Origin of the sequence: Lysobacter daejeonensis GH1-9 (genome assembly GCF_000768355.1) — a bacterium.
GTDB lineage: Bacteria > Pseudomonadota > Gammaproteobacteria > Xanthomonadales > Xanthomonadaceae > Aerolutibacter > Aerolutibacter daejeonensis.
On the sequence record NZ_AVPU01000001.1, the window covers coordinates 171105 to 227604 of the forward strand.

General features: G+C 65.9%; 58 protein-coding genes and 4 tRNA genes (2 of these 62 only partly in view). 19 read left to right on the plus strand and 43 right to left on the minus strand.

Translation table 11 applies throughout. The features are described from left to right. From N800_RS00710 to N800_RS00760, 12 genes are all read right to left on the minus strand, one after another. Window positions 1-261, minus strand: the 5' portion of a protein-coding gene (locus N800_RS00710) for a hypothetical protein (protein WP_036133577.1). 180 nt of this gene lie to the left of the window's left edge; the window shows 261 of its 441 coding nt (coding positions 1-261); the start codon lies at window positions 259-261; its stop codon lies off the left edge, out of view. Window positions 262-321: 60 nt separating this feature from the next. Continuing rightward, the gene (locus N800_RS00715; protein ID WP_036133579.1) at window positions 322-591 is read right to left on the minus strand and encodes a L,D-transpeptidase; all 270 of its coding nucleotides are present in this window, start codon (window positions 589-591) and stop codon (window positions 322-324) included. Between the two features lie 63 nt (window positions 592-654). After that, window positions 655-1098 carry a hypothetical protein gene (locus N800_RS00720; RefSeq protein WP_036133581.1) on the minus strand — a complete coding sequence of 148 codons (444 nt, stop codon included), beginning with the start codon at window positions 1096-1098 and terminating at the stop codon, window positions 655-657. Between the two features lie 43 nt (window positions 1099-1141). Continuing rightward, window positions 1142-1537, minus strand: a complete 396-nt coding sequence (locus tag N800_RS00725; RefSeq protein ID WP_036133584.1) for a hypothetical protein — start codon at window positions 1535-1537, stop codon at window positions 1142-1144. A gap of 43 nt (window positions 1538-1580) precedes the next feature. Continuing rightward, window positions 1581-1907 (minus strand): nucleoside triphosphate pyrophosphohydrolase family protein, encoded by a 327-nt coding sequence (locus tag N800_RS00730; protein ID WP_036133587.1) that lies wholly within the window; start codon window positions 1905-1907, stop codon window positions 1581-1583. A 57-nt stretch (window positions 1908-1964) separates the two neighbouring features. Further along, on the minus strand, window positions 1965-2528 hold the full coding sequence (locus N800_RS00735) for a hypothetical protein (protein WP_036133590.1): 564 nt from the start codon (window positions 2526-2528) through the stop codon (window positions 1965-1967). A 36-nt stretch (window positions 2529-2564) separates the two neighbouring features. Next, a complete protein-coding gene (locus N800_RS00740) occupies window positions 2565-3200 on the minus strand; it encodes a DUF2306 domain-containing protein (protein WP_036133592.1) in 636 nt (211 codons plus the stop codon). Next, complete coding sequence (locus N800_RS16025; protein ID WP_036133596.1) at window positions 3197-3427, minus strand: hypothetical protein; 231 nt, start codon at window positions 3425-3427, stop codon at window positions 3197-3199. Before N800_RS16025 ends, N800_RS00740 begins: the two co-directional genes overlap by 4 nt. A gap of 309 nt (window positions 3428-3736) precedes the next feature. Further along, window positions 3737-4228, minus strand: coding sequence for a hypothetical protein (locus tag N800_RS15500; protein WP_084087013.1), 492 nt, complete (start codon window positions 4226-4228; stop codon window positions 3737-3739). Window positions 4229-4312: 84 nt separating this feature from the next. Beyond that, on the minus strand, window positions 4313-4780 hold the full coding sequence (locus tag N800_RS00750) for a hypothetical protein (RefSeq protein ID WP_036133599.1): 468 nt from the start codon (window positions 4778-4780) through the stop codon (window positions 4313-4315). A gap of 574 nt (window positions 4781-5354) precedes the next feature. Further along, window positions 5355-5702 (minus strand): excalibur calcium-binding domain-containing protein, encoded by a 348-nt coding sequence (locus tag N800_RS16495; protein WP_343122846.1) that lies wholly within the window; start codon window positions 5700-5702, stop codon window positions 5355-5357. A gap of 203 nt (window positions 5703-5905) precedes the next feature. Then, entirely contained in the window at window positions 5906-6427 is a 522-nt protein-coding gene (locus tag N800_RS00760) for a DUF1993 domain-containing protein (RefSeq protein ID WP_036133605.1), read from the minus strand. A gap of 275 nt (window positions 6428-6702) precedes the next feature. On the opposite strand from N800_RS00760, the gene N800_RS00765 reads away from it, so the two are divergent. Beyond that, window positions 6703-7923 carry a c-type cytochrome gene (locus tag N800_RS00765; protein WP_036133871.1) on the plus strand — a complete coding sequence of 407 codons (1221 nt, stop codon included), beginning with the start codon at window positions 6703-6705 and terminating at the stop codon, window positions 7921-7923. A 39-nt stretch (window positions 7924-7962) separates the two neighbouring features. Here N800_RS00765 and N800_RS00770 read toward each other — a convergent pair whose 3' ends face one another. The 8 genes from N800_RS00770 to N800_RS00805 form a co-directional block, all read right to left on the minus strand. Further along, window positions 7963-8340, minus strand: a complete 378-nt coding sequence (locus N800_RS00770; RefSeq protein WP_036133608.1) for a nuclear transport factor 2 family protein — start codon at window positions 8338-8340, stop codon at window positions 7963-7965. A gap of 117 nt (window positions 8341-8457) precedes the next feature. Next, a complete protein-coding gene (locus N800_RS00775) occupies window positions 8458-8808 on the minus strand; it encodes a YegP family protein (RefSeq protein WP_036133873.1) in 351 nt (116 codons plus the stop codon). Window positions 8809-8936: 128 nt separating this feature from the next. Next, window positions 8937-9383, minus strand: coding sequence for an SRPBCC family protein (locus tag N800_RS00780; RefSeq protein ID WP_036133609.1), 447 nt, complete (start codon window positions 9381-9383; stop codon window positions 8937-8939). Window positions 9384-9389: 6 nt separating this feature from the next. Then, window positions 9390-9785 carry an OsmC family protein gene (locus tag N800_RS00785; protein WP_036133875.1) on the minus strand — a complete coding sequence of 132 codons (396 nt, stop codon included), beginning with the start codon at window positions 9783-9785 and terminating at the stop codon, window positions 9390-9392. 41 nt (window positions 9786-9826) lie between these two features. Next, the gene (locus N800_RS00790; protein ID WP_036133613.1) at window positions 9827-10399 is read right to left on the minus strand and encodes an NADPH-dependent FMN reductase; all 573 of its coding nucleotides are present in this window, start codon (window positions 10397-10399) and stop codon (window positions 9827-9829) included. 149 nt (window positions 10400-10548) lie between these two features. Continuing rightward, window positions 10549-11109, minus strand: a complete 561-nt coding sequence (locus tag N800_RS00795; protein ID WP_036133616.1) for a YceI family protein — start codon at window positions 11107-11109, stop codon at window positions 10549-10551. Beyond that, complete coding sequence (locus tag N800_RS00800) at window positions 11106-11696, minus strand: cytochrome b (RefSeq protein WP_036133619.1); 591 nt, start codon at window positions 11694-11696, stop codon at window positions 11106-11108. Before N800_RS00800 ends, N800_RS00795 begins: the two co-directional genes overlap by 4 nt. A 13-nt stretch (window positions 11697-11709) precedes the next feature. Beyond that, on the minus strand, window positions 11710-12417 hold the full coding sequence (locus N800_RS00805; RefSeq protein WP_036133622.1) for a pirin family protein: 708 nt from the start codon (window positions 12415-12417) through the stop codon (window positions 11710-11712). Between the two features lie 192 nt (window positions 12418-12609). Between N800_RS00805 and N800_RS00810 the strand changes: the two genes are divergently transcribed. Then, complete coding sequence (locus tag N800_RS00810) at window positions 12610-13299, plus strand: glutathione S-transferase family protein (protein ID WP_036133625.1); 690 nt, start codon at window positions 12610-12612, stop codon at window positions 13297-13299. A gap of 324 nt (window positions 13300-13623) precedes the next feature. Here the strand turns inward: N800_RS00810 and N800_RS00815 are convergent, their stop codons facing one another. Further along, window positions 13624-14310 (minus strand): alpha/beta hydrolase, encoded by a 687-nt coding sequence (locus tag N800_RS00815; protein ID WP_052107776.1) that lies wholly within the window; start codon window positions 14308-14310, stop codon window positions 13624-13626. A gap of 10 nt (window positions 14311-14320) precedes the next feature. Then, complete coding sequence (locus N800_RS00820; protein WP_036133631.1) at window positions 14321-15121, minus strand: dioxygenase family protein; 801 nt, start codon at window positions 15119-15121, stop codon at window positions 14321-14323. A gap of 105 nt (window positions 15122-15226) precedes the next feature. Between N800_RS00820 and N800_RS00825 the strand changes: the two genes are divergently transcribed. The 5 genes from N800_RS00825 to N800_RS00845 all read left to right on the plus strand — a co-directional run bounded on the left by N800_RS00825 (window position 15227) and on the right by N800_RS00845 (window position 22451). Next, on the plus strand, window positions 15227-16261 hold the full coding sequence (locus N800_RS00825; protein WP_036133634.1) for a glycerophosphodiester phosphodiesterase: 1035 nt from the start codon (window positions 15227-15229) through the stop codon (window positions 16259-16261). A 99-nt stretch (window positions 16262-16360) separates the two neighbouring features. Next, window positions 16361-16978 (plus strand): transcriptional repressor LexA, encoded by a 618-nt coding sequence (gene lexA, locus N800_RS00830; protein WP_036133636.1) that lies wholly within the window; start codon window positions 16361-16363, stop codon window positions 16976-16978. Between the two features lie 2 nt (window positions 16979-16980). After that, window positions 16981-17703 (plus strand): DNA lesion error-prone repair protein ImuA, encoded by a 723-nt coding sequence (locus N800_RS00835; RefSeq protein WP_036133878.1) that lies wholly within the window; start codon window positions 16981-16983, stop codon window positions 17701-17703. A 12-nt stretch (window positions 17704-17715) separates the two neighbouring features. After that, the gene (locus N800_RS00840; protein WP_036133638.1) at window positions 17716-19200 is read left to right on the plus strand and encodes a Y-family DNA polymerase; all 1485 of its coding nucleotides are present in this window, start codon (window positions 17716-17718) and stop codon (window positions 19198-19200) included. Next, window positions 19197-22451 carry an error-prone DNA polymerase gene (locus N800_RS00845; protein ID WP_198032437.1) on the plus strand — a complete coding sequence of 1085 codons (3255 nt, stop codon included), beginning with the start codon at window positions 19197-19199 and terminating at the stop codon, window positions 22449-22451. The genes N800_RS00840 and N800_RS00845 overlap by 4 nt, the downstream gene beginning before the upstream one ends. Window positions 22452-22539: 88 nt before the next feature. Here N800_RS00845 and N800_RS00850 read toward each other — a convergent pair whose 3' ends face one another. Then, on the minus strand, window positions 22540-22953 hold the full coding sequence (locus tag N800_RS00850) for an HU family DNA-binding protein (protein ID WP_036133882.1): 414 nt from the start codon (window positions 22951-22953) through the stop codon (window positions 22540-22542). Between the two features lie 194 nt (window positions 22954-23147). On the opposite strand from N800_RS00850, the gene N800_RS00855 reads away from it, so the two are divergent. From N800_RS00855 to N800_RS00875, 5 genes are all read left to right on the plus strand, one after another. Continuing rightward, window positions 23148-24587 (plus strand): Wadjet anti-phage system protein JetA family protein, encoded by a 1440-nt coding sequence (locus tag N800_RS00855; RefSeq protein ID WP_036133639.1) that lies wholly within the window; start codon window positions 23148-23150, stop codon window positions 24585-24587. Further along, entirely contained in the window at window positions 24584-25342 is a 759-nt protein-coding gene (locus N800_RS00860; protein WP_084087017.1) for a DUF4194 domain-containing protein, read from the plus strand. Before N800_RS00855 ends, N800_RS00860 begins: the two co-directional genes overlap by 4 nt. Then, entirely contained in the window at window positions 25329-28757 is a 3429-nt protein-coding gene (locus N800_RS00865) for an SbcC/MukB-like Walker B domain-containing protein (protein ID WP_036133642.1), read from the plus strand. The genes N800_RS00860 and N800_RS00865 overlap by 14 nt, the downstream gene beginning before the upstream one ends. A gap of 219 nt (window positions 28758-28976) precedes the next feature. Continuing rightward, on the plus strand, window positions 28977-29513 hold the full coding sequence (locus N800_RS00870) for an outer membrane beta-barrel protein (RefSeq protein WP_036133645.1): 537 nt from the start codon (window positions 28977-28979) through the stop codon (window positions 29511-29513). 91 nt (window positions 29514-29604) lie between these two features. Continuing rightward, window positions 29605-30972: an MFS transporter gene (locus tag N800_RS00875; protein ID WP_036133649.1), complete on the plus strand. Its 1368-nt coding sequence runs from the start codon at window positions 29605-29607 to the stop codon at window positions 30970-30972. A gap of 100 nt (window positions 30973-31072) precedes the next feature. Here the strand turns inward: N800_RS00875 and N800_RS00880 are convergent. From N800_RS00880 to ppsR, 6 genes are all read right to left on the minus strand, one after another. Beyond that, window positions 31073-31148, minus strand: a tRNA-Glu gene (locus N800_RS00880). A 35-nt stretch (window positions 31149-31183) separates the two neighbouring features. Then, a tRNA-Ala gene (locus tag N800_RS00885) sits at window positions 31184-31259 on the minus strand. 126 nt (window positions 31260-31385) lie between these two features. Continuing rightward, window positions 31386-31461, minus strand: a tRNA-Glu gene (locus tag N800_RS00890). Between the two features lie 46 nt (window positions 31462-31507). Next, window positions 31508-31583, minus strand: a tRNA-Ala gene (locus tag N800_RS00895). Window positions 31584-31628: 45 nt separating this feature from the next. Next, complete coding sequence (locus N800_RS00900) at window positions 31629-32126, minus strand: DUF1249 domain-containing protein (protein WP_036133652.1); 498 nt, start codon at window positions 32124-32126, stop codon at window positions 31629-31631. A gap of 108 nt (window positions 32127-32234) precedes the next feature. Further along, window positions 32235-33056: a posphoenolpyruvate synthetase regulatory kinase/phosphorylase PpsR gene (gene ppsR, locus N800_RS00905; RefSeq protein ID WP_036133656.1), complete on the minus strand. Its 822-nt coding sequence runs from the start codon at window positions 33054-33056 to the stop codon at window positions 32235-32237. Window positions 33057-33207: 151 nt separating this feature from the next. On the opposite strand from ppsR, the gene ppsA reads away from it, so the two are divergent. From ppsA to N800_RS00920, 3 genes are all read left to right on the plus strand, one after another. Then, the gene (gene ppsA / locus N800_RS00910; RefSeq protein WP_036133659.1) at window positions 33208-35583 is read left to right on the plus strand and encodes a phosphoenolpyruvate synthase; all 2376 of its coding nucleotides are present in this window, start codon (window positions 33208-33210) and stop codon (window positions 35581-35583) included. 4 nt (window positions 35584-35587) lie between these two features. Continuing rightward, on the plus strand, window positions 35588-36502 hold the full coding sequence (locus tag N800_RS00915) for a mechanosensitive ion channel family protein (protein ID WP_052107777.1): 915 nt from the start codon (window positions 35588-35590) through the stop codon (window positions 36500-36502). A gap of 178 nt (window positions 36503-36680) precedes the next feature. Continuing rightward, on the plus strand, window positions 36681-37733 hold the full coding sequence (locus N800_RS00920; RefSeq protein ID WP_036133662.1) for a lipid A deacylase LpxR family protein: 1053 nt from the start codon (window positions 36681-36683) through the stop codon (window positions 37731-37733). Window positions 37734-37829: 96 nt separating this feature from the next. Here N800_RS00920 and orn read toward each other — a convergent pair whose 3' ends face one another. Beyond that, window positions 37830-38396, minus strand: coding sequence for an oligoribonuclease (gene orn / locus N800_RS00925; RefSeq protein ID WP_036133665.1), 567 nt, complete (start codon window positions 38394-38396; stop codon window positions 37830-37832). A gap of 68 nt (window positions 38397-38464) precedes the next feature. Here orn and N800_RS00930 point away from each other — a divergent pair, with 68 nt between their 5' ends. Next, entirely contained in the window at window positions 38465-38920 is a 456-nt protein-coding gene (locus N800_RS00930; RefSeq protein WP_052107778.1) for a DUF2721 domain-containing protein, read from the plus strand. Between the two features lie 6 nt (window positions 38921-38926). Here the strand turns inward: N800_RS00930 and tadA are convergent, their stop codons facing one another. From tadA to ndk, 12 genes are all read right to left on the minus strand, one after another. Further along, entirely contained in the window at window positions 38927-39424 is a 498-nt protein-coding gene (tadA, locus tag N800_RS00935) for a tRNA adenosine(34) deaminase TadA (protein ID WP_036133668.1), read from the minus strand. A gap of 12 nt (window positions 39425-39436) precedes the next feature. After that, entirely contained in the window at window positions 39437-41002 is a 1566-nt protein-coding gene (guaA, locus tag N800_RS00940) for a glutamine-hydrolyzing GMP synthase (RefSeq protein WP_036133672.1), read from the minus strand. A 96-nt stretch (window positions 41003-41098) separates the two neighbouring features. Then, window positions 41099-42556 (minus strand): IMP dehydrogenase, encoded by a 1458-nt coding sequence (guaB, locus tag N800_RS00945; protein ID WP_036133675.1) that lies wholly within the window; start codon window positions 42554-42556, stop codon window positions 41099-41101. Between the two features lie 383 nt (window positions 42557-42939). Next, window positions 42940-43821 (minus strand): bifunctional methylenetetrahydrofolate dehydrogenase/methenyltetrahydrofolate cyclohydrolase FolD, encoded by an 882-nt coding sequence (gene folD, locus N800_RS00950; RefSeq protein ID WP_036133889.1) that lies wholly within the window; start codon window positions 43819-43821, stop codon window positions 42940-42942. An 84-nt stretch (window positions 43822-43905) separates the two neighbouring features. Further along, window positions 43906-45033 (minus strand): molybdopterin-synthase adenylyltransferase MoeB, encoded by a 1128-nt coding sequence (gene moeB / locus N800_RS00955; RefSeq protein WP_036133677.1) that lies wholly within the window; start codon window positions 45031-45033, stop codon window positions 43906-43908. A 25-nt stretch (window positions 45034-45058) separates the two neighbouring features. Continuing rightward, window positions 45059-46462 (minus strand): ribosome biogenesis GTPase Der, encoded by a 1404-nt coding sequence (der, locus tag N800_RS00960; protein ID WP_036133680.1) that lies wholly within the window; start codon window positions 46460-46462, stop codon window positions 45059-45061. An 82-nt stretch (window positions 46463-46544) separates the two neighbouring features. Next, window positions 46545-47753: an outer membrane protein assembly factor BamB gene (gene bamB, locus N800_RS00965; protein WP_052107779.1), complete on the minus strand. Its 1209-nt coding sequence runs from the start codon at window positions 47751-47753 to the stop codon at window positions 46545-46547. Next, window positions 47753-48379, minus strand: a complete 627-nt coding sequence (locus N800_RS00970; RefSeq protein WP_036133684.1) for a YfgM family protein — start codon at window positions 48377-48379, stop codon at window positions 47753-47755. The genes bamB and N800_RS00970 overlap by 1 nt, the downstream gene beginning before the upstream one ends. A gap of 60 nt (window positions 48380-48439) precedes the next feature. After that, window positions 48440-49234 (minus strand): helix-turn-helix domain-containing protein, encoded by a 795-nt coding sequence (locus N800_RS00975; RefSeq protein WP_232227502.1) that lies wholly within the window; start codon window positions 49232-49234, stop codon window positions 48440-48442. A 17-nt stretch (window positions 49235-49251) separates the two neighbouring features. Next, complete coding sequence (pilW, locus tag N800_RS00980) at window positions 49252-50082, minus strand: type IV pilus biogenesis/stability protein PilW (protein WP_052107781.1); 831 nt, start codon at window positions 50080-50082, stop codon at window positions 49252-49254. Then, on the minus strand, window positions 50072-51250 hold the full coding sequence (rlmN, locus tag N800_RS00985) for a dual-specificity RNA methyltransferase RlmN (protein WP_052107789.1): 1179 nt from the start codon (window positions 51248-51250) through the stop codon (window positions 50072-50074). Before rlmN ends, pilW begins: the two co-directional genes overlap by 11 nt. A 156-nt stretch (window positions 51251-51406) precedes the next feature. Then, on the minus strand, window positions 51407-51832 hold the full coding sequence (ndk, locus tag N800_RS00990; protein WP_036133688.1) for a nucleoside-diphosphate kinase: 426 nt from the start codon (window positions 51830-51832) through the stop codon (window positions 51407-51409). 212 nt (window positions 51833-52044) lie between these two features. On the opposite strand from ndk, the gene N800_RS00995 reads away from it, so the two are divergent. From N800_RS00995 to N800_RS01005, 3 genes are read left to right on the plus strand one after another with little or no spacing between them, the layout of a single operon-like run. Beyond that, entirely contained in the window at window positions 52045-52665 is a 621-nt protein-coding gene (locus tag N800_RS00995; protein WP_036133691.1) for a TetR/AcrR family transcriptional regulator, read from the plus strand. Window positions 52666-52717: 52 nt separating this feature from the next. Further along, window positions 52718-55093 (plus strand): 3-hydroxyacyl-CoA dehydrogenase/enoyl-CoA hydratase family protein, encoded by a 2376-nt coding sequence (locus tag N800_RS01000; RefSeq protein ID WP_036133695.1) that lies wholly within the window; start codon window positions 52718-52720, stop codon window positions 55091-55093. Window positions 55094-55116: 23 nt separating this feature from the next. Beyond that, on the plus strand, window positions 55117-56325 hold the full coding sequence (locus tag N800_RS01005) for an acetyl-CoA C-acyltransferase (protein ID WP_036133698.1): 1209 nt from the start codon (window positions 55117-55119) through the stop codon (window positions 56323-56325). A 53-nt stretch (window positions 56326-56378) separates the two neighbouring features. Here the strand turns inward: N800_RS01005 and N800_RS01010 are convergent, their stop codons facing one another. Next, window positions 56379-56500, minus strand: partial view of an NAD(P)/FAD-dependent oxidoreductase gene (locus tag N800_RS01010; RefSeq protein ID WP_332257232.1) — the end only. Its footprint extends 1210 nt past the window's final position; only the last 122 of its 1332 coding nucleotides appear in the window; its start codon lies beyond the right edge, outside the window; it ends in the stop codon at window positions 56379-56381.

Genomic DNA, 56500 nt, shown 5'->3' on the forward strand with positions numbered 1-56500 from the left:
ACACAACATCCAACGAACGAAGGGGAGCCTGCCGATGACGCCCGCCCCGGACAGCGCGTAAAGCGACCAGGCAGCAAGCACGGCCGCAATGCCTAGGGTGATGAGTGCAGGCTTGGGGCTGCCGGCCTCGGCCAGCCGCGCCATGCCCTCGCCTGCGCCAAAAAAACGGTACCACGGCGCGCCAAAGGCGATGCAAGCCAGGTGGAGGGCCGCTGCGATGGCGCTGAAAAGAGCGCCCAGAAGCAAGTACGGGTGCGTCATGTCGCCATCATCCAGCAGCGAAGAAACAAGTCTGCATCGCATTCCTCCATGACTGTGGGATCAGGGGCGGATCTCGATGGGCATCCCGGCAGCGACAGCCTGCCAGACCATCTCCATGTGGTCATTGCTCAGGGCTACGCAACCGTTGGTCCAAACCGGAAACTCAGTGACGGCCCGATTCTGGCGATAGAGATATAGCCGCCGCTCGCTCTTGTCGACCAGCACGAGGTCAGCCTGCGGCACTTCGCCGCCAACGCATTTGGACGAAAGCAACAGCAGGCAAGCCAAGGCGAAGCTGGGAACCAGTGAGGACGGCATGCCGTTACGCATAGCAAATTCCGTGATTTTCAACCGTCCGTTGGTGCCCACGTGGTTGCGGCATAAGTGAGGGGACTACAGCTCCAAGTCCATCTTATGGCCCGGGGGCAGCGCCTGCCATTGCCGGTCAAGATCGGCGATGCGTTGACGCACGGCCGCAATGTCGTCCCGAGTCACAGCCAGTGGCGGGCAAGACCGCGCTCGACAGGTGACCTGGTACATCGCCAGCATGTCCTCGGGCGTGCTGGTGCCACCGGACCAGGCGTCGCCCTGAAATACCTCGACCAGCCGTTCCACGCCGTCGCTCTCGGGCTCGCTGCCCATCTGGAACGTGGCACCCTCCCCATCCCGGACCCGACCGAGGAAGCCGCGGCGTTGCAGGGTGCTCTCAACCGCGTAATGCACCATGTCGTGCGGGATGATCCGCTGTTTTGGACAATCGACGGTTTCCGTCGCGCTGCCGCGACGGACCAGCATCTGGTCGTACTTCCCTGAGCCTTTGATGAAGGTGAGCTTCATGGTGGACCGCAATACCCCTTCCTGACGGCGTCGTGGCCTGGCTTCAGACCATGCCGCGGAGCTTGGCGGTGATATAGGGGGCCGTCAACGTAGCCAACAGCACTACAGACCAGAGGTTGCCGTCCTTGAACATATATGCCTCGAAGATGACCGGCCAAGGCTTGCCCTGCACGCGACCGAATGCTAGCTCGAAGGCAAGCGTAAGTGCCAGCCAACCCACGCCGATGCCGATGAGCTGCCTAGGCGTGTTCGCCCTCAACCAGGGCAAGGTGAGGAAGGCGGTCAAAAAAATGAAGACGGACAGCAAGAAGCCGCTCAAGAGCAGACCGTAATGCTTACCCAGATGAGGAACGAGAAAGGCCTCGCGCAGTGCGCCATTGGCAACGGCCAACACCAGGATGACGAGCCAGGCCAGAACCGATTTGCCCGCGAGCGTCATAACCTGCCCTACCCTCCGTGCCTGCGCCGTGCCCTCGTGCCGGTTACCTGTCGAGCTCGCTGGACACATATGCGGCTATCTCTCTGGTGTTCCTGACAAACTCTGCCTCCAGATCAATCTCGCACTTGTTTGCCAAAACAAGAATCGACCACAAACAGTCAGACAACTCATGGCCGAGCTTTGCCTTGCAGTCATCGATAGTCCGGACGCCGGCGTTTGCCTGAATCAGTTTTGCCAGGTCCCCCACGTCCCCTACGAAGCCAAGCGCAAGCTCCCCTATGGTCCAGACGCGCCCATGCCTCTTGATCTCCAGCTGTTCGTAGAGTTCGTTTAGCTGTAGTGCAGACTTTTCAAGGTCGCTGAAGTTCATGTAGCTCCGTCTAAGAATCAAGTAGGACCGAGAAACCACTTCGGTTTGAATGGACTGTTAGCCGCCACTGCGCTGCCCATTGGGTGCCGGTTGCTCCGGATACTTACTCAGCAGCTCCTGTAAGGGCGGGACGTCGTAGAGCGCACGCTCTTGGTCTGTAATGCTTCGGTCGATGGGGACCAGAAGTTCGTTGCCGGTGGACTGATCCATGACGCGGTTTGTGCCGTAGCGCTGGAGCCCCTTGGTGAAGCTAAGGTACCGATCGATCGAGGCGGCGACCAGATACTTTGCATCCTTTACGCCGCCCGCCATCGCCTCCTTGAACAAGAAGTGCGCGAGTAGATAGTTTTCTGCGCTCAAGCTCTGAAGCTTGCCATCGCAAAAAGTCAGCCCGGTGTGCTGGAGCACAATGCCGGCATTGAACTTGTCTTGAGGAGTAGTGGCGCCACCGGCCGCGAGGATCTCGAGTACCTTTTCTCTCCGCACGTCGTCGGAGCGACTGTCAGCGCCGCCGGCACGGACTGCCTGGTCCTCCGCTGCCAGTTGCGCCAGCTCTGCGTCATCGGCCCTGGCCGGAAGCGAAAAAACCACAAGAAGAAGCAGCGAAATCAGCTTTGACATGGCGCTCTAAATGGTTGGTGATGGCTAATGCTTGAATTAAGTCGAGCTGGGAAGCGGCTTCGGCTTGAATGAATGGTTATGCGTTCTGGCGAACGCCAACTCCGCGACGAGCAGGTTTGGAGCCCAGCAGAGCCAAGCAATTAATGGATAAGAAAGCTCAAATGGAATGCCGGCGAGCATTGAGGATGGCAAGTAGACGCGCAAGGTAACGCCGGCGAGCGTGAGCGAGACATTGCGGACGATCCATTTGCGGTGCTCCTGCACGTCGCCTCTCCGGATTGCCAGGAAAGCGTACATGCCTGTAACTAGCCAGCATGCCGCGAGGCAGGCAAAGCCCACCTTTGCAACCAGGCCGCCGAAGGCAAATGCCGACATGTACAAGCCAGACAGGCCGCCTAGAGCAACGCCAACGCCGAGATAAGTTCGGCCAATGAAGCGGTGCAGTCGAGGGCGACTGCTCCGAAGCCTACTGGAGAACTGAAATGGGCTGAGTGACAGGGCAACAAGAGACGAAAATACGTGTATGTAAATGCCTGCCTTATGGGCGAGAAAATTGAGCTTCATATCGGGATGGACCAGAGATCCCAACGGCATAAAGCCATAAGCGAAGACAACGTAAGCGGCGACGCCAAGGGCGAGAATGTAGAACCAAATTGTGCCGAACAGTTTCATGGGCGTACTACGCTTGAATTGAACCAATTGAACGCAGACGTAATGTCGTCCACGTACTTGAACGAATTGATCGTCCAGCCATCTGCCCCACGGTAGAGAATGAAGCGCCATACCATCGCATGCTTCTCAAACCGCTGGAGATAGATAACCTGGGCCAAGGAGTCATCAACCGTGTCGTTACGAAGAAGCTCATAACCGATGCTCTTTCCAGAACGAGCGAGCAGCATTGGCTGCTGCAACTCAACCTGGCCAAGAAGTGCATCAACTTCCGCTGGAGGTACTACGGTATACGGCTAGATCAGTTCAAGCCCCCTCGAACGTCACCTGAAACGACATGCTTCATGACCTTGTCGGTCACGGCAAGTGCAGCATCGCCGCTTTCAAGCTTGGCAGCCATTACCCCGGGGCGCAACCAACAGTGCCGCCACCAGAAACACCAACCTCATTTACCATTTCCTTCCAGTACGGCTAGCACCAGAATTAGGCCGAGCCGCAAAGCGGCTTCGGCTCGAGTGAATTGTTAGGGCGCGCCTGCGCTACGAGCGGAGCCATTGACGCATCTCCGGGTATACCGATGCACCGTGCGCGCATGTATCTTCCGCCACGACCGTCATGCCTGACTGTGCCAAGCCAAAGGCGCCGGGGTAGACGCCAAGCGAGAAAGTGGAAATTAGCCTATCTGATGCGCCGTGATACCCGCCGCAATGAAACAGCACGGCGGGGTCCAGTTGCAGATGGCGAACAGCGGCATAAGCCCAAGCCGTTGCCTCGGCTTCGGTCGCGTATGTAGCAGGCTCGGGCAACTCGACCCCGTCGCTCAGCATCGAACGTAGCGATGAGGGAACCGTTGCAATATGCCCAGCTTCGTGCAGCAAGTCGCCCGGCCATGTGAGGGACGCGGGATCATAAACGAGCTGGCCGCTAGTGATACGCACACCCGGAAGAAATGATGAGTCTGGAACAACGCCCTCGCTGGTCTCGATGCCGATGTTGTTCAAGAAATCTACGATCTTGGCAAGAACTGTCATCTGGGTAGTCGCTACGGTGTTTAACGCGGGGTCTAACGCCTGAACTAAGCCGAGCCGCGAAGCGGCTTCGGCTTGATTGAATTGTTAGTCGCCGGAAGTCCCGCTAAGGGCTGCCTTGATCTTAGCTTCGTCGACGTACTTGATGAAGTTCTGCGATTCGGCAGCAACATTCTGGTCTGCGAGCAGCGTGGTCATGGCGATCTCGCCTAGCACCTTGAAGCTACTGCCGAGCGTGTCCGCGCCCTCGTATTTGACAGCCTTGACAGTCTGTTCCTTGCAAGAGTCTGTCAGAAGCGTTTCGAAAACCTTTCCGGCTTGCTTTGCAACTTTCGCCCGGTCGGCATCACTAACCTCGCCTAGCGAAGCAGCGCTCGGATGAACTGAGATGACCGTAAAGATCCATTGCGCAAGGAGAACCTTATCTCCATCACTAGTCCGCTCAACGAGGCACTTAGCCAGGTCGTCACCATAGACGCCAGCATGTACAGGGCCCGGGTTCAACGAGGCGAGCGAAAGGAGAAGAAGAGCGGTTAGACCCAGGGACGCACGCATTGATTACTCCTATTAGAGATGGTGATAGCGGCAGCTAACGCCTGAACTAAGCCGAGCCGCGCAGCGGCTTCGGCTTGAATGAACTCTGCCCCTTCACCACATTGGAGCATGGCGGGAGAGCAGCCAAATGACGCCGGCAAGCACAGCCAAGCCGGTCAGCTCGACCAGAATGCTCGCCCAATCCGAGGTCTCGTCGAGGTCACGGAAGCCAGTGTCAGGAAAGCGGCCAAGCGTCAGAGTGCGCCACACCGCCCAGCCTATGGACCAGCCAACGGTCCGCACCATGAACTCCCAACCCAGCCACCAAAGTGCACGCACTACCCAAAGTACCGGACGGATAAGGTCAACCGCTTCTAGCACAGGGTCCCCAATGCACTAAACGCTAATTAGATCCCGTTTCGGGACGAAAACACCACACGGCCGAGCTCACTGGGCTGGCAGATAACTCGACATATTCTTACTCGTATCAGCAACTTATCAATGAGTTTTGACGGTGTAGCGATCATCGCCGTGCTATCAGGCAAATGCACGGTGATATCGGTTATCCACCCACTTCTGCCGGACAACGTCGTCGCTAACGACGCCGGTATGGCCCGCACCCTACCCCATCATTGTCTCTGTCCAAGTGGGGGCCATACCCGGGATCGCCTCGCCGCACTGGCGCTGCACCCGCTGCCCGAGCTTCGGCGCAGTTGGCGAACATGCCGGGAACAGGTGCCCGTCTCGTCGGCGTTCTGTCGGGTGCGAACCGGTTGGTGCTTGCCGGCACTGCACCCCACTCGGCGCCACCGCCATGGCAGTGGTAGTCACCGGTCTTGCGATTGGTGTGGCAGCCGTCCTTGTTCAAACCGCCGCCGTGCGCGAAAGCAACTCCGACGCATGCCGTCAACGCTGCGATCATCACGGGTTCGATCATCCTCATGCCCGGCTACTGTGCGCGCAACCGTGGGGCTTCTACTGAGAAAAATCCTCAGTCAGCCCACCACGTCAGCCAGCCCACCGAATGCACGCCGACCAATGTGGCCAAGCCAACACCAGGATGTTCCGTCCCAGCGGAAGGACGGAGCGCTCATTCAGCCCTCCGTCCTCGTTTGCCCAAGTGGGCTGCTGGCAGGGTCGCCTCGCTCAAGCCACTTGATCCTGCCGCACATACGGCGCCATGAACGCCATAAAATCGGCCTTCCCTACGGGGACGCCCAGCTTGCGCAGGATTGCGTATGCGGTGGTGATGTGGAAATACAGGTTGGGTAGCAGGTACTCGCTGACGTACTGACGCGCCGGCAACTCGCAGTAGCGGCCCGGGCCCAGGCCAATCCGCTTGGTTTCGTCCAGCTTGGCGTCGTCCACGCCGATGGCCGACACCATGCGCTTGGCCTGCTCGATGGCCTCGCGTGCCTGCGCCAAGGTGGCGATATCCGGCTTGAGGTTTTCGATGGGTTGACCGACGCACCATTGGGCAAAGCCGCGCGGCTGGTTGCACGCCAGCGCGATCTGTCCGCCCAAGGGGAACATGTCCGGTGCAAGGCGCTCCTGCAGGGTCGCGTCGAAATCGGGCAGGTGCTTCTGGCCAACATCCAGAATGTGGTCGAGGGCATCCAGTCGGGTCAGGAAGACGCGTTGCAGTTCGGCAATATCGTGGTTGGCCATGGGGTTCCGGTTCCGTGGATAGGGAATAAGCACCGCGCCCCGGGCAGTGACCACGGGCGAAGCGGCACCCAGTGTGACGCGTCCACGCGGTTGGCATCCAGTGCTTGGTACGGAAGCCCCCAAGCGGCCGTACGCGGTCAGGCTGGGACATCACGTCAACGCGCGCAGCTTGGGTTCGCGCTCCCCAGCCCACCGGGCGGACTTTGCACATGAATGCTTTGACGCGGGCTGCCGTCGGGGGCAGCGTCGAAGTACCCGACACCAAGGAGTCCGCCATGAATCGCCCGTCCCGTGTGCGCTGGCGCCCGCTGAAACACCTGGGAATCTGCGCGCCTATCGGCTTCGCCCTCGTCGCTCTCGCCTATGCAGGCCTGCAGGCCAACGGCAGCGCCGCGGCCGCCGAATCGGCCCTCGCGCAAAATGCCACCCCCACGCCCGCCCATCTTGCGGAGGGCCAGCGGATCTTCCGCTTCGACACCTTCGGCGACGAACAGATATGGACCGATCGCCTCCGGCTGCATGAAGTCGTCGAGGCCGCGGTAGACCCCATCACTGCGCTGAGCGTGGGGCTGAAGGTGGATGCGGATGCCTTGCCCCCAGGCATGCTGGGCAGCGTCGATCTCAGCGATCCCGCCACCACCGTGGCGCTGCTGCGCCTGAATGCGGTGGTTGGATTGCAGGCCACCGTGGACAATGAGAACCACATAACCCGCCTGGGCGTGACTTGCGCTCTGTGCCATTCCACGGTGGACGATTCGGTCGCGCCCGGGGTCGGCCGGCGGTTGGACGGCTGGGCCAACCGCGACCTGGACGTGGGCACCATCATTGCGCTGTCGCCCGTGCTTACCGATGCCCAGAAGGCGGTATACCGCAGCTGGGGTCCGGGCAAGTACGACCCACGCTACAACATCGACGGACTCAATACGCCGCTGGCGCTTCCGCCCATCTACGGCCTGGCCCACGTCAAGAACGAGACCTACACCGCCGATGGCCCGATCTCCTACTGGAACGCTTATGTGGCGGTGACCCAGATGGGTGGCCAGGGCAACTTCTCAGATCCGCGCCTGGGCATCGAGATCACCCATGCCCCCGATCTGGTCACTCCGAAGCTGGCACCGCTACTGGTGTACCAGAAGAGCCTGCTGGCCCCGGAGCCGGCTCCGGGCAGTTATGACGCAGCTGCGGCCAACCGCGGGCGGACAATGTTTGCGCGCAACTGCATGGGTTGTCACATGGGCGTGGATGGCACCGATAACAACCGTGGCGTGCTGCATGACCCCGCAGAAACCGGCATGGACGGCGCGTACGCGGCGCGCACGGTTACCGGGGCCTATCGCACTACGCCGTTGCGGGGCCTGCAATACCACGCTCCCTACTTCCATGACGGCAGTGCCGCGACACTGGCGGACGTGGTGAGCCATTACGACCGTGTTCGCGGGTTGGGCCTGGACACGCTGCAGCAGCAGGACCTGGTGGAGTTCCTGAAGACGTTGTGAAGGGTGGAAGCCGACCCGTCGATGTGCTGGCGGGTCGGCTCAGCTTCGGTCCACGATCCGGGTGATGCATCCATCGCGGAACTCGAACTCCGATTTGCCATCCAGTTCGATCACGCTACCGGCTTTCGGCCCGCCGGGAATATCCACCGCCAACACGCCGCGGAACGCGATGCCGGCGACAGCGCGTTCGGGCCATTCGCGTAACGCGGTTAACTGGTGCTCGCGCTCGGCAAACAAGCCGCACGACTGCTCGGCCAGCGCGCGAAACTGCTGGATGCCCTGCGCCGAGGCGGTGAGCTGGTCACTGGTGTAGTTCTCGAACACCACGTCGGGCGCCACCAACGAGAGCATGCCCGGGACGTCGAAGGCGGTGTACGCCGCCAGGTATTGCTGGATGAGTGCCTTGTTGCTGGTCATGGGTCGCCCCGGCTGTCGCCGTTGGCGACGGCGTTCAATGATCCACCACTATAAAGGCGCCGGCAGCGGGCCGGCGCCCCGGCATGCCTGAGTGACCGCTCAGGCGACAGGAAACCCTTATGCGGAATGGCTCGGTGCCGTCTGATCGTCGCTGGTTGCACTGGGCGCGTGGTTCTTGACCGATTCGATACCCGCATCGCGTGAGGCTTCGGTCTTGTAGAGCTCGCTGGTGCCAATGACCTGGCCGTTGGTCGCCTTGAGGTTGAACATGAACTGGCCGCCCGCGGCATCCTTGCGCTCGTACCGCGCGTCGCTCGCAGCGTTGTTCTTCACCGACTCGACGCCGGCCAGCGCCGACGCCTTGGTCTTGTACATCTCGCTCTTCAGGATGACCTGGCCATTGCCGGCCTGCAGCCGGAAGTAGGTTTCGCCGTTGGTCGCGGTCTTGAGTACGAACTTGCCTGCCATGGACAGCTCCTTTGCGGTGGTGTGGCTGGAAGCTACCACAGCCATCTTCCGCACGGAGTACGGCCAATGGCGTGCGCTGTGTCCAATATTTCGCAGTGACTGCAACGCGACGGCGGCTACTCCCGGCGTCAGTCGGGAATGTTCGCCTCGACCAGCTGCGCCAGCAGCGCGAGGGACTCCTGCCAGCCCAGGTAGCACGCCTCGACCGGGATCGCCGCAGGCACGCCTTCCTGGGTAATGGCGATGTCCGTCCCGCACGACACCGGCGTCAGCGTGATCGTCACCACCATCTCGCCCGGCAAGTTGGGGTCATCGAAGCGATCGGTGTGCCGGATGCGCGCGTTGGGCACCAGCTCCAGGTACTCGCCACCAAACGAGTGGCTGCTGCCAGTGCTGAAATTGGTGAAGGACATCCGATAGCTGCCGACCACGCGTGCATCCATGTGGTGCACCGTGCCGGTGAAACCGTGCGGTGGCAGCCATTTCGCCATGGCTTCGGGCGTCAGGAAGGCCCGGTAAATACGGTCCGGCGGCGCCCGCAGTACACGATGCAACTGGATGGTGTTCGCTTCCATCGTTTGTTACTCCCCTGCACGTTCGCTGGTGATCACCGCACCCTCGCGCATGACCTTGGTGACCGGCGTGTTGGCGACGATCTCCAACAGGCGCTGCCATTGCTCGTCGGTAAGTGGCTGGTCCGAGTGGAGGCTCCGGTGGATGTGCATCCGGCCATCGTCATCCGCCGAGAGCTTCAGCTCGGCGCGGAACTCGCCGAGGTCCCACCCCTTGCGCTGGGCATACATGCGCAGGGTGATGGCCGTGCAGGCAGACAGCGAGGCCAGGTACAGGTCGAACGGTGCCGGCCCCGTGCCCTGCCCGCCCAGCGCCGGCGGTTCGTCGGTCACCAGTTCGTGGTGACCGGCACGGATGCGGTGGGCATAGTCGACGCCCGTCGACACGATGCTCGCTTTGGCAATGGGACGCATGATGGTGGGGCTCCCCGGGACAAAGGCCGACCTTACCCCTTGCGCGGCAGCACCGTCAGCACCCGGCGCGCGAATTGGTGGAACTCTGACATGTAATTGCGCAGGAATTCCTCTGTCGAAGCGTCGGTAACCTCTCCCTCGGGCGTGATCAGGCCGGGCTTGAACTGGATATAGGCCTCGGGGGCATTCATCTGCGGCGAGTTGCAGAAGCTCAGCACGCTGCGTAGCTGCTGCTGCGCGATCGCAGTGCCGATGGCGCCGGGCGAGGTGCCAATCACCCCCGACGGTTTACGCGCGAAGGAGTTGGTGCCCCACGGTCGGCTGGCCCAGTCGATGGCATTCTTCAGGCCACCTGGAATGGAGCGGTTGTACTCGGGCGTCACGAACAGCACGGCATCGGAATCCTCGATGGCCTGCTTGAATGCCTTGCCCTCGGGCGGGTAGTCGGCGTCGTAGTCGTAGCTGTAGAGCGGCAGGTCCTTGAAGGAAATCTCGTGGAACTCCAACTCCTTGGGCGCCAGCCGGATCAGCGCGTTGGCCAGTTGCCGGTTGATCGAGCCCTTGGCCAGGCTGCCGATCAGGTATCCGACCTTGTAGTGGGACATACAGCCACCTGCACGCGGTGGTGAAGGGACGCACAGTGTGGCGGCCGCCGCGGTTACGCCGCCGTGAACTTCCGGGCGTGGACGGTAACCCGCCTCGGATAACGCCGCCGGTCCGTGACCGACGGCGTTGTCGCGATGCCGGGCGGAACTCAGGACTTGGGTGCGAAGGTGACCCGCGTCGAGATAGCCACCTCGTTGGGAATGACGCTGGTGTCGGCCCAGTCACCGCCGCCCACGCCGAAGTCCAGTCGCTTCACGGTCGCCTTGCCGGTCAGTACCGGCTTGGCGCCCGGCGTCCAGGTGAAAGTCAGCGTGGCCGGACGGCTGACCCCGCGCAGGGTCAGCGTGCCATCGGCGGCGTACTTGTTGCCACCCAGGCTGCGGAAACCGTTGGCGGTGTAACGGGCCTGCGCGAACTTGCCTACGCTGAAAAAGTCCGAACTCTGCAGCGTGCTGTCACGCTCGCTGTTCTTGGTGCTGGCGCCGGCCAACGGAATGAGGACGTCGAGTTTGGCGGCCTTTGGGGAGGCCGGGTCGAAGCTGAGCGTGGTGCGGAAGCCCGGGAACTGCCCGGTGAATACTTCGCCCTGGTACTGGCTGGCAAAGCTGAGCGCGCCGGAGGCCTGCACGTAGTCGGCGGCATTGGCGGACGCGGCGACCGTCAACGCGGCGCCGACGGTCAAGGACAACAGAAAAGGCTTGAAGGTCATGTCAGGGACTCCGATTCGGAAGGGGCGGTCGACCTGCGGCGCGGCAACGCGGGCAGCATCCGGGTGAGCGTGTCATCGCGCTGGGCGACATGGTGGTAAAGGGCGGCGGCGGCATGCAGTGCGACCAGCGCCACCAGCAGCCAGAAGCCGTATTCGTGGATGCCGGCGGCGACATCGGCCAAACCTTGGTCGCGCCCGGACAGGGCCGGAAGGTTGAACCGCTTGAACCATTGCAGCGGGTAGCCCGAAGCGGAGTTGAACAGCCAGCCACTGAGGGGGATGGCGAACATCAGCCCATACAACGCCACGTGCGTCAGCGAGGCGATGCGTGCCTGCCAGCGCGGCGTGCCGACCACCGGCGACGGTGCGCCGGCATACAGCCGCCAGGCCAACCGCGCCGCGACCAGCGCCAACAACGTGAGCCCCAGTGACTTGTGCAGCGCATAGGTGCCGATTTTGGCGGGGGTGTTGGGCATGTCGACCATGCCCAACCCCAACCACGCGATCCACACCAGCAACACCAGGATCGCCCAGTGCAGCACTTGGCTGACAGCACCCCATCGATCGGAGCGGTTCTTCAGGTCCATCGTCAGCTCCGAATCACTGCAGGCGCGGCAAGTCGAACGCCAGCAGCTCGGCGCCGGTGCCCTGCTCCACTTCGACGCGACTCTCATCCGCGAACAGCAGCGCATCGCCGGCCGAGACCGCGTGACCGTTGACCACGGCCTTGCCGCGCGCCACGAACACATACGCGAGGCGACCCTGAGCCAGGTCCAGCGTGGCGCTCTCGCCCGCGTCGAACAGGCCGGCATACATGCGCGCATCCTGGTGGATGGTCACTGAACCGTCGCTGCCATCGGGGCTGGCCACCAGCCGCAGGCGTCCGCGCTTCTCCGCTTCGGGATAGGCCTTCTGCTCGTAGCCGGGCTTGATGCCGCGCACCGAGGGAATGATCCAGATCTGCAGGAAATGGGTCGTGCCCTGCTGGTCGTGGTTGTACTCGGAGTGGGTGATGCCGGTGCCGGCGCTCATACGCTGCACTTCGCCGGGCACGATGGTCGCACCGTTGCCCATGGAGTCGCGGTGGGCCAGCGCGCCGTCCAGCACGTAACTGATGATCTCCATGTCCTGGTGCGGATGGGTGCCGAAACCCTGTCCCGCCTGCACGCGGTCCTCGTTGATGACGCGCAGCGGGCCCCAGTGCACGTGGTGCGGGTCGTGGTAACCGGCAAAAGAGAAGCTGTGCCACGAATCCAGCCAACCGTGGTTGGCGTGGCCGCGTTCGTTGGCGGGGCGCAGGGTGATCATGGCGGACCTCCGTATGGGGTGGGCGAAACGTGTGCTTCGCCTGACGGAGTGCAGTGTCGATGATGTCGAATGCGGGATAAATCCAGTGCAGTGGCACCCATTGTTCCGAATTTGCGATTATTCAAAAGGCTATGTCCGCGCCGCCGGAGGGCACGCCATACTGGCCGCATTCCAGCCTTACGGACCCCCCGCATGTACCGATTGCACATCGCCAACAAGAACTACTCGTCGTGGTCGCTGCGCCCCTGGGTGTTGATGCAGGTGCTGGGCATTCCGTTTGAAGAATCGTTGACCCCTTTTGCCGCCGCCGGCGCGCCGAACCCGTTCCGGTCGTTCTCGCCCAGCGGCCAGGTGCCCTGCCTGATCCACGGAGGACGCTCGGTGTGGGATTCCCTGGCCATCACTGAATACCTGGCCGAGAGCCATCCCACGGTGTGGCCGGTGGACAGCGTGGCCCGCGCCTGGGCCCGCTGCGCGGCGGCGGAGATGCATGCGGGGTTTCGCAGTCTGCGGACGCAGTGCTCCATGAGTTGCGGTGTGCGCGTGGCGCTGGACAGCATCTCGCCGGCCACGCTGGCCGATCTGGCGCGGATCGATGCGTTGTGGAACGAAGGGCTGACGCGTTTCGGCGGCCCGTTCCTGGCGGGTCCGGACTTCACCGCGGTGGATGCGTTCTTCGCGCCGGTGGCGTTCCGTATCCAGACTTACACGTTGCCGCTGTCGCAGCCGGCGCTGGACTACGCGTCGCGTCTGCTGGCCCTGCCGGCCATGAAGGCGTGGTACGACGCGGCGCTGGCCGAAACGTGGCGCGACGAGGCGCATGAGCAGGAGATGCGCGATGCGGGCCGCATCGTCAGCGACCTGCGCAGCCTGGCCGACTGATCAGCGTCGGGCAACGTGTTCAAGGCCTGAGGTGACCGGCGAACCCCGAAGGGTTTGCCGGCCCACCATTCATCCACGCCCACACCACGGCCGTCACCAGCGCCACCCCCAACAGGCTGCGCAATATGCGCTCCACCCGGTCGCTCCGATGGGTTCTGTGCGTACTCATGATGCCGGCCCCCTGTTCCCCCTGCGGCAATCAAACGCCTGCAATTGCAGGATGTCTGCGATGCGGGTCACAGCGTGTGCAGTGCGCGTGGCAACGTCGGCCGCACTTGTGCAATGGGTCGCATTCTGCGCTTGCATGTTCGAACGGACGTGGGGTTATGCCGAAGCTGCTGCCAGCAACGGGCGGTACCAGGCTTCGAAATCAGCGCGCATGCCGGCACTGAGGGTGTGATCCACGGGGTACAGCCGCGTGGTGTGGGGCACGCCCAGTTGTGTGAGCCACGCATCCGCGCGCTCTGCCCACGTGACGGGCAGCTTGCTGTCGTGGATGCCGTGGCCGATGAAGCCGCGAAGCGCCCGAAGCCGCTCGGCCGGCGCGACCGCAGCCTCCAACTCGGGCAGGATACGGCCAGCGAGTACGCCGAAGCCGGCCACGCTCTCCGGCGCAGTCAATGCCACGCTGGCGCTCATGATGCCTCCTTGGCTGAACCCCGCGACCACGGTACGCGATGGAGCAACCCCATGCTGGCGTTGCAGTGTTCCAATCCACTGGGTCAGTGCGATGCGGCTGGCCTCGGCTTCCTCCGGCGTGATCTGCGGCCCGGTGGGCGTGAACGCAACCCGGAACCAGCCGAATTGCCCGGGGCCAAGCACTAGCCGTCCCTGCGGCAACACCACCAGCACATCCGGCCCGGCGGTTCGGGCCAAATCGGCCAGTTGCGCTTCATTGCCGCCCACACCGTGCAGCAGGACCAGCAGCGAGGTCGGCGCGGTGGGCGCGGGTTCCGCCACCCGCCACGCCAGTCCCGTGGTTGCATCGCGCATCAGTTCGCCCATCGTCATCGTGGCTCCCTCACTGTGCCGTCGCGGACACCGCTGTGCCCGACCACAGGTAGGAATCCATCGACAGCACGCCGTAGGTCATGCCGCCCTCGATGAACTCCGCTGCGTCGTCGGCGCGACTCGCGCCCAGTGCCACCAGCAGCGGCAGGTAATGCTCCTCGGTGGGATGGGCGCGTTGCGCATGCGGGGCGCGGCGCCGGTAATCCACCAGGCCACCCACGTCATGGCGTACAACGGCCGACTGCACCCAATCGGCAAATTGCTGCGCGTACTCGGGGTCCTGGATGTGCTGGCGGAACTCGTACAGGTTGTGGGTCATGCTGCCCGAGCCGATGATGAGTACGCCCTGTTCGCGCAGCGGCGCCAGCGCGGCGCCCAACCGCAAAGCGCCGGCCGCATCGATGTCATGCGGCAGCGACACCTGGAAGACAGGCAGATCACCCTGCGGCCGCAGGTGTCGCATCGGCACCCATGCGCCATGGTCCAATCCGCGCTGGGGGTCGATCGAGGCCTCGAAGCCGCCCTCGGCCAGCAGCTTCACCGCCTGTGCCGCCAGGTCCGGGGCGCCGTCCACGTCATACCGCAGTGTGTACAACACCGGCGGAAATCCGCCGAAATCGTGGATGGTCTCTGGGCGAGCGCTGGCCATCACCCGCACGCCACGCGTCTGCCAGTGCGGCGATACCACCAGCACGGCGCGCACCCCTTGCAGCGACTGACCCAGCGCGCTCAGGCGCGGCCCCAGCAGGCCGGGCTCGACGGCGAACATCGGCGAGCCGTGGGACACGAACAGGGACGGGGCGGTGGTCATGGGGCATCCTCGACAGATGGCCCGCATGGAGCGGACCGTTGTAGTCAGTGTAGGAGCGCGTAGCTGCGCGACAAATGCGGCTTCGGATGACGTAACGTTCCACCGATGACTTCAATAGCCCCGCCATCGGCCACTCCGGTCGTGATCGCCCACCGCGGCGCCAGCGCGCTGCGACCGGAGCACACGCTGGGGGCGTATGCACAGGCGATCGCCGATGGCGCGGACTACATCGAGCCGGATCTGGTCATCACACGTGACGGTGTACTGGTGGCACGCCACGAGAGTGAGCTCAGCGCCACCACCGACGTGGCATCGCATGCGGAGTTCACCTCCCGCCGCCGCCGACAGGTCATCGACGGCCACACGGTGGAAGGCTGGTTCACCGAAGACTTCACCCTTGACGAGCTGAAAACGTTGCGCGTCCGCGAGCGTTTTCCCGCGTTGCGTTCCACCGCCCATGACGGCCGCTACCCGATCGCGACGCTGGACGAAGTGATCGCGCTGCTCGCCAGCGAGTCGGAGCGCGCGGGACGCAGCATTGGCCTGATTCCCGAGATCAAGCACCCCAGCCATTTCCGGCGCCTTGGTTTGGCCATGGAAGACCGCGTGCTGGAGCGGCTGGGGGCGCATGCCTACACGCGCAGCGCACCGGTGGTGATCCAGTCGTTCGAGGTTGGCAACCTGCGCTATCTGGGCGAACGCCTTGCAGGGCGCCCGAATATACGCCTGCTGCAATTGCTGGGGGCGCCGGACAGGTGCCCTGCCGACCAGGTCGAAGACGAGGGGTGTCGCCTGAGCTACGGCCAGATGATGGGGCCCCAGGGTCTGCGGGCGGTCGCGGAGTATGCGCAGGTGCTAGGCCCCCCGTCGCGCCTGGTCATTCCCGTCACGACGGAGGGCGCGTTGGGGACGCCGACTGCGCTCGTTCGCGACGCCCATGCCGTCGGTCTGCAGGTACAGCCTTACACCTTCCGCCCTGAGAACCACTTCCTGCCGCCTGCGCTGTGGCGGGGCGAGGATCCGCGCACCCTTAATCCCGAAGGTTCGATCGCCGAGATCCGAGCTTGTCTGGAGGCGGGCATCGACGGCTTTTTCACCGATGACCCGAGGTTGGGCCGAAGGGCCGTGGACGACCGCTGATCCGTCGCCGTCGCGGCCGGTGAGACCGTCGGTCGGCAAGCTGGTCTGGCCCTGCCCTCGTTCACCCCATCGCGCCCGGTTATGACTAATATTAGTCACATGAGCCTGACCGACACCCAACGCGCCATCCTCGACTTCATCCGCCAGCGGGTGGAGGCCGATGGCGTGCCGCCTAGCCAGTTGGAGATCGCCGCCGCCTTCGGCTTCCGCCAGAACAAGTCGGCCAGCTACCACCTCAAGGCACTGGAAGATGCCGGTGCCATCGAGCGCGTGCCCGGCCAGGCGCGAGGCATCCGGTTGGTGGAACGGCGCCCACACCGTCGTGGTCGCCCCGAGCAGCTGCGCCTGCCGGTATTGGGCCAGGTGGCCGCGGGCACGCCCATCGGCGCCGACATCGGCAGCGACGCGGAGATCCTGCTCGACCGGGTGTTGTTCTCCCCCACCCCTGACTACCTGCTGCGGGTGAAGGGCGACTCGATGCGCGAGGACGGCATCTTCGATGGCGACCTGGTGGCCGTGCACCGCACCAATGAGGCCCGCAACGGCCAGGTGGTGGTGGCGCGGATCGACGGCGAGATCACTATCAAACGGCTGGAAATGCGCACCGGACACCTGCGGCTGCTGCCGCGCAACCCCGACTACACCCCCATCGAGGTGCCGCGCGGCGCCGACTTCGCCATTGAAGGCATCTACTGCGGCCTGGTGCGCCGGGGGTGAGCGTGGGCACGGTGATGCCCCTGGAAGCCCTGTTGGATGCCCGCCGTGTCTGGCGCGGGCAATCGCATGCGCCTCCCTCGTCCACGTGCCCCACCGGCCATGCCGAGCTGGATGCGGCGCTGCCCACCGGTGGCTGGCCGGAGGCAGCGTTGAGCGAGCTGCTGGTGCCCGCACCGGGCGTGGGCGAGTTGCAATTGCTATGGCCCACGCTGGCGCGGCTGTCGGCGCCGGCAAGCGGAGAAAGCGCTGCAGCGTTGGGCCATGCGACTGGCAAGGCATCCGGCAAGCGCCAGGCCGCAAGCTTCCTGCAAGCGGCAGACGGGCGTGTCATCGCGGTGATCGCGCCGCCGTGGTTGCCCTATGCACCCGCTTGGCAGGCGGCGGGCGTGTACCTGCCCAACCTGCAGGTTGTGCGCTGCGACGGCCGCGATGCGCTGTGGGCCGCCGAGCAGTGCCTGCGCTCGGCCGCCTGCGCGGCGGTGCTGTGCTGGCCTTCGGGCGCCAACGACCGCGCCCTGCGCCGCCTGCAGGTGGCCGCCGAAACCGGGCAATGCCTGGGCTTCGCCTTCCGTGATCCACAGGCGGCGCGCAATCCGTCGCCGGCGGCGCTGCGTCTGCTGCTGCAAGGCGGGTCGTCAGAGGGCGTGCCGCCCCGTGTGCACGTGCTCAAGTGCCGCGGCGGTGCCGTCCCGGCGCACCCCATTCCCTTGCGCGCCGCGCATTGATGCGAGGCGCATATGCACTGGGCTTGTCTGCTGCTGCCGCAACTGGCGCTGGATGGCGTCCTCCGTCGCCACCCCGCCCCGCACGAACCGCTGGCATTGGTCACCGGGCCGATGCAGCGGCGCGTGCTGCATGCGGTGAACCCAGCGGCCAAGGCCTTGGGCCTACGCGCAGGCATGGGCTGGGCCGCGGCGCAGGCGCTGTGCACCGGCTTCGTCACCGTCGAGCATGACCCCGAAGCCACCGAGCGCCTGCGCCGGCTGCTGGCCGCATGGGCCTATGGCTTCAGCTCGCAGGTCAGCACCGACCTGCCGCACGCCATCGTGCTGGAGGTGGGTGGGAGCCTGAAGCTGTTCGGCCCATGGCCGCGTTTTGAAGCCCGCCTGCGCGAGGAACTGCGCGCACTCGGCATCCGCCACCGCATCACCGTCGCACCCAACCCGCAGGCCGCCCGCGTGCTGGCCAACGTGGGCGATGGGTTGGCGTTGGACGAAGAAGGCCTGGTCGCCGGACTGGGTCGCATTTCCCTCGATCGCGCCGGTCTGGATCCCGCCGTGGCCACCGCCTTCTCGCGCATGGGGCTGCGCCGGTTGCAGCAGGTGTTCGCCCTGCCCCGCGACGGGCTGGCGCGACGCTTCACCAAGGACCTGCTGCCTTGGCTGGACACGTTGCGCGGCCTGCAGGACGCTCCCTTGCGCCATTACCGGCCGCCCGACCGTTTCGATGCGCGCATCGAGCTGGAGCAGGAGGTCGAGTCCAACCAGGCGTTGCTGTTTCCGCTGCGTCGCCTCACCGCAGACCTGGCCGCGTTCCTCGCCGGGCGCGACGGTGGCGTGCAACGCTTCGTGCTGCGGCTGGAGCACGATCGGCGCCCCGACAGCGAGGTCGTGGTCGGGCTGCTGACCGCCGAGCGCGAAGCAGCGGTGCTGTTTGAACTGGCGCGCGGACGCCTGGAGCAGGCGCGCGTGCCCGCACCCGTTCGAGGCCTGCGCCTGCTGGCGCGTGAGTTGCCCCCGTTCGTGCCTGCCCGCCGCGACCTCTTCGACCCGCGACCGCAACAGGCCGTGCCCTGGCTGCAACTGCGCGAACGCCTGCGTGCCCGCTTGGGCGATGGCGCCGTGCATGGCCTGGCCGTGCAGGCCGACCACCGGCCCGAACGCGCGTGGCGGCGGTTGGACGGTGACGTTGCGATGGCGGCGAAAGCGCCCGCTGCAGGGCGGCCGCGCACGCCTCTCCCCGCCGCCTCGACCACGGCAGTGTCCTACATGGATTCATGTCCGCATCTCCGGCCTGGCTGGCTGTTACCCGAGCCGCAGCCGTTGCCCGACAACGGCCTGCGCCTGCTCGCCGGCCCCGAACGCATCGAATCGGGCTGGTGGGACGACGAAGAGGCCCGTCGTGACTATTACCTCGTCGAAACCGCACAGGGCCAGCAGGCCTGGGCATGGTGCCCGGCGGGCGCGCATGGGCCCTGGACGCTGCATGGCTGGTTTGCATGACACCGCACCTGCTGCCATCACCCACCCACTTCACTGCCGATCTCGCCCTGCAGAGGATCCAGACGCACGCCTGGCCCGATTATGTCGAACTGCACTGCCTGTCGGCCTTCAGCTTCCAGCGCGGAGCCTCGGTGGCGACGGAGTTGTTCGTGCGCGCGCGGGAACAGGGCTACAGCGCACTGGCCATCACCGACGAATGCTCCCTGGCCGGCATCGTGCGTGCGTTCGAGGCTTCGCAGGAGACCGGCCTGCCCTTGATCGTGGGCAGCGAGATGCGGGTGGAAGGCGGCCCCAAACTGGTGCTGTTGGTGGCCACGCAGGCCGGTTACACCGCGCTGTGCGGGCTCATCACCGCCGCACGCCGACGTGCGCCCAAGGGTGAGTACCGACTGCTGCGCGAGGATTTCGATCGCCCTGGCCTGGACGGATTGCTCGCGCTGTGGGTGCCGGATGAGTGCGATCTGCACGCTGGCGGCGCACCTGCGCTCCGCGTGTCCGCGGGTGGGAGTACTACCGACGCCCCCGTAGCGCTCTCCGCCGTTGACGCGACATCCGCCGAGCCCGTATCCAGCGATATCACACCGGACACGGCCACTTGGCTGCGCACCTGTTTCCCCGACCGCGTCTGGCTGGCGGTGGAGCTGCACCACGGCCCCAACGACGCCACGCGCCTGCAACAGCTGCTGGATCTCGCCAAGCGCTGTGGTCTCCCCCCCGTGGCCACCGGCGACGTGCACATGCACGTGCGCCGCCGCCGCGCCCTGCAGGACACGCTCACCGCCATCCGCCACCGTTGCACGCTGACCGAGGCCGGCGCCCACCTGTTCCCCAATGGCGAACGCCACCTGCGCACGCGCGAGGCACTCGCCGCCACCTACCCACCCGAACTGCTGCGCGAGACCCTGCGCATCGCCGAACGCTGCACGTTCCAGATGAGCCAGTTGCGCTACGAGTACCCGCGCGAACTGGTGCCCGAAGGCGAAACGCCCACGTCATGGCTGCGCCAGCTGGTCACCGATGGCATCCCTGGAAGGTGGCCCGATGGTCCTGACCAGGAAACCATCGACAAGATCGAATACGAACTGGCGCTGATCGCCAAGCTCAAGTACGAATCGTATTTCCTCACGGTGCATGACATCGTCCGTTTCGCGCGCAGCCGCGGCATCCTGTGCCAGGGACGGGGCTCGGCGGCCAACTCGGTGGTCTGCTATGCCTTGGGCGTGACGGCCATCGACCCGGTGCGTGGCAGCATGCTGATCGAGCGCTTCATCTCGGCGGAGCGCAACGAGCCGCCCGACATCGACATCGACTTCGAACACGAACGCCGCGAGGAAGTGCTGCAGTACGTGTTCCAGCGCTACGGTCGCGAACGCGCCGCACTCACCGCCGTCGCCATCAGCTACCGCGGTCGCAGCGCCATCCGCGACGTGGCCAAGGTGCTGGGCCTGCCGCCCGACCAGGTCAACGAACTGGCCGCCACCATGGATCGCTGGGGTGGCCACGCGCCCATCCCCGAGTACTTGCGTGAACGCGGCTTCGACCCCGATTCACCGTTGATGCAGCGGGTCATCGTCCTGACCACGGAGTTGATCGACTTTCCCCGCCACCTGTCGCAGCACCCCGGCGGTTTCGTCATTTCGGAGCACCCGCTGAGCACGTTGGTGCCGGTGGAAAACGCCGCCATGGACGACCGCACCGTCATCCAGTGGGACAAGAACGACCTGGACACGATGAAGCTGATGAAGGTGGACTGCCTCGCGTTGGGCATGCTCACCGCCATCCGCAAGACGCTGGACCTGCTGCGCCGGCACGACCGCGGCGACTACACCCTGGCCACCCTTCCTGCCGAGGACAAGGCCACGTACGACATGATCTCCCGCGGCGACACCGTCGGCGTTTTCCAGATCGAGTCGCGCGCGCAGATGGCGATGCTGCCGCGGTTGCGGCCACAGTGTTTCTACGACCTGGTGATCGAAGTGGCCATCGTGCGCCCGGGGCCGATCCAGGGCGACATGGTGCACCCTTACCTGCGCCGACGTAACGGGCAGGAGCCCATCGACTACCCGCCGAAGCTGGAGAAGGTGTTTGCGCGCACCTTGGGCGTGCCGTTGTTCCAGGAACAGGTGATGCAACTGGCCATCGTCGGCGCAGACTACACCGGCGGCGAAGCCGACAAGCTGCGCCGCGACATGGCCGCATGGCAGCGCCGCGGCGGCCTCGAGCCGCATCGCGAGAAGCTCACAGCAGGCCTGCTGCGCAACGGTTTTTCGCTGGAATACGCCGAGCGCATCTTCAGCCAGATCAAGGGATTCGGCGAATACGGTTTTCCCGAATCACATGCCGCCAGCTTCGCCCTGCTCAGCTATGCCAGCAGCTGGCTCAAGTGCCATGAAGGTGCGGCGTTCACCTGCAGCCTGATCAACAGCCTGCCGATGGGTTTCTACAGCGCCGACCAGTTGCTGCAGGACGCGCGACGCCATCGCATCCGCGTGTTGCCGGTGGATGTGCGCTACAGCGAGTGGGATTGCACGCTGGAGTTTCCCGCCATCCGGCTGGGGTTGCGCATGGTGCAGGGCTTCTCCGAAAGCGCCGCGCACCAGTTGCACGCTGCCCGCCTGCGTCGCGCCTTCGCCGACGTGGATGACCTGTGCCGCCGCGCCGCCCTGGACGAGCGCCACCGCAGCCTGCTGGCCGATGCCGGCGCGCTCAAGGCGCTGGTCGGGCACCGCCACCGCGCCCGCTGGGCCATCGCCGGCGTCGAGCCGCAACTGCCGCTGTTTGCCGACGCCGCGCCCACGCCGGAGCGTGCCATTGCCCTGCCCATGCCCACCGCCGGCGAAGACATGGCGCTGGACTACGCCACCACCGGCACTACGCTGGGCCGCCACCCGCTGGCGATGATCCGCAAGGCGCTCACCGCACGACGCTGCAAGCGATCATCCGAGCTGGAGGCGCTGCCCCACGGCCGACGCGTGCGCACCGCGGGACTGGTCACGCTGCGCCAGCGCCCCGCCACCGCCAGCGGCGTCACCTTCGTGTCACTGGAAGACGAGGACGGCACCATCAACGTGGTGGTCTGGCGGCACCTGGCCGAACGCCAGCGTCGCGTGTTCCTGGAGTCGCAGTTGCTGGTGGTCGAAGGCCGACTGGAGCGCCAGGACGGCGTGCAGCACCTGATTGCCGAGCGGATGGAGAACGCCAGCGAACTGCTGGGCACGCTGGCCACAGGCGGTTCGCGCGACTTCCACTAAGCGTCACAAACGAAAACGGCCGCCCCTTTCGAAGCAGCCGTTTCGCGGATTCGGAAAGGCCCGGAAAACCGGCCCTTTCCAGCGGTCATCAGGCCGCGGCGTCCTTCAGCTTCTTCAGCGGACGCACCTTCACCTTGACGGTGGCCGGCTTGGCGGCGAACCACTGTTCTTCCTTGGTGAACGGGTTGATGCCCTTGCGCTTCGGCTTGGCCGGCACCTTCACCACGGTGATCTTCAGCAGGCCCGGCAGGGTGAACGCACCCGCGCCCTTCTTGTTGACGGAGGCAGCCACGACCTCTTCGAGCGAGCTCAGGATCTGGCGCACGTCCTTCGCAATCACGCCCGTCGCCTCGGACAGGTGGGCGACCAGCTGCGACTTGCTCAGCACTTCCTTGATCGACTTCGGTGCAGCCTTGGCGGCGGCCTTCGGTGCAGCCTTCTTGGCGGCCGGCTTCTTGGCGGCAGCCTTCTTCGGAGCAGCAGCTTTCTTCTTCGTTGCCATCTTGTTCCCCATGGGACTCGGAAAAAACAGGTTGTTTGGTGCCAGTAACCCCTTGGCACTGCGAATGTAGGGCAACAATTGCGCGCCGCCAAGTCGTCCGGAGGGATTTTTTGCGGTTTTTTTCGCCGAAGGCGGGGTGCGGCACCCTGCTGGCATATGATTTGGGCACCACGATGCCCCCGAGGAAGGCCGGATTGAGCGGCTCAGACCCAACGCCCGCACTGTTCGCCCATCTGCCCGACGGCCTCTTCGGCCCGCTGGCCTCGCCCAACCGGCTCCATTACTGGAGCATCCTCGGCCGCCTGTACGCGGAGTACTTCGGTCCCGACGCGCCCCTGCCGCCCAGCGACGGCTACCCGCGCCGCGAACTCACCGCCGCCATCGAACGCTGGTTGCTCAGCGACGACCCCTGGGACGACGACGAAGGCGAGTCGCCCGACACCCCGTTGACCGTGCGCGCCAACGCCATCTACGAGCGGCTGCGCGCCGCCGGTTGGCTGCGTCAGGAACGCGTGGGCGTGCGCGAGATGGCCTCCATGACGCAACCGGTCAGCCTGCTGCTGGGGACACTGTGGGACTTCGCCGAGCGCGGCCCCGCGTTCCTTGGCGCCAAGATCCGTTCCGTGGAACTGCTGCTGCGCCAGGTGGTGGAACACGACGCCGGTGGTGATGCACTGGATGAGGCCGCCGACCAGACCCGCGGCCTGCTGTCGCACGTCGCGGCCATCAGCGTGCGCGTACGCGACCTCATGCCCGAGCTGATCAAGGCCGGCAGCACCGCGCAGTTCGCCCGCCAGTTGTTCGAGCGCTACGTCACCGAGCTGTTCATCGGCGATTACGCGCACCTGCACAATGCCGACCACCCGCTGGCCCGCCGCACCGCGGTGCTGGCGCTGGTGCGCGACATCGAACACTCCGACCATCGCGGGCGCCTGCTCCACTGGTACCAGGAGCGAACGCCCGGCCACGATGCCGAACGCGCGGCGGGACGCCTGGAGCGCAGCCTGCGCCGCCTGCGGGAACTCGACCGCATCGCCGAGTACCTGGAGCGCCTGGACGAGGACATCCGCCAGGCCAACCGCCGCGCCCTCGCCTTCCTCGACTACCGGTTGCGCGCTCCGGATCGTTTCGACGTGCTGCTGCAGCGCGCCTGCCGCGGCGCCCTCGCCGCCCCGGAACACGAACTGCGCCTTCCCGTCGCGCCGGGGCCGTTGCTGGATGACACGCGCCTGCGCGCCCCGCGCAACCGCTCCCGCCCGATCCCGCGCACCGCCAACGTCACCACGCCGCCAACGCCGGAGCAGCTGGCCCGCATGCACCTGCTGCGGCAGATGAAGCGCGTGCGCCAGGTGCTGCCGGAAGACCTGTCGCGCTACGTGAACCGCCACCTCGGCGGTCGTGAGCGCGTCAGCTCCGACGAACTGGCCATCGACAGCATCGCCGACCTGCGCGCCTACCAGGTGCTGAGCACGCTCGCCCTGCGCGGCCACCGCAACGGCGGCATGCGCCGCGATGACCCCTTGCGGCGGATGCTGCGCGGCTTCGACGTTGAGCTCGATGCCCGTGCCCGCACCGCTAACGACCACCTCGACACCCCGCGCTTCACCCTGCGCCGCACGAGACACGCTGCATGAAACGATCCTGGGCCCTCCTGAGCCAGCAAACCGGCGGCACCTACACCCCGCAGGACTTCGAGCGCGCCGCTTACCGCCTCGTCACCGAACAGGTGCTGTATGCCAGCGACCGTCGCTCGCGCAACGCCTACCACCTGGTGGAAACCTGGCTGGGCGACTTCACGTCCGCACTGGAACCGCTGGGCATCCGGCTGGAACGCAACGCCCACTTCCGTTACATCGTCGCGCTGCCCGCGCATGCCGAGGGCGTGGCCGTATCGCTCAACGAGACCCTGCTCGCCCTGGTGCTGCGCCAGCGTTACGACCAGGCCATGCGCCGCGGCGAAGTGGAAGAACACGGCGAAGTCACCGTCGAACTGCCCGACCTGCAGGAAGCCTGGCCCGCGCTGACCGGCCGCCCCATGCCCGAGATCGGCACCCTGCGCGACCTGCTGCGCACCGCCCGCCGCTGGGCGCTGTGCCGCGAGGAGGAATGCGAACCCGGCGACCTGCAGCCGTTCCGCATCGTTGTCCGTCCGGCCATCGTCGAGATCATCGGCCCGCAATGGTTGCAGCGCCTCGACCAGCACAATCTCGATGATGGCGAATCGGAAACCGACGTCGACCCAACCGGCGATGACCTGGATACCGACATCGGCACCGATTCGGCGTTCCCGGATGCGGATAGCTCCGGCGTTGCGATCCCAGCGGGCGACCCCGCCGGTCCAGCCACCCATTCCCTGACCGACGGAGATGCCTCGCATGTTCCTGCTTGAGCGCGTCCACCTCGTCCAGTTCTTCCTGTTCCAGGCCCAGACCCTGGAGCTGGATCGCACCACCGCCGTCATCGCCCCCAACGGCGCAGGCAAGAGCGCCCTGCTCGACGCCCTGCAGATCGTGCTGCTGGGCGGCGACCGCAACCAGATCCGCTTCAACGCGCAGGCCGGTGGCAACCACCGCGCCCGCACCATCCGCGACTACTGCCTGGGCGTGTACCGCACCGGCGACGACGGGCGCGCCCGCCGCACCGCCACCACCTACATCAGCCTGGTGTTCCGCGACGAAGCCACGGGCGAGCCGCTCACCGCGGGCATCGCGTTGGGCGCCTCGGCGGACGAGCCCGACCACCGCGTCAACGGCCTCTACCTGCTCCCGCACGTCGACCTTGCCTTGGACGACCATCTGGAACAGGTCGACGGCCACGAACTGCCGCTGGAATGGGCCAGATTCCGCGAGCTGATCTCGCGCCGTTGCAAGGACCACGGCACCACCGCGGACCTGCACGCCAGCAGTGACCGCTTCGTCAAGGAACTGCTGCACCGGCTGCGCCCGTCGCCCACCGCGCACCTGGATGCCGGCGCGTGGCGCAAGGCCTTCCGCAACGCCCTCAACCTGCAGCGCGTCGATGACGTGGACCTGTTCGTCCGCACCCTCGTCGCCGAGGAGCGTCCGACCGACATCGGCCGCTTCCGCGCCCTGCTGGACGGCTTCCGCCAGATCAAGGAGCGCATCGAGCAGGTCGCACGCCGCATCGACGAAGCCGAAGCGGTGGACGCGCAATACCGCAAGGTCGCCAGCCTGGCCACCCGCGCCAGCAGCTACCGCGCCCTCGCCGCCGAATACCGCCGCGATGCCCACGGTGAAGCCGTCGATGCCGCCGAACAGGCCCTGCAAACGGCCAACGACCAGTCCCGGCAATCGCAACGCGCCCTTGACGGCGCCCGCAGCGGACTGCGCACCGCCGAAGCCGAGTGGGACGAGGCCAAGGCGCGCCTGCAGGTCACGCCGGGGCACAACGAGCAATCCAGCTTCGACGGCCTCGCCACCCGCGATCGGGAGGAACTCGCGCGCCTGAAGAAGTCGCTCATGCGCGACGCCGTACTGGTGCGCGACCTGCTTCAGGCCGCGACAAAGCTCCAACTCCCCACGCTCGACGCCAGCCTGCTGCAGACCGCCATCGCGCCGTGGCAATCGCTGTACGACAGCCTCGCCTCCCTCCACGGCGATGCGGCCATCCCCGCCGACCCCGAAGCCCTCCACGCCCGCCTGCACGAAGCGCTGCGCCTGGCCGAGCCCGTGGTGCGCGCCGTCGCCGCCCACGACCGCGACCAGCACAACGCCATCGACGCCGCCCACGACAGGGTGAAGTCGCTGCGCGCCAACCTCGAGCGCCTCGGCGCCGGCAAGGCCGAGTTGCGCCCGGACGTACTGCGCCTGCTCAACTACCTGCAGGAGGAGGGCATTCCCGCCCGACCCGTCTGCGATCTGGTGCGGGTCACCGACCGCGACTGGCAGCCCGCCATCGAAGCCTACCTGCGCACCCACGTCGAAGCGCTGCTGGTGCCGCCGGAGCACGAGGAGCGCGCCGTGCGCTTCGTGCGCGGCCTGCACGGTAGCCGCGCGGTGTACGGCGCCAAGCTCGCGCTCGCCAGCCATGCCCGCCGTCAGGCTGCTGCGACGCCGCCGTCCGACACCGTTGCCGCGCTGCTGGATGGCGACGATGCCGACGCACTCGCCTACCTGCGCCGCCAGTTGGGCGACGTGCGCCGCGTCGACACCGATGCCGAAGTGGTCCAGAGCCGGCACGGCCTGTCGCGCGACGGCCTGTTGGCCAAGGGCGGTGGCGTCGAGCGCCTGCGCCTGCCGGCCGCCGGTGAGCTGCGCATTGGCGCCGCCAACGACCGCGAACGCCAGCGCCTGCTGCGCGGCGACCTCGAGGCTGCCATCGCCGAGCACGAGCGCCTGCAGCGCCAGGCCCGCCCCGTCGCCGATTGCGCCGCCGCCCTGGCGCGCCTCGGCAACGCCGACGAAGTGGCCGGCTCCATGCACACGCGCCTTCTGGAGCACCGCGAAGCCGTTGATCGCCTCGACCGCCTGCGCGAAAGCCAAGCCGCCTTCGCGAACCCCGACCTGCTGCGCCTCACCGAGCATGCCGAGGCCTGCCGCCTCCGCGTCGATACGCTGCGCCAACAGGTGGAAGACCAACTGCGCGCCGTCACCCGCAACGAGGAGGCCGTCAAACGCGCCCTCGCCGCGCTGGACGAACTCAACACCCAGACCGACGCCATCGCCCGCGCCGCCATCGAAGCCTTCGCCGATCCCGACGTCGATCCCAACCTGGTCGAACGCCACCGCGACGAGTTGGACGAGAAGCAGCCGGACCTGGTCGAACGCCTGACCCTGTGCGCCAAGCGTGCCCAGGGCGCCGACCACGAACTGGCCAACCTGCTGCCCGAGGCTTGGCGCGGCCTGAGCCAGTATGGCAAGGACCACGGCCTGCCCATCGACCTGGAGCCGCAGGACTGGCGCGCCGCCGACAAGCTGCTGCGCAAGGACATCGACCACCTGCGCGGCACGGAGCTGGTGGAACACCAGGCCGCCGCCGAAGAGGCCTACACCACCGCCGTCAGCACCTTCCGCTCCAACGTGGCCTCGGCGCTGTACGACAACTTCACCCGCCTGCGCCATCAGGTCGAGACGCTCAACCGCACCCTCTCGCGCAGCCCCGCGTTCTCCAACAACGAGCGCTACCGCTTCCGCTACGACGTGCTGCCCGAACTGCGCGAACTGCACGCTTTCATCAAGCGCGCCGCCGAAGTGGGCGAAAGCGACAACCTGTTCGGCACCGCCGGCAAGGTGCCCGCCGCCTTCCGCGAGTTGATCGAAGACCAGGCTGGCCCCGCCCGCCCCTCGCCGCTGGACGACTACCGCCGCTTCTTCCACTTCGAAGTGGACATCCGCCAGGAGGATCGCGTGATCGGCACGCTCAGCGAACGCATGCGCTCCGGCTCCGGTGGCGAGCACCGCGCCCCGCTGTACGTGATCGCCGGCGCCGCACTCGCCGCGGCCTACGGCAAGGCCGAAGGCCAAACAGGCGGCATCGGCGTGATCATGCTCGACGAGTTCGGCGACAAGATCGACGCGCAGAACGCCCGCGCCACCACCCACTACCTGCGCTCACTCGGCCTGCAGTTGGTGCTGGCCGCGCCCGACACCGCGCAGGGCACGCTCACCGGCGTACTCGACAGCTACATCGAACTGTTCCGCGACGGGGGCATGCTGCAGGTGGAACAGGTGCGCGTGCGCGAAGCCGGTCGCGAATTGCTGGAAAGCGACCAGTTCGCCATCCACCCGGAGTTGCTGGAGCGCGAGGTTGAGCGGATCGTCGCAGAGCAGGCGGACGTGAGCTGATTCACGCGGTCGAAGCCAAGGACGGCCTCCCGATTTTCAAGGCCATTATTGTTCCTTATGCGGAACAATGAGTGATGCAATGAAGCATTAACATCCCGCCCAGAACGCCTATCTTGTCTCCCACGGCGGCAGCGGCCCCGGGCATCTCGCCCAAGCCTGCCGCCCAGCACCGGCTCCCTCCCCCCCTTTTATCGCCGGGCTGAATCAGGAGACACAGAGATGAGCAAGAACAAGGTCCTGAGCGCTTCCCTTCTCGCCCTGCTGGCCGGCGCCAGCGCCTTCGGCGCCAGTGCCGCGGAAGACAAGGGCTTCTACGCCGGTGCCGGTGTCGGCCAATCGTTCGTCGACGAGCGCGGCTATGACGATGAAGACACCGCCTTCTCGGTGTTCGGCGGCTACCAGTTCAACCGCTACTTCGCCGTCGAAGGCGCCTACACCGACTTCGGCAAGATCGAGCCGGAAGCGCTGGGCAGCGACCTGGAAGCGGACGCGGCGTCCATCACCGCCGTCGGCATCGTGCCGATCACCGACAAGTTCTCGGCCTACGCCAAGGCGGGCTTCAGCCGCTGGAACCTCGACACCGAACTGCCCGCCGTAACCGGCACACGGGACGACAGCGGCACTGATCCGACCTACGGCCTCGGCGTGCAGTACCGCATCAATGACGCCGTCTCGCTGCGTGGCGAATACAACCGCTTCGAAGTCGAGGACATCGACCTGGACGTGGCCCAGTTGCAGGTACGTTACAGCTTCTGATGCTTCGCCCACCGGCTGCCACGTCTCGGCAGCCGGTGGGCGGCTTCATCCAGCCGCCTATACTCGGGACATACGCCACGCGAGCTCCCGAATGTCTTCACCCGCCACCGCGGTACTGGACGCCACGCGCGCCCCCGCCAGCCTGTCGCGCTCCGTCTCGAACACACTGAAGGGATCGGCAGGCAATCTCGTCGAGTGGTATGACGTCTACGTCTACTCGGTGTTCGCCACGTACTTCGAAGCGAAGTTCTTCCGCCCCGGGGACAAGAACGCCACCCTGTTGATCTGGGCGATCTTCGCGGTGACCTTCCTGATGCGCCCGATCGGCGCGTGGTGGTTCGGCCGCTTCGCCGATCGCTATGGTCGCCGCCTCGCGCTGACCGTTTCGATCACCCTCATGGCGGCCTGTTCGTTCGCCATCGCAATCACGCCGTCCGTCGACAGCATTGGCGCAGCCGCGCCGACGATCCTGCTGCTCGCCCGGCTGGTACAGGGGTTTGCCACCGGCGGCGAATACGGCACCAGCGCCACCTACATGTCCGAGGCGGCCATCCGCGGGCACCGTGGGTTCCTCTCGTCATTCCACTATGTGACCCTGGTCGGCGGCCACGTGCTGGCGCAGGCGCTGTTGTTGGCGATGCTGCTGGGCCTTCAAACACACCAGATCGCGGATTGGGGGTGGCGCGTCGCCTTCGGTATCGGCGGCCTCGGGGCGCTGGTGGTGTGGTGGGTACGCCGCACCATGGACGAATCACTGACCAGCGAGGCGATCGCCCGCGCCCGTGCGGGCGGCGCTCGCGCGTCCGGGTCGCTGCGCGAGTTGTTCGTCCATCAGTGGCGACCGCTGCTGTTGTGCTTCCTGATCACCGCAGGCGGCACGGTCGCGTTCTACACCTATTCGGTCAACGGGCCGAAGATCATCCAGGGGATGTTCGCCGGCGGCGACGCCATCACCGGCACCCGCATCAACCTGGCCGCGCTCACCCTGCTGATGCTGCTCCAGCCGCTGGGCGGGTGGCTGTCCGACCGCGTGGGCCGGAAGTCGCTGCTGGTGTTCTTCGGCGTGGGCGGCGTGCTCTACACCTGGGTGCTGCTGCTGTGGCTGCCGATGCAGACCAACGCGACCGTCGCATTCGCCACCCTCGCCCTGGGCTTCGTCATCCTCACCGGCTACACGTCGATCAATGCGGTGGTGAAGGCCGAGCTGTTTCCCACCCACGTCCGTGCGCTTGGCGTCGGCCTGGGCTATGCGCTGGCGAATTCCGCCTTCGGCGGCACCGCGCCCCTGCTCTACCAGGCCAGCCTGCGCAGCGGCCATGTCCCCGGCTTCGTGGTTTACGTCACGGGGATCATCGCGGTTTCGCTGGTGGTATACGTGTTCTTCCTGCGCAACAAGGCCGAGACGTGGCTGGATCGCGATGAACGCCCCGCCCAGCAGGCGAGCGTTGCCCACCCGTGATGCAACAGCGGCGCCTGCGCCGCGCTTCTCCGACTCAAAAAACGAACGGGCCGCTTGCGCGGCCCGTGTCGTAATTCGTGTCACCCACTTCCGTTCGAAGTGGCGTCCCCACGGGGATTCGAACCCCGGTCGCTACCGTGAAAGGGTAATGTCCTAGGCCTCTAGACGATGGGGACGTCGTGGAAATCGAGTCACGCGATTTCCGTAAAAGTGGTGGAGCCAGGCGGGATCGAACCGCCGACCTCCTGCATGCCATGCAGGCGCTCTCCCAGCTGAGCTATGGCCCCACGAGGCTGGAAAGGCGCGCATCTTATCGAGCCTTTTCCACTTCGTCAAAGAAAATCTTCACGAAGTTTTCCGGGTGTTTCATAAACAAGCAGGGCCACCTTTCGGCAGCCCTGCTTGATGAATAGTGGCGTCCCCACGGGGATTCGAACCCCGGTCGCTACCGTGAAAGGGTAATGTCCTAGGCCTCTAGACGATGGGGACGCGGAGTACAGCTTTGGCCTGTTTTACAGCTACTTCCAGCAACCAGTGGTGGAGCCAGGCGGGATCGAACCGCCGACCTCCTGCATGCCATGCAGGCGCTCTCCCAGCTGAGCTATGGCCCCACAGGGCTGGAAAGACCGCTACTTTAGGGTCAGTTCCGCAGTCCGTCAAGCGGATTTTGAAACCGCGGTTACAGCAGGACGCAACTCCTGCACGGTCGCCATGCCATGGCCCTGCTGTGCCAGGTAATCCAGCCATTTCCCGAGGAATGTGTTGATCCGGAAGCGGTAGCCAAACACCGCATCCGGAGGCGGATTCATGCCGATCACGTCCTGCCAGCGCCGCCCCACGTAGCAGTGGGTGACTTCCACCTGTTGCGCGTCGTGGTAGACCCGCACGTGGGCCGACGGGTCGGGCTCACCCGTCACCGGGTCCAGCATCGCGTACGACAGGCGCAATTCGGTGGTGTAGCGGTGCTGCTCGATCACCTCGAGGTGCAGCTCCAGTCCGTCTCCGGCCATCGACACGTAATGCCCGGGCGCCAGCGCACGCATGTCGAACAGGCCGACGAGCTTGGCGTGGTTTTCCGCGTACAGCCCCATCAGCCAGCCGAGGCGGCTCAGCCGGGGGAAACGCGTATGGCGGCGGGAAAGCACTGCATTCATGGCGTCGATGCTACACGGCGATTTGCCCGCGCGGCAGCGTTGACGCGGACGCCCGTCAAGCCTACGTTGGGAAAGCGTCCGGGCGCTTTTTCCCGCCCTGCCCCGCCGTCAGAACATCACGCGCGAAATGCCCAGCGTGGTCATCACCTTGCTGGCGATTTCCTCGATCGACGTATTGGTCGTGCTCAGCGTGGGGATCCGCTCGGCCCGGAACATCTTCTCCGCTGCCGCCACCTCGCGCCTGCAGGTGTCCAGCTGCGCGTAGCGCGAGTTGGGCCGCCGCTCCTGCCGGATCTGCTGCAGGCGGACCGGGTCGATGCTCAGGCCGAACAGCTTGCGCCGGTGCGGGCGCAGGCGCGCCGGCAGGTTGTCGTGCTCCAGGTCTTCCTCGGTCAGCGGGTAGTTTGCCGCGCGGATGCCGTACTGCAGCGCCAGGTACACGCAGGTGGGCGTCTTGCCCGCCCGCGAGACGGCCACCAGGATCACATCCGCCCCGTCGTAGTCCACCGACATGCCGTCGTCGTGGGTCAGCGCGAAGTTCATCGCGTTGATGCGGCGGTGGTACTGGTCGAAGTCGACGATGGCGTGGGCCTGGCCGATCCGGTGCTCGCGGGTCTCGCCCAGCTCACGCTCCAGCGGGCCAATGAACGGCTCGAAGACGTCCAGCATCAATGCCCCGCTCTCGGCCAGGGCGGCGCCCACATTGGCGTCCATGCAGGAATTGATGACGATGGGGCGGGTGCCGTGGGTCAGCGCCGCCGCCCGAATCCGCGCGGCGGCCATTTCGGCCCGTTCCACGCTGTCCACGAACGAAATGCGGATGCTTTCGAACCGGGTGTTGGTGAATTGGGTCAGTAGGCTGTGGCCGATGGTCTCCGCCGTGATGCCCGTTCCGTCCGAAACGTAGAAAACCGCCCGCGTGCCTGGCATCCCCTGCTCCAACCAAAATCGACCCAAAAGGCCGTGTCAATACGAAAAGCCTCACCGGATCAACCTTGTACGGGTCCGGCACGCCTGCGATCATATTAGCTTCTGTGCGCCCGGACATATCCGGACACCCCGCCCCACGGAGATCGCCCGTTTGAACGAGAACATCCTCTGGCTGCACGAGTTGCGCCTGTCCGACCTTGCCCGCGTCGGCGGCAAGAACTCCTCGCTCGGCGAGATGATCGGCAACCTGGCCAACCTCGGCGTCTCCGTCCCGGGCGGCTTCGCGACCACGGCGGAGGCCTTCAAGGCCTTCATCGCCCACAACAACCTGCACCAGCGCATCTACGACAAGCTGGCCACGCTGGACGTCGAAGACGTGCCCGCGCTGACCGCAGCCGGTGCCGAAATCCGCGGCTGGGTCATCGACGCCCCGCTGCAGCCGGACCTGGACGCCGACATCCGCAAGGCCTACGTGCAGCTGTGCGCCGAGAACGGCGGTGGTGACGTGGCCGTGGCCGTGCGCTCCTCGGCCACCGCCGAGGACCTGCCGGACGCCTCGTTCGCCGGCCAGCAGGAAACCTTCCTCAACGTGACCGGCGCCGACGACGTCGTGCACAAGGTCAAGGAGGTCTTCGCCAGCCTGTACAACGACCGCGCCATCGCCTACCGAGTGCACCATGGCTTCAAGCACGAGGACGTTTTCCTGTCGGCCGGCGTGCAGCTGATGGTGCGCTCCAACGTCGGCGCGTCCGGCGTGCTGTTCACCCTGGACACCGAGTCCGGCTTCCGCGACGTCGTGTTCGTTACCTCCAGCTTCGGCTTGGGCGAGATGGTCGTGCAGGGCGCGGTCAACCCCGACGAGTTCTACGTCTACAAGCCCACCCTGCAGCAGGGCAAGCACGCCATCCTGCGCCGCTCCATCGGCGCCAAACAGTTGCGCATGGTGTATTCGGACAAGCCCGGCGAGCGCGTCAAGATCGAGGACACGCCGGCTGAACTGCGCAACAGCTTCTCCATCTCCGACGAGGACGTGCAGGAGCTGGCAAAGCAGGCGCTGGTCATCGAGCAGCACTACGGCCGTCCGATGGACGTGGAATGGGCCAAGGATGGTGTCAGCGGCAAGCTGTTCATCGTGCAGGCCCGTCCGGAGACCGTGAAGTCACGCGCCCACGCCACGCAGATCGAGCGCTACCAGCTCGGCCAGCGCGGTGAAGTGGTGTGCGAAGGCCGCGCCATTGGCCACAAGATCGGCACCGGCGTGGCGCGCGTGGTGCGCTCGCTGGATGACATGGCCCGCGTGCAGCCGGGCGACGTGCTGGTCGCCGACATGACCGACCCGGACTGGGAGCCGGTGATGAAGCGCTCGGCCGCCATCGTCACCAACCGCGGTGGCCGCACCTGCCACGCGGCCATCATCGCCCGCGAGCTGGGCGTGCCGGCCGTGGTGGGCACCGGCAACGCGCTGGATACCATTGTCGATGGCCAGCCCATCACCGTGAGCTGCGCCGAAGGCGACACCGGCTTCATCTACGCCGGCACGCTGCCCTTCGAGCGTTTCGTCACCGACCTGGAGAGCATGCCGGAAGCCCCGCTCAAGGTGATGATGAACGTTGCCAATCCCGAGCGTGCCTTCGACTTCGCCATGCTGCCCAACGCGGGCGTGGGCCTGGCGCGCCTGGAAATGATCATCGCCAGCCACATTGGCCTGCACCCCAAGGCCTTGCTGGAGTACGACCAGCAGGACGCCGAGACCAAGCGCAAGATCGATGAGCGGATCGCCGGCTACGGCAACCCGGTCGACTTCTATGTCGACCGCCTCGCGGAAGGCATCGCCACCATCACCGCTTCGTTCGCGCCGAACCCGGTGATCGTGCGCCTGTCGGATTTCAAGTCCAACGAGTACGCCAACCTCATCGGCGGCAGCCGTTACGAGCCGCACGAAGAGAACCCGATGATCGGCTTCCGTGGCGCCAGCCGCTATGTGGACCCGTCGTTCGCCGACTGCTTCGCGCTGGAATGCCGCGCGGTGAAGAAGGTCCGCGAGCAGATGGGCCTGACCAACTGCTGGGTCATGATCCCGTTCGTGCGCACGCTGGACGAAGGCCGCAAGGTCATCGAGGTACTGGAAGCCAACGGCCTGAAGAAGGGCGAAGGCGGCCTGAAGGTCATCATGATGTGCGAGGTCCCGTCCAACGCCCTGCTGGCCGACGAGTTCCTCGACATCTTCGACGGATTCTCCATCGGCTCCAACGACCTGACCCAGCTCACCCTGGGCCTGGACCGCGATTCGGGCATCGTCGCCAAGCTGTTCGACGAGCGCGACCCGGCGGTGAAGAAGATGCTGTCGATGGCCATCTCGGCCGCCAAGGCCAAGGGCAAGTACATCGGTATCTGCGGACAGGGTCCGAGCGATCACCCGGACCTGGCCGTGTGGCTCATGGAACAGGGCATCGAGTCGGTGTCGCTGAACCCGGACACCGTCGTCGATACCTGGCTGCGCTTGGCCAAGGCCAAGAACGGCGGCTGACCGGATGGCGTTGGAGGCTGAGGTACAGAAGTCGCTGCAGAAGCTGGAAGGCATCAACTTCCTGGCCGAAGCCGAACGCTGGGGCCTGAAACTGCTGGGCGCCGTGCTGATCCTGCTGCTGGGGATCTGGCTGGCCAAGCGCCTGTCGAAGGGACTGGACCGCGCCTTCGAGCGCGCCAACATGGAAGCCACCCTGCGTGGCTTCCTGCGCAACATCGCCTATGCCGCGATGCTCGTCATCGTGGTGGTGGCCGCACTGCAATCGCTGGGCGTGCCGACCACCTCGGTCATGGCGGTGCTGGGTGCGGCCGGTCTGGCGATTGGTTTGGCGCTGAAGGATTCGCTGTCCAACATCGCCTCGGGCGTCATGCTGATCATGCAGCGCCCGTTCCACGTCGGCGACATGGTGCAGGCCGCGGGCATCGAAGGCACGATCGAGCAGGTCCGCGTGTTCCAGACGCGGATGCGCACGGTCGACAATCGCAGCGTCATCATCCCCAACAGCCTCATCACCACCGCGCCGATCATCAACTTCACGGCCAACACCAAGCGCCGCGTCGACATCAAGGTGGGCGTGGGCTATGAGGACGACCTGCGCGTGGCACGCGAAACGCTGCTGGAATTGGCCGACGAGCACCCCAAGCTGCTCAAGGAGCCAAAGCCTGAGGTGCTGGTGCTGAACTTGTCGGAAAGCAGCGTGGACCTGGAACTCCGCGCCTGGGTGCCCACCGAGGATCTCGTCCGCGTACGCAGTGACCTGACCCAGGGCATCCGCGACCGGATCATCGCCAAGGGGCTGAACATCCCCTACCCGCAACGGGACCTGCACGTGTACCACCACGACGACGATGGCCGCCCGCTGGCCGATTTGCTGGCGCGTTCCGTGGCGGATGACGGGGATCTTCCGCCCAAGGCCTGACGGCTACAGCGGGGCCATGCTCAGAAAGTGACTCGTTCCGCCAGTGCGGCTGGCGGAACGATACGTGTCGCGATGGCGGCTTGGTGAGCACGCCTCGAAACCGCACATTCTCCGTGCTGATATTCCCCACCTTGGGCAGCGCGGTCTGGATCGCGCTGCATCGCGCCCGTCTGATGCCATGCGCCATACAACGCTGTTCATGCTTGCCGCGATTGGCGGCACTTCCTTTGCCGCACAGGCTGCGTCACCGGCCTGCACCGACCCCACAGCTCTCCAGCTGTCCCCTCCCATCGTCAGCGTGCGGGTCGATAACGACCTGTTCGCCAACCAGGACCAGGGCTACACCAGTGGCGTGCAACTGACGCTGGTGTCGCCCAACCTGGCCGACTACACCGACGACCCGTGCCTGCCGCGTCCAGCGCGGCTGTTGAACCGCTATCTGGACATCGTGCAGCCGGAAGGTTTCGACCAGCAGAACATGATCGTCCGGGTGACGCAGGGCATCTTCACCCCAAGCGATCCGACTCGAACCGACCTGGTGGTGGAAGACCGGCCCTATGCCGGGCTGCTGTACGTCACCTTCGGCTACAACGCCCGCAAGGGCGATGTGCTGCGCACCACCCTGCTGGGATTGGGAATGATGGGCCCCAGTTCGCATGCCCGGCAGGCGCAGAGTGCCATCCACGATCTCACCGGCTCGGAGCACTTCCAGGGCTGGGAGCATCAGTTGGACGACGAGCCGATCTTTGGCATCCGCCACGAGCGCTCGTACCGCGTGAATGCGCGCAACTGGGGGGACAGCGGGTATGGGCACGACGCGATCACCCACTGGGGCGCGGCCTTCGGCAATGCGATGACCCGCGTGAATTCAGGATTCGAAGTGCGTCTGGGTCGGCATCTACCCGATGACTTCGGCTCCAGTCCGGTACGACCGGCTGGCGACAACACTGCACCGCCCAGTGACGGACGTGTTACCCCCGGCTGGACCTGGCACGCGTTCCTGGCTTTCGACGCCTATTGGGCCATCTACGATGCCACCTTGGATGGCAATGCCTTCCAGCACAGCCACAGTGTCGACAAACGGCCGTTCGTGGCGGAAAGCGCCATCGGTTTCGCGCTCACCCATCGCCGCTGGAAGCTGGCGTTTGCCCGCTACTTCCGCACGCGCGAGTTCGATGGGCAGCATGAGCGACCGGCGTTTGGCAGTTTTACCGTGAGTCGCCTCTTCTAATGACCGGCTGGCATCACCCCAGCCAAGAGGATGCGGCGGATGACACCCGCCATCAGTCGCCCTGCCCTTTGCATGGGTAACTCCCGGGCAGTTAACTCAGCCCCGAAGGCCGCCCAACTGCCCCATCGCAGACCGGTAATGACGCAACTCGGCAATCGAGTCGTGGATGTCAGCCAATGCGGTGTGCTTGCCGGCCTTCTGCACGCCCGCCAGCACGGACGGCGCCCAGCGGCGCGCCAGCTCCTTGACCGTGCTGACGTCCAGGTTGCGGTAGTGGAAGTACTGCTCCAGCTTCGGCATGCAGCGATACAGGAACCGACGATCCTGGCAGATGGAATTGCCGCAGATCGGCGACGCCTTGGCGGGCACCCACTCGGCAAGGAAGGCCAAGGTCCGCGCCTCGGCATCCTCCATGGCAACGCCCTCCTCCAGCACGCGCTGCCACAGGCCCGACTTGGTGTGCTGGTTGCGGTTCCAGTCGTCCATGGCCTGCAGCCGTTCCAGCGGGTGGGCAATGGCGAACACCGGCCCCTCAGCCAACACGGTGAGGTCGCCGTCGGTTACCACCGTCGCAATCTCTATGATCGAATCGCGATCGGTGTCCAGACCCGTCATTTCCAGGTCGATCCAGATCAGGCGGTGTTCGTTCGGCGAAGTGGCCACGTGTACTCGCGATACGTGAAGGGACGGCGCATCATATCGCAGAGCCTCTTTCATCGACGGAGCGAACCTTGGACCTGTCCATCTTCGGCGAACACGCCATCCTGACCGCCATGCTGGCACCGGCCTTGTTGATGGCCGCGACCGGCTCGCTGCTGATCTCGGCCAATACGCGCCTGGCCCGCGTCGTCGACCGGCTGCGAGCGCTGATCAAGGAATGGAAGGACGATGCCCCGGATCGCGAGCAGCGCGATCGCCAGATTCGCCGCCACCGCATCCGCGCACACCTCGTACTGCGCACCTGCCAGATGCTGTACCTGGCGCTCGGCGCATTCGTCGGCACCAGCCTGGGCCTGGCGGCTGACACGCTGTTCAACTTCAAGTTGGGGATGGTGCCTACCGCACTCGCGGTGATCGGTGTGCTTTGCCTGCTGGTCGCCAGCACCCTGATGTGGCGCGAAGTGAGCCTGGCGGTGACCAGTTTCGACGATGAGCTCGACCAGGAACTGGCGCGCCGCCGCAACTGAGGTGGATCAGACCAAGGGGCGCCCGCGCTTGGCGCGGAAATAATTGGTCAATCGCGTCCCGGCCTCATTGGCCAGGACGCCGCCGACGACCTCCACCCGATGGTTGTGCCGCGGGTCGGAAAGCAGATCGAAAACACTACCCGCGGCCCCGGTCTTGGGGTCCGATGCGCCAAACACCACTCGTGCGATACGGGCGTGGATCATCGCCATCGCGCACATCGCGCACGGCTCCAACGTCACGTAGAGGGTGGCCCCGAGCAGACGATGATTGCCTACGCGCTTGCCCGCCTGCCGCATCGCGACGATCTCGGCGTGGGCCGTCGGGTCCTGCTCGGTGATGTTGCGGTTCCAACCCTCGCCCAGAACTTGTCCGTCGGCAGACACCAGCACGGCACCGACAGGGATTTCGTCATCCTCGCGCTGGGCCCGCTCGCCCAGCGTCAACGCATGGCGCATCCAGCGCTCATCGATGTCCGTCTGCGGTGATGTTTCCGGCGTGCTCATGGGCGACCGGACTCACTCCCACTCGATCGTGGCCGGCGGCTTGCCGCTGATGTCGTACACGACGCGCGACACGCCGCGCAGCTCATTGATGATGCGGTTGGACACCGTGCCCAGGAACTCGTACGGCAGGTGCGCCCAGTGCGCGGTCATGAAGTCGATGGTCTCCACCGCACGGAGCGCGATCACCCACTCGTACGCGCGGGCATCGCCCACCACGCCCACAGACTTGACCGGCAGGAAGACGGCGAAGGCTTGGCTGGTCTTGTCGTACAGATCGGCCTTCCGCAACTCGTCGATGAAGATGTGGTCGGCCTTGGCCAGCAGCTCGGCGTACTCGGGCTTGACCTCTCCCAGGATGCGCACGCCCAGGCCCGGGCCCGGGAACGGGTGGCGGTAGACCATCTCGCGCGGCAGGCCGAGCTCGACGCCCAGGCGTCGCACCTCGTCCTTGAACAGCTCGCGCAGCGGCTCCACCAGCTTGAGCTTCATGTCCTCCGGCAGGCCGCCCACGTTGTGGTGGCTCTTGATCACGTGTGCCTTGCCGGTCTTGCTGCCGGCCGACTCGATCACGTCCGGGTAGATCGTGCCCTGCGCCAGCCACTTGGCATTGCTGAGCTTGTTCGACTCCTCGTCGAAGATCTCGACGAACAGGTTGCCGATGATCTTGCGCTTGGCTTCCGGGTCGTTGACGCCTTCCAGCGCCTTGAAGTAGCGGTCGGCGGCGTTGACGCGCACGACCTTGACGCCCATGTGCTCGGCGAACATCGCCATGACCTGGTCGCCTTCGTTCCAGCGCAGCAGCCCGGTGTCGACGAACACGCAGGTCAGTTGCGTGCCGATGGCCTTGTGCAACAGCGCCGCGACGACCGAAGAGTCCACGCCGCCGGAGAGGCCGAGGATGACTTCATCGGAGCCGACCTGCTCGCGCACGCGGGCGATCTGGTCGTCGATGATGTTGGCCGCGGTCCACAGCGTCTTGCACCCGCAGATGTCGGCGACGAAACGGCGCAGCAGCGCGCTGCCCTGCTTGGTGTGGGTTACTTCGGGGTGGAACTGCACGCCGTACCAGCGCTTCTCCTCAAGCGCCATGGCGGCGACAGGAATGCGGTCGGTGGTGGCGGTGATGGTCCAGCCCGCCGGCGCCTTGGAAACGTGGTCGCCGTGGCTCATCCACACGTCGATGCGCGGTTCGCCATCATGGTCACTCAGGCCACCCAGCAGCGCGTCGTGCGCAACCAGCTGCACCTCGGCGTGCCCGAACTCGCGCTGGTCGGCGGCTTCGGTAGCACCGCCCAGCTGCGCGGCCAAGGTCTGCATGCCGTAGCAGATGCCCAGTATCGGCAACCCGCTGTCGAACACCTGCTGCGGCGCGACGGGCGCGCCCGGCAGCGTGGTCGACTCGGGACCGCCCGACAGGATGATGCCCTTGGCTCCGAACTTGGCGATGTCCTCCGGGTCGTGGTCCCACGCCCAGATCTCGCAATACACGCCTATCTCGCGGATGCGGCGGGCGATCAGCTGGGTGTACTGCGCGCCGAAGTCGAGGATGAGGATCTTGTCGCTGTGGATGTCGGTCATGGGGGCCGTGTCTTTCGTAAGCGTGCGGCATGGGCCGCGATATCGGTTGCCAGAAACGAAGAAGGGAAACGCTGGCGTCTCCCTTCTTCTATCGCCTTATCCGGCGCGGTAGTTCGGCGGTTCCTTGGTGATCTGCACGTCGTGCACGTGGCTCTCGCGCGAACCGGCGTTGGTCACCCGGACGAAGCTGGGCTTCTTGCGCATGTCCTCGATGGTCGCGCAGCCCACGTAGCCCATCGTGGCACGCAGGCCACCGGCGAGCTGGTGCACCACGCCGCCTAGCGAGCCGCGGTACGGCACGCGGCCCTCGATGCCTTCCGGTACCAGCTTGTCGGCATCGGACGCGTCCTGGAAGTAGCGGTCCTTGGAGCCCTGCTCCATCGCGCCCAGCGAGCCCATGCCACGGTAGCTCTTGTAGCTGCGGCCCTGGAACAGTTCAATCTCGCCCGGGCTTTCCTCGGTGCCGGCGAACAGGCCGCCAATCATCACCGTGGACGCGCCCGCCACGATCGCCTTGCCGATGTCGCCCGAGTAGCGGATGCCGCCATCGGCGATCAGCGGAATGCGGTCCTGCAGCGCCTCGGCCACCATCGACACCGCGGTGATCTGCGGCACGCCGACGCCGGCAACGATGCGCGTGGTGCAGATCGAGCCCGGGCCGACGCCCACCTTCACTGCATCCGCACCGTGGTCCATCAGGGCCAGCGCTGCATCGCCGGTGACGATGTTGCCGCCAATGACCTGCAACTGCGGGAAATTCTTCTTGACCCACTTCACGCGGTCCAGCACGCCCTGGCTGTGGCCGTGCGCGGTGTCGACCACCACCACGTCCACGCCCGCCGCTGCCAGCGCTTCGATGCGGGCTTCGGTGTCACCACCCACGCCCACCGCGGCGCCGACCAGCAGGCGTTCGCTGCTGTCGTAGGCGGCGTTGGGGTTGTCGGACTTCTTCTGGATGTCCTTGACGGTGATCAGCCCCTTCAGCTCAAAACCGTCGTTGACCACAAGCACCTTCTCGATGCGGTGCTTGTGCAGCAGGCCCAGCACCTCCTCATCCGATGCGCCTTCGCGCACCGTGACCAGACGGTCCTTCTTGGTCATGATGTGGCGGACCGGATCGTCCAGCTTCTTCTCGAAGCGCATGTCGCGGCTGGTGACGATGCCGACCAGCTGGCCGCCATCCACCACCGGCACGCCGGAGATGTTGCGGGCGCGGGTGAGCTTCAGCACTTCGGCGATGGTGGTCTCGGGACCGACGGTGAACGGCTCCTTGATCACGCCGGCTTCGAATTTCTTGACCGACGCCACCTGCGCGGCCTGCGCCTGCAGGCTCATGTTCTTGTGCAGGATGCTGATGCCGCCCAGCTGCGCCATGGCGATGGCCAGACGGGCTTCGGACACGGTATCCATGGCCGCCGATACGATCGGCAGGCGGATGCTCAGGTCGCGGGTAAGGCGGGTGGCGAGGGAAACGTCCTTGGGCAGGACGGTCGAATGCGCCGGGACGAGCGAGACGTCGTCGAAGGTGAGCGCTTCAGCCTGGATACGCAGCATGGCCGGGTCCGGGGAGGATGAAGCGCGTCATTGTAACTTTTTTTGGGGGGCTGTGGGGCGGGTTGCGGGGTAGTCCGGGCAGTCCCTCCACGGGATTCGCTTGGTGCCCGAACTACCCCACAACCCGCTCCAAACGCGGCTGGGGCTAGGGGAAGAGCGAAAAGCGTGGCGCGCAACGCCGTTCGGGCTGTGTGCCGACCAGGGTCAATTTGCTACGCACGAAACACATTGTTTCGGCAGGGGCCGCCACTTTTCCGGCTGTCCGGAATGGGGAATGGTCGCCAGCTCCCCGAATGCACTTCGAAACGTTGTGCCGCTCAACCGCGGCAGCCGACGGCTCCAGCGACCTGATCTTCGCGGGGACGGCAGTGCCACCGCCTGAGTCAGACTGCCGGGTCGAGGGCTTCGGCCGCTTCCAGGGTGTTCTGCATCAGGGTGGCCACGGTCATCGGGCCCACGCCCCCCGGCACGGGGGTGATCCAGCTGGCGCGCTGGGCGGCTGCGTCGAAACCGACGTCGCCCACCAGGCGGCCGTCGTCCAGGCGGTTGATACCCACGTCGATGACCACTGCGCCCGGCTTGACCCACTCGCCCGGGATCAGGCCGGGGCGGCCCACGGCCACCACCAGGATGTCGGCGCCGCGCACGGCGGCTTCCAGCACTTCAGGCGGAGTGAACTTGTGGCAGCTGGTCACGGTGCAGCCGGCAATCAGCAACTCGAGCGCCATCGGGCGGCCCACGTGGTTGGACACGCCAACGATGGTTGCGCTCTGCCCGCGCACGGGCTTGTCGGTATAGGCCAGCAGCGTGGTGATCCCCCGCGGCGTGCACGGACGCAAGCCGAACTGGCGCAGCGCCAGATGGCCGACGTTTTCCGGATGGAAGCCATCCACGTCCTTGCGCGGATCGATGCGGTGGATCAGCTGCGTGGCGTCGCGACGGTCCGGCAGCGGCAGTTGCACCAGGATGCCGTGCACTTCCGGGTTGGTGTTGAGCCGGTCGATCAGCGCCAGCAGTTCCTCGTCGCTGGTATCGGCCGGCAGGTCGAAGTCGATCGCACGGATACCCACCTTTTCGGCCGCACGACGCTTGTTGCGCACGTACACGGCCGACGCCGGGTCGTTGCCCACCAGCACCACGGCCAGCCCGGGACGCGCCTTGCCGGCCGCGACGCGCGCATCCACCCTCGCCTTGAGGTTGTCGAGCAGATCATCGGCAATGCGCTTGCCGTCAAGGATGCGGGCGGGGGCTTGGGAAGCCGTCATGCGATGGTCCGGGGAACAGGTGCGGCCGCGCATTATCGCATCCCGCGCGGCCATCTGGCCGGACACCCCTGGCCTCCAGGCCTTTCAGTGCGCCGAACAGAAAGCCTGGTAGTCGATGTATCCCGGGAACGGCAGGCCTGCCCGACACACCGGACAGTCCGGGTCAGGAGTCAGGCGTGTCTCGCGGAAGCGCATGGCCAGCGCGTCGAAGTGCAGCAGGCGACCGGTCAATGGCTCGCCAATGCCAAGGAGCAACTTCAGCACTTCGGTGGCCTGCAGCATGCCGATGACGCCCGGCAGCACACCCAGCACCCCGGCTTCGGCGCAGTTGGGCGCCGCCTCAGGCGGAGGGGGCTCGGGGAAGAGGCAGCGGTAGCACGGCGCCACGCCCCGCTGGCGTCCCGCATCGAACACGCTCACCTGCCCTTCGAACCGATGCACCGCGCCATAAACCAGCGGTTTTGCCAGCTTGATGCAGGCGTCGTTGAGCAGGTAGCGCACCGGGAAATTGTCGCCACCGTCGAGCACGACGTCGGCATCGGCAATCAGCGCCTCGACGTTCTGGCTGGTGATGCGCTGGGGCAGCACCTCGACCGCAATGCTGGGGTTGAGGGCGGTCAGTGCGATCCGCGCGGATTCGACCTTGGGCACGCCCACCCGCGCTTCGGTGTGCAGGATCTGCCGTTGCAGGTTGCTGCGGTCGACCATGTCATCGTCGGCCAGCATCAGGTGCCCCACGCCCGCTGCGGCCAGGTAGAACGCCGCGGGTGACCCGAGCCCGCCTGCGCCGACCACCGCCACGCGTGCGGCCTGCAGCTTCCGCTGCCCCGCTTCGCCCACTTCCGGCAGGCGCAGGTGGCGTGAGTAGCGGTCGTAGAAGTCCCGGTCGCCTTCCGGCACGGTGACGGGAAGTCCTTCCGCCATCCAGCGCGCGGTACCGCCCTCGACGGAGACCACCTGGCGGTAGCCCGCCGCCACAAGCACTTCGGCGCAGCGCAGGGAGCGGCTGCCAGCCTGGCAGATCAGCATGACCTCGGCACCGCGGTCGGGCAGTACCCCGATGGGGTCCGTTTCGACCGTGGTACGGCTGACGCACAGGGCGTCCGTAGCATGGCCGGTAGCGTGCTCATGCGGCTCGCGAACGTCCACCAGCAGGACGCCGCGTTGCTGCCGCTGCCGGGCTTCGGCGGGGGTGATCGTCTCGACGCTCATGGCGGCATTATCCGCCTTTACGCCCTTACTTGCCGCGGCGCTTCACGTGGCGGATCAGACGCTTCTTCTTGGCGATCTGGCGCTCGGTCAGCACGTTCTTCTTGCCTTCGTACGGGTTGGTGCCTTCCTTGAAGACAAACTTCACCGGGGTGCCGACCAGCTTGAACCGCTTGCGGAAGAAGTTCTCCAGGTAGCGCTTGTACGAGTCGCTCAGCGTGCGCAGGCGGGTGCCGTGCACGACGAAGGTGGGCGGATTGGTCCCGGCCGGGTGGCAGAAGCGGAGCTTGGCCACGTGCCCGCGCACGACCGGCGGTGGGTTGCTTTCGTAGGCGATTTCCATCGCCTTGGTCGCTTCGCTGGTGCCGAACTCGTGCGTCGCCGACGCATGGGCACGGTGGATGGCCGCGAACAGCTCGCGCAGGCCAGAGCCGTGCTTGGCACTGATGCGCACCGCTTCGGCCCATTCGACAAAGGACAGCTTGCGGATCAACAGCGCCTCGGCCTGCTGGCGCTGGTAGTCGGTCTGCCCATCCCACTTGTTGACGGCGACGACCAGCGCGCGACCGGCGTCCAGGGCGTAGCCCAGCACGCTGGCGTCCTGGTCGGTTACGCCCTCGCCCGCATCCAGCATCACCACGGCCACCTGGCATTGCTCGATGGCCTGCAGGGTCTTGACGATGGAGAACTTCTCCACCGCCTCTTCCACCTTGGACTTGCGGCGCAGGCCGGCGGTGTCGATCAGGCGGTACAGGCGGCCGTCGCGCTCCATGTCGATGGCTACCGAGTCACGGGTGGTGCCCGGCACGTCGGATGCGATCATCCGCTCCTCGCCCAGCAGGCGGTTCACGAGCGTCGACTTGCCCACGTTCGGACGGCCGATGAAGGCCACGCGAATGCGATTGGGGTCGTTGTCCAGCGCCTCGGCGGCGCCCTCTTCCGGCAGCTTGCCCAGCACGCGCTCGATGAGCGTGTCGATGCCTTGGCGGTGCGCGGACGAGGTGGCATGGACCTCGCTGATGCCATAGCGGACGAACTCGCTGATGGCCGCCTGCACGTCGAGGCCGTCGGTCTTGTTGACGATCAACATCGTCGGACGGGCCGCCTTGCGCAGCCATGCCAGGATCTCGTCGTCCAGCGCGGAGGGCCCTTCGCGGCCGTCCACGACGAACAGCACCAGGTCGGCCTCCTCGGCGGCGGCGCGGGCCTGGCGGGTGGTGGCACCGGCCAAGCCCTCACCCTCACCGGCGATGCCGCCGGTATCCACCACCATGAACGGGCGCTGCCCTTCCGGGCGGCAAACGCCGTAGTGACGGTCGCGCGTGACGCCCGGCTGGTCGTGCACAAGCGCGTCCCTGCTGCGGGTCAGCGCGTTGAACAGCGTGGATTTTCCGACGTTGGGACGACCAACGAGCGCGACGAGCGGAAGCATCGAAACCTACCCGATCAAAAACGAAACGACCCCGGTCCCATACAGGACCGGGGCTTGAGGCCGGGCAGACGCCCGGCAGGCCTTACTGGCCGAGGCGGAAAGCGGTCAGTTCGCCGTCCACGTTCTGCGCGACGAGGATACCGTCAACCACCACCGGGGTGGCGCGCAGGGTGGTGCCGCCCATGCGGGCGCGTGCGGCAAACTCGCCGTTGTCCAGGCGCAGCCAGTGCAGGTAGCCATCGTAATCGCCCACCACGGCGTAGTCGCCCTGAACCGCCGGTGCAGTCAGGCTGCGGCGGGCCAGGCCGGGTTGCTGCCACAAGGCGTTACCGCCGGCCTTGTCGAGCGCATAGACGGTGCCATTGGGCGACGAGATCACGAGCCGGTCGGACGCATTGCCCAGCGCCCCGGCACCGCCGTGGTTGCTGGCCCACATCGGGCGACCACTGGGGCCGTCGATGGCGATGGTCTGCTGCTTGTAGCTGGTGGCATAAACGGTGGTGCCATCCAACAGCGGCGATCCGTCAACATCCGCCATGCGGTCCAGCTCGGTGCGGCCATCCTGCTCGGCCACGGCCTGTTCCCACAGTGCGCGGCCGTCAGCCATCGCCAGCGTCGAAATGGTGCCGTCATCGTTGCCTACGAACACCACACCAGGCCCCAGCGTAGGCGCGTCGTTGCCGCGCACCGTCAGCGTGGGCAGGTCGTGATTCCAGAACCAACGCCGTTCGCCCGTGGCGGCATCCAGCGCGGTGACCCGACCATCGTTGGAGCGGATGAACACCAGGCCCTGGCCCACCGCAGGCGGTGCGACCACTTCCGCCGTCACCTTTGCCTGCCACTTTTCCGTTCCGGTGGCGGCGTCGAGCGCGATGACCTCGCCATCCAGCCCGCCGACCACGACCAGCCCGTCGCCCGCACCCGGGCCGCCGGTCAATTCTTTCTTGGTTTCGTGCCTCCACACCAGCTTGCCGGTCTGCAGGTCAAACGCGCGCACACCGCCTTCGACCGCGGCAGCGTAGACGCGGCCGTCGACCACCGCGGGGCGCTGGCCCACGCCCATACGGCCCTCGCCCTTGCCGGCGTTGGCCGACCAGAGCTTGGACACGGCCACGGTCGGGGTGATGTCCGTAAGCGCGAGGGGCTCGTTGGGCTTTTCATCGCCCTTCTTGCCACCGAACCAGCCCTTGACGGTGGAGCAGCCCGCCAGCGCCAGCGCGCAGCCCAGCACCAGCGAAACGCGCACGACGGTCGTCGAGCCGGAGCGGCCCACGTGGGAGTTCGACTTCATCAGGACTTGGCCTCGCTGGGGGTGGGGGCGCCGCCGACTTCGGAGCGCTTCAGCTCGAGCAAGCCGCGCTGCGGCGAGCCCACGGCGAGCTTGGTCAGGGCCTGGTCATAGGCCTCGCGGGCCTTGTCCTGCTGCCCGAGTGCGAGGTGTGCGTCGCCGCGCACTTCAAGGGCTGCAGGCGTGTCGAGCGTGCCGATCAGCTTGAGGGCTTCGTCAGCCTTCTTCGCGTCGATCAGCAGGCGCGCCAGGCGCTCGTTCACCACTTCAGACAGCGCCGCATCGGTGGCCTTGATGCCGCGAAGCGTGGCGATAGCGGCGTCCACCTGATTGGACTCGACCTGCGACTTGGCAAGTTCAAGCGAAGCCAGCGTCGCATAGGCACCTTCGAGCCCCTTGACCTTGGCCGCGGCCTGCTTGTCGCCGCCCTTTGCTGCGTCAACGGCCGCCTGATAGGCATCAGCCTGCTGCAGCTTCTGCTGGAGCTGGTGGTTCTCCCACCACTTCCATCCGCCAATCGCCGCTAGCCCAAGGGCAATTCCGCCAATCAGTGCGCCGCTGTTGCGGCGAAGCCATTCGCGGACGCGTTCACTCTGTTCGTGTTCGTCTAGGAGCTCGTCGATCGCCATGCTGTCTCGCCCCGCCAGCCGGCTGGGGCCCAAGTGGTTTTGAATGACCCGCGTCGCGGGTCAGTCGACCACCGGCGCGAGGGAACCGTCAGAGGATAGCGTAAAGCGCGCCACGTTCGCTCGGCTGAACGCAGCCAGATCAACCGGCTTGCCGGCTTGCAGCACCTGCGCGGCCGAGGAATTGCCCAGCACGACGCGACCCACCTGGCCGGCCTGGTAACTGCGGCGCTCACCACTGGTAAGCAGTCCCTTCTCGAGGGTGCTGCCATTGGCGCCATACACCTGCACCCAACTGTCGCCAGAGAAAACCAGTTCCAGTGCGGGTGCGGCGGCTGCGGCCGGGGGTGTGATCGACGCCATCGACGCGATCACCGGAGTGCGTTGCGCCGGCGTGGACGCTGCGGTCTCGGCCGCGGGTTGTTCAGGGACCGGGTAGTTGTCCAGCGACTTCACCGTGCCGGCTGAGCCGCCCCCCAGGTGCGAGCGGGACGCAAAGATGACCGGGGCGACAATGACCACGGTCAGTGCGATATAGACCGCCCGGCGGCCAGCTTGCTCGGCCATGCGACGCAGCGGGGGCGTATGGGCATGGCTTACAAGTGGCGGCAGTGCGGTGGGAGCAACGTGCCGCTGCTGCAGTTGCGGCTCCAGGTCGACACCCAGCAGGCGCGCATAACTGCGGAGCTGCCCGCGGATGAAGACCTCGGCGCCCAGGGATTCCCAGTTTTCGGCCTCAATGGCCTCAACCACCCGGATCGGCATCTTGCTGCGACTGGATACCGTCTCGATCGAGAGTCCGGCGGCGTTCCGTGCCTGCCTAAGTTGCTCACCACAACCCGTGAAAACATCAGCCACGACGTGCCCCGACAGTTTCATCGCCTGTTGATATCCCCTGAATTAGAGTCCGGCACGGCCGGAAACTCCACCCGTATTTGCTGAACGTACTTGGCCGCGGCGGCCTTGTCGCCCAGTTTTTCCTCAATTTGTGACGCAAGCTCCAAGGCGCGCCGATCCGCAGGGCCTGCAGCGAGACGCCGTTCCGAAAATGCGCGGGCTTCGAAGGCACGCCCCGCCAGGAACTCACGCTCGGCCATCGCCGCCAGCGCCACCACGTTGACCGGATCCACCTCGAGCGCCTGTCGCAGCAATTGTTCCGACTGCCCGGGCATTCCGCCCTTGTCGGCGCAGACGCCCGCGTTCGCCAGTGCCGCGCCAGGCGTTGCATAACCTGGCGCCGCGGCCGCTCGTTCAAACAGCGGCATGGCCTCGACCGCCCGCCCTGCCGAACACAGCCAAGCAGCGTAATTGTTCAACATGACACCTGTGTCAGGGGCCAGGTCGAGGGCGCGACGGTAGTGCTCGCCCGCCTTCGCCGCCTGCCCCCGCCGGTCGGCCACCAGCGCCAGGAGCGTCTGCGCAGGCGCGGAACGAGGATCGATCCGCGCCGCCTTGCGGGCTGAATCGTCAGCAGCCTCCAGATCGCCCGCCAGAAGCGCTTGCTGGCCGCGCTGGACCAGCGCTGTGGAATCAGGCGCCTGGCGGCGCAGCTCGACCTCGTGCGCGGTCCGGTCAAAATCGCGGCGGCGCGGGTCGGGCTTGACGAAATCAAGACGGTTGCAGCCAGCCAGCACCGCCACCACCCCTGTCAGCGCGATCGCGATGCGCGTGACATGGTTGGCGATGCCACGCGGCTCAGGCTGCATCGTCCACGCCCTGAGCCTGGAGTTGCTTGCGGAATTCGGCTTGGCGCCGGGTGCGATCCATGACCTGCCCCTTCAGCTGGCCACAGGCGGCGTCGATATCGTCGCCGCGCGTGCGGCGGACGGGGGCGATCAGTCCGGCCTCGTTGAGCAACTTCTGGAAGCTGCGGATTGCCGTTTCGTCGGGTCGCTCGAAGCGCGTGCCCGGGAACGGATTGAACGGGATCAGGTTGACCTTGGCCGCGTCCTTCATCTGCACCGCGTTGTCGAACTGCCGCATCATCCGCGCCAACGCACGAGCGTGCTGAGGCTGGTCGTTGACCCCCTTCATCAGGGTGTATTCGAAAGTGACGGACGACTTCTTGCCGCGCGCATAACGCACACAGGCGTCCATCAACTGGTCCAGCGGGTACTTCTTGTTGAGCGGCACCAGTTCGGTGCGCAACTCGTCGAACGGTGCGTGCAGCGAGACCGCCAGCGACACGTCGCTCTCGGCGGCCAGGCGATCGATCATCGGCACCATGCCGGCCGTGGACAGCGTGACGCGCTTGTTGGCCAGGCCGTAGCCCAGATCGTCGCGCATGATGCTCATCGCGCGGACGACGTTGTCGAAGTTGGCCAGCGGCTCGCCCATGCCCATCATCACCACGTTGGTGAGTCTGCGCTGCTGGTGCGGCACGTTGCCCAGGTGGCGCGCCGCAACCCACACCTGGCCGATGATCTCGGCGGTGGTCAGGTTGCGATTGAAGCCCTGCGTGGCAGTGGAGCAGAACTGACAGTTGAGCGCGCAGCCCACCTGCGACGACACGCACAGCGTGCCGCGGCCCTTGTCGGGGATGTAGACCGTCTCGATGGCGTTCTTGGGATCCATGCCGAGCAGCCACTTGTGGGTGCCGTCGGTGGAAGCCTTGTCGAAGATCACCTGCGGAACGCGCACTTCTGCGTGCGCCTCGAGCTTGGCGCGCAGCGCCTTGCCCAGGTCGGTCATGTCGGCGAAGTCGGTGACGTAGCGGTGGTGGATCCACTTCATCACCTGGTGCGCGCGGAACTTCTTCTCGCCCAGCGTTTCCTCGAAGAAACGCTCGAGGGAGGCGCGATCCATGTCGAAGAGGTTCTTCTTGCCGGCCGCGGGCGCGGCGGCAGGATCTTCCTTCTTCGAGCCGGTCACGATGTTGCCCGTCACGTCCACCTCGACGGGCGCGGTCGCCTGCGCAGCCGGTGCAACGGGGGCATCGGCAAGCTTGAGGTCGATGGTGGCGCGCGGGGTGGTCATGTCGGTTCCTGCTAGGTGTCGGTCGGCTGGCGAACCAGCCGACCGACGGGTCAATCAACGGGCGTAGACGTCGGTGGCCGGGAAGAAGTACGCGATCTCGATCGCGGCGTTCTCCACGCTGTCCGAACCGTGCACGGCGTTGGCGTCGATGCTGTCGGCGAAGTCGGCGCGGATGGTGCCGGCGGCGGCTTCCTTCGGGTTGGTGGCGCCCATCAGGTCGCGGTTCTTCTGCATGGCGTTCTCGCCCTGCAGGACCTGGATCATCACCGGGCCGGAGATCATGAACTCGACCAGCGCGTTGAAGAACGGACGCTCGCGGTGCACGGCGTAGAAGCCTTCCGCTTCAGCGCGCGAGAGCTGCTTCATCTTGGAAGCGACGACCTTCAGGCCGGCCTTCTCGAAGCGGGTGTAGATCTCGCCGATCACGTTCTTGGCAACGGCATCGGGCTTGATGATGGACAGGGTGCGCTCCAGCGCCATGGGAAGTCTCCGGGTAGGCGGGCCGCTGAACTTGAATGGGTTCGCGCCCGAGGATAACAGAAAAACCCGCGACAAATCGCGGGTTTAGCCAACGAGGCTGAGGTAATTCTAGCGGATTGCGCCGGCAATTTGCAGCCAACGGCGAGGTTTCCATTGACGCCCCGGCCGCGCGGGTCTAGCATCAAACAAGCGTTTGATTCAGGAATGTATGCATGGCCACCTCCGCTCATTTTTCCACCAAGGACCGCATCTTGGGTGCCGCCGAGGAACTCTTCGCCCAATTCGGGTTCACGGGCACTTCCCTCCGGCAGGTGACCAGCCTGGCGGACGTGAACATCGCGGCGGTCAACTACCACTTCGGCAGTAAGGAAAACCTCGTCAACGAGGTTTTCCGTCGACGCATGGACGAGATGAGTGCCAACCGGCTCACAGCGTTGAAGGACGCGCTGGAAAAGCACCCTGGCGAGTTGGAGCCGATCCTGGCGGCCTTCGTGGAGCCCGCTCTGGCCATGGCCCAGGACCGGCACGGTGGCGGCGCCTTCGTCCGCGTGGTGGCCCGCGCCTACGCGGAGAAGAACGACAACCTGCGCAAGTTCCTGTCCGACCACTACGGCCATGTGCTGCGCGACTTCGCCAAGGCCATCGCCACGGCCGTCCCAGGGTTGAGCAAGGAAGAGCTGTACTGGCGCCTGGACTTCCTGGCCGGTGCGCTGACCTACGCCATGGCCGACTTCGGGCTGATCAAGCGCCCCACGGGCGTCTCCGAGGCGGCGCACCGCGAACGCGCCGCCCACGAGTTGATCCGCTTCAGCGCCGCCGGCTTCAAAAGCTGACCCCCACCCAATTCGTTTACGAATTGCGTTTTATTCCAAGGAGTTGCAAGTAATGTCTAACAAACTACTTGTACGCCGCGCCGCCGTCCTCGGCGCCGGTGTGATGGGCGCCCAGATCGCCGCCCACCTCACCAATGCCGGCGTCGACACGGTGCTTTTCGACCTGCCGGCGAAGGAGGGTGACCCCAACGGCGTGGTCACCAAGGCCATCGCCAACCTGGTCAAGCTGAGCCCTGCCCCGCTTGCCGACAAGGCCTTGGCCGAGCGCATCGTGCCTGCCAATTACGAGACCGGACTGGAACTGCTCAAGGGCTGCGACCTGATCATCGAGGCCATCGCCGAACGGATGGACTGGAAGCAGGACCTGTACAAGAAGATCGCGCCGTTCGTGCCAGCCCACACGGTGCTGGCGTCCAACACATCCGGCCTGGGCATCAACAAGCTGGCCGAGGTGCTGCCAGAGGAAATGCGCCACCGCTTCTGCGGGGTGCATTTCTTCAACCCGCCGCGCTACATGCACCTGGCCGAGCTGATCCCGGCGCGCACCACCGACGCGTCGGTGCTGGAGGGACTGGAGACGTTCCTGACCACCACGCTCGGCAAGGGTGTGGTGATCGCCAAGGACACCCCGAACTTCATCGGCAACCGCATCGGCGTGTTCTCCATGCTGGCGGCGATGCACCATACCGAGCAGCTGGGCCTGGGCTTCGACACGGTCGATGCTCTGACCGGCCCGGCCATCGGCCGCCCCAAGTCGGCCACGTATCGCACCGCGGACGTGGTCGGCCTCGACACCATGGCCCATGTCATCAAGACCATGGCCGACACCCTGCCCGAGGACCCGTGGCACGCCTACTTCAAGGCGCCCAAATGGCTGTTGGCGCTGATCGAGAAGGGCGCGTTGGGCCAGAAGACCGGCGCCGGCGTGTACACCAAGCGTGGCAAGGACATCCTGGTGCTGGACCTGCAGGCGCAGGACTACCGCGCCCAGGCCGGCGAGCTGGATGCCGAGGTTGCCGCCCTCCTCAAGGAGCGTGACCCGGCGAAGAAGTTCGCCGCGCTGCGCGCCAGCAGCCACCCGCAGGCCAAGTTCCTGTGGGCCTGCTTCCGCGACACCTTCCACTACAGCGCGTTCCACCTGGAGTCGATTGCCGACACGGCGCGCGACGTGGACTTCGCCATGCGTTGGGGCTACGGCTGGTCGATGGGCCCGTTCGAGAGCTGGCAGGCCGCCGGCTGGAAACAGGTCGCCGAGTGGATCGCCGAGGACATCGTCCAGGGCAACGCCATGAGCAACGCCCCGCTGCCCAACTGGGTGTTCGATGGCCGCGAGGGCGTGCATGGCACGGCCGGCAGCTACAGCCCGGGCCGCAACACGATGGTCGCGCGCTCGGCCAACCCGGTGTACCAGCGCCAGCGCTTCCCCGACCCGCTGCTTGGCGAGAAGTTCTCGCAGGGCGTCACGGTGTACGAGAACGATGGCGTGCGCATGTGGGCCGACGACGGCGACGACATCGCCGTGGTCAGCTTCAAGACCAAGATGCACACCGTTTCCGACGCCGTGCTGGACGGGCTGCAGCAGGCCGTCGCCATCGCCGAGCAGAAGTTCAAGGGCCTGGTGATCTGGCAGCCGAAGGAGCCGTTCTCGGCCGGTGCCGACCTGGCCGGCGCCCTGGGTGCGTTGCAGGCCGGCAAGATTGCCGAGTTCGAGGCGATGGTCGCCAACTTCCAGGCGACCAGCCAGCGCATCAAGTATGCGCAGGTGCCCGTGGTGGCCGCGGTGCGCGGCATGGCGCTGGGTGGCGGCTGCGAGTTCCAGATGCATTCGGCACGTACCGTGCTGGCGCTTGAGAGCTACATTGGGCTGGTCGAGGCCGGCGTCGGCCTGCTGCCGGCCGGTGGCGGCCTGAAGGAATTCGCCGTGCGTGCCTCCGAGAAGGCGGGCCCGAACGGTGACGTGTTCGCCGAGCTGAAGACTGCGTTCGAGAGCGTGGCCATGGGCAAGGTGTCTGCCTCGGCTTTTGAGGCCCGCAACCTCAAGCTGGCCCGCGACAGCGATGTGGTGGTGTTCAACGCCCATGAACTGCTGTACGTGGCCAAGCAGCAGGCTCGCGCGCTGGCCGAGTCCGGTTACCGCCCGCCCCTGCCCGCCCGCGCCATCCGCGTGGCCGGCGATGTCGGCATCGCCACCTTCAAGATGCTGCTGGTGAACATGCTGGAAGGTCGATTCATCTCCCCGCACGACTACGAGATCGCCACCCGCATCGCCACCGTGGTCTGCGGCGGCGAAGTGGATCGCGGCGCGGTCGTCGACGAGGAATGGCTGCTCAAGCTCGAGCGCGAGCACTTCGTGGCCCTGGCGCAGATGCCCAAGACCCAGGAGCGCATCGCCCACATGCTCAAGACCGGCAAGCCGCTGCGCAACTGAGCGACGACACAGGACACATAGACATGACCAAGCAAGTTCAAGACGCCTACATCGTCGCCGCCACCCGCACCCCCGTGGGCAAGGCCCCGCGTGGCGTGTTCCGCAACACCCGTCCGGACGAGATGCTCGCGCACGTGTTCAAGTCGGTGGTGGCCCAGGCCCCGGGCATCGACGTCAACCGCATCGACGACGCGATCATCGGCTGCGCCATGCCTGAGGGCGAGCAAGGCATGAACGTGGCGCGCATCGGCGCGCTGCTGGCCGGCCTCCCCAATACCGTAGCGGCGCAGACCGTCAACCGTTTCTGCTCCTCGGGCCTGCAGGCCGTGGCCATGGCCGCGGACCAGATCCGACTGGGTAACGCCGACCTGATGCTGGCGGGCGGCACCGAGTCGATGTCGATGGTGCCGATGATGGGCAACAAGGTCGCGCTCAGTCCGCAGGTGTTCGCCAACGACGAGAACGTGGCGATCGCCTATGGCATGGGCATCACCGCCGAGAAGGTGGCCGAGGAATGGAAGGTCTCGCGCGAAGACCAGGATGCCTTCGCCCTCGCCTCGCACCAGAAGGCCATTGCCGCCATCCAGGCTGGTGAGTTCGCGGCAGAGATCTCACCCTTTGAGGTCATCTCGCGCATCCCGGATCTGGCCGGCAATGCCATTCGGGTGAAGAAATCGCTGGTTGAACTGGACGAAGGCCCGCGTGCCGACTCGTCAATCGAAGGGCTGGCCAAGCTCAAGCCGGTGTTCCGCAACGGCATGTTTGGGGGCAGCGTAACTGCCGGCAACAGCTCGCAGATGTCCGATGGTGCGGGTGCGGTGCTGCTCGCCTCCGAGCAAGCCGTCAAGGACTACGGCCTGACCCCGCTGGCACGCTTCGTGAGTTTCTCCGTTGCCGGCGTGCGCCCGGAAGTGATGGGCATCGGCCCTATCGCGGCGATTCCGAAGGCACTGAAGCAGGCGGGCCTGACTCAGGATCAGCTTGACTGGATCGAGCTCAATGAGGCCTTCGCCGCGCAGGCGCTGGCGGTGATCCGCGATTGCGGGCTGGATCCGGCCAAGGTCAACCCGCTGGGCGGCGCCATCGCCCTGGGCCACCCGCTGGGCGCCACCGGCGCGGTCCGCACCGCGACCATCGTTCACGGCCTGCGCCGTCGCCAGCAGAAGTACGGCATGGTGACGATGTGCATCGGCACCGGAATGGGAGCGGCCGGGATTTTCGAGTCGCTGTAACGACGCCTTCAGCACCTCTCGCACGACGGCGCCCATATGGCGCCGTCGTCGTTTCAAGCCAGGTGTCGTCGCTCGCTCCAGTCTTTCCAGGCGTCCCGCGACTCGGCCCACCAGTAACTCAGCTGAGCCCCAACGAAACCTGCCGGCTTCAGCGCTGAAACCAATCCATAGGCCG

Coding starts and splice junctions, on each gene's coding strand:
- N800_RS00715 (WP_036133579.1), bottom strand. CDS start 591: ATGCGTAACGGCATGCCGTCCTCACTGGTTCCCAGCTTCGCCTTGGCT.
- N800_RS00720 (WP_036133581.1), bottom strand. CDS start 1,098: ATGAAGCTCACCTTCATCAAAGGCTCAGGGAAGTACGACCAGATGCTG.
- N800_RS00725 (WP_036133584.1), bottom strand. CDS start 1,537: ATGACGCTCGCGGGCAAATCGGTTCTGGCCTGGCTCGTCATCCTGGTG.
- N800_RS00730 (WP_036133587.1), bottom strand. CDS start 1,907: ATGAACTTCAGCGACCTTGAAAAGTCTGCACTACAGCTAAACGAACTC.
- N800_RS00735 (WP_036133590.1), bottom strand. CDS start 2,528: ATGTCAAAGCTGATTTCGCTGCTTCTTCTTGTGGTTTTTTCGCTTCCG.
- N800_RS00740 (WP_036133592.1), bottom strand. CDS start 3,200: ATGAAACTGTTCGGCACAATTTGGTTCTACATTCTCGCCCTTGGCGTC.
- N800_RS16025 (WP_036133596.1), bottom strand. CDS start 3,427: ATGCTGCTCGCTCGTTCTGGAAAGAGCATCGGTTATGAGCTTCTTCGT.
- N800_RS15500 (WP_084087013.1), bottom strand. CDS start 4,228: ATGACAGTTCTTGCCAAGATCGTAGATTTCTTGAACAACATCGGCATC.
- N800_RS00750 (WP_036133599.1), bottom strand. CDS start 4,780: ATGCGTGCGTCCCTGGGTCTAACCGCTCTTCTTCTCCTTTCGCTCGCC.
- N800_RS16495 (WP_343122846.1), bottom strand. CDS start 5,702: ATGAGGATGATCGAACCCGTGATGATCGCAGCGTTGACGGCATGCGTC.
- N800_RS00760 (WP_036133605.1), bottom strand. CDS start 6,427: ATGGCCAACCACGATATTGCCGAACTGCAACGCGTCTTCCTGACCCGA.
- N800_RS00765 (WP_036133871.1), top strand. CDS start 6,703: ATGAATCGCCCGTCCCGTGTGCGCTGGCGCCCGCTGAAACACCTGGGA.
- N800_RS00770 (WP_036133608.1), bottom strand. CDS start 8,340: ATGACCAGCAACAAGGCACTCATCCAGCAATACCTGGCGGCGTACACC.
- N800_RS00775 (WP_036133873.1), bottom strand. CDS start 8,808: ATGGCAGGCAAGTTCGTACTCAAGACCGCGACCAACGGCGAAACCTAC.
- N800_RS00780 (WP_036133609.1), bottom strand. CDS start 9,383: ATGGAAGCGAACACCATCCAGTTGCATCGTGTACTGCGGGCGCCGCCG.
- N800_RS00790 (WP_036133613.1), bottom strand. CDS start 10,399: ATGTCCCACTACAAGGTCGGATACCTGATCGGCAGCCTGGCCAAGGGC.
- N800_RS00795 (WP_036133616.1), bottom strand. CDS start 11,109: ATGACCTTCAAGCCTTTTCTGTTGTCCTTGACCGTCGGCGCCGCGTTG.
- N800_RS00800 (WP_036133619.1), bottom strand. CDS start 11,696: ATGGACCTGAAGAACCGCTCCGATCGATGGGGTGCTGTCAGCCAAGTG.
- N800_RS00805 (WP_036133622.1), bottom strand. CDS start 12,417: ATGATCACCCTGCGCCCCGCCAACGAACGCGGCCACGCCAACCACGGT.
- N800_RS00810 (WP_036133625.1), top strand. CDS start 12,610: ATGTACCGATTGCACATCGCCAACAAGAACTACTCGTCGTGGTCGCTG.
- N800_RS00815 (WP_052107776.1), bottom strand. CDS start 14,310: ATGACGATGGGCGAACTGATGCGCGATGCAACCACGGGACTGGCGTGG.
- N800_RS00820 (WP_036133631.1), bottom strand. CDS start 15,121: ATGACCACCGCCCCGTCCCTGTTCGTGTCCCACGGCTCGCCGATGTTC.
- N800_RS00825 (WP_036133634.1), top strand. CDS start 15,227: ATGACTTCAATAGCCCCGCCATCGGCCACTCCGGTCGTGATCGCCCAC.
- lexA (WP_036133636.1), top strand. CDS start 16,361: ATGAGCCTGACCGACACCCAACGCGCCATCCTCGACTTCATCCGCCAG.
- N800_RS00840 (WP_036133638.1), top strand. CDS start 17,716: ATGCACTGGGCTTGTCTGCTGCTGCCGCAACTGGCGCTGGATGGCGTC.
- N800_RS00845 (WP_198032437.1), top strand. CDS start 19,197: ATGACACCGCACCTGCTGCCATCACCCACCCACTTCACTGCCGATCTC.
- N800_RS00850 (WP_036133882.1), bottom strand. CDS start 22,953: ATGGCAACGAAGAAGAAAGCTGCTGCTCCGAAGAAGGCTGCCGCCAAG.
- N800_RS00860 (WP_084087017.1), top strand. CDS start 24,584: ATGAAACGATCCTGGGCCCTCCTGAGCCAGCAAACCGGCGGCACCTAC.
- N800_RS00865 (WP_036133642.1), top strand. CDS start 25,329: ATGTTCCTGCTTGAGCGCGTCCACCTCGTCCAGTTCTTCCTGTTCCAG.
- N800_RS00870 (WP_036133645.1), top strand. CDS start 28,977: ATGAGCAAGAACAAGGTCCTGAGCGCTTCCCTTCTCGCCCTGCTGGCC.
- N800_RS00875 (WP_036133649.1), top strand. CDS start 29,605: ATGTCTTCACCCGCCACCGCGGTACTGGACGCCACGCGCGCCCCCGCC.
- N800_RS00900 (WP_036133652.1), bottom strand. CDS start 32,126: ATGAATGCAGTGCTTTCCCGCCGCCATACGCGTTTCCCCCGGCTGAGC.
- ppsR (WP_036133656.1), bottom strand. CDS start 33,056: ATGCCAGGCACGCGGGCGGTTTTCTACGTTTCGGACGGAACGGGCATC.
- N800_RS00915 (WP_052107777.1), top strand. CDS start 35,588: ATGGCGTTGGAGGCTGAGGTACAGAAGTCGCTGCAGAAGCTGGAAGGC.
- N800_RS00920 (WP_036133662.1), top strand. CDS start 36,681: ATGCGCCATACAACGCTGTTCATGCTTGCCGCGATTGGCGGCACTTCC.
- tadA (WP_036133668.1), bottom strand. CDS start 39,424: ATGAGCACGCCGGAAACATCACCGCAGACGGACATCGATGAGCGCTGG.
- guaA (WP_036133672.1), bottom strand. CDS start 41,002: ATGACCGACATCCACAGCGACAAGATCCTCATCCTCGACTTCGGCGCG.
- guaB (WP_036133675.1), bottom strand. CDS start 42,556: ATGCTGCGTATCCAGGCTGAAGCGCTCACCTTCGACGACGTCTCGCTC.
- folD (WP_036133889.1), bottom strand. CDS start 43,821: ATGACGGCTTCCCAAGCCCCCGCCCGCATCCTTGACGGCAAGCGCATT.
- moeB (WP_036133677.1), bottom strand. CDS start 45,033: ATGAGCGTCGAGACGATCACCCCCGCCGAAGCCCGGCAGCGGCAGCAA.
- der (WP_036133680.1), bottom strand. CDS start 46,462: ATGCTTCCGCTCGTCGCGCTCGTTGGTCGTCCCAACGTCGGAAAATCC.
- bamB (WP_052107779.1), bottom strand. CDS start 47,753: ATGAAGTCGAACTCCCACGTGGGCCGCTCCGGCTCGACGACCGTCGTG.
- N800_RS00970 (WP_036133684.1), bottom strand. CDS start 48,379: ATGGCGATCGACGAGCTCCTAGACGAACACGAACAGAGTGAACGCGTC.
- pilW (WP_052107781.1), bottom strand. CDS start 50,082: ATGCAGCCTGAGCCGCGTGGCATCGCCAACCATGTCACGCGCATCGCG.
- ndk (WP_036133688.1), bottom strand. CDS start 51,832: ATGGCGCTGGAGCGCACCCTGTCCATCATCAAGCCCGATGCCGTTGCC.
- N800_RS00995 (WP_036133691.1), top strand. CDS start 52,045: ATGGCCACCTCCGCTCATTTTTCCACCAAGGACCGCATCTTGGGTGCC.
- N800_RS01000 (WP_036133695.1), top strand. CDS start 52,718: ATGTCTAACAAACTACTTGTACGCCGCGCCGCCGTCCTCGGCGCCGGT.
- N800_RS01005 (WP_036133698.1), top strand. CDS start 55,117: ATGACCAAGCAAGTTCAAGACGCCTACATCGTCGCCGCCACCCGCACC.